The sequence below is a fragment of the Gordonia sp. NPDC003422 genome (assembly GCF_053588675.1).
Genome location: NZ_JBSFQL010000006.1, coordinates 57,073 through 113,255 on the forward strand (window position 1 = coordinate 57,073; position 56,183 = coordinate 113,255).

The 56,183-nt window shown below is 65.8% G+C and carries 57 protein-coding genes (2 of these 57 only partly in view); 30 read left to right on the top strand and 27 right to left on the bottom strand.

Annotated elements, in window-relative coordinates:
- The 7 genes from ACWDTF_RS07185 to ACWDTF_RS07215 all read right to left on the bottom strand — a co-directional run.
- On the bottom strand, positions 1-619 hold the 5' portion of the coding sequence (locus tag ACWDTF_RS07185; protein WP_240861583.1) for a uroporphyrinogen-III synthase. The gene continues 578 nt to the left of window position 1, outside the view; the window shows 619 of its 1,197 coding nt (coding positions 1-619); it begins with the start codon at positions 617-619; the stop codon falls past the left edge of the window.
- Positions 616-1,044: a nitrite reductase (NAD(P)H) small subunit gene (locus ACWDTF_RS07190; RefSeq protein ID WP_240861585.1), complete on the bottom strand. Its 429-nt coding sequence runs from the start codon at positions 1,042-1,044 to the stop codon at positions 616-618. The genes ACWDTF_RS07185 and ACWDTF_RS07190 overlap by 4 nt, the downstream gene beginning before the upstream one ends.
- On the bottom strand, positions 1,041-3,605 hold the full coding sequence (gene nirB / locus ACWDTF_RS07195; protein WP_355279167.1) for a nitrite reductase large subunit NirB: 2,565 nt from the start codon (positions 3,603-3,605) through the stop codon (positions 1,041-1,043). The genes ACWDTF_RS07190 and nirB overlap by 4 nt, the downstream gene beginning before the upstream one ends.
- Positions 3,606-3,658: 53 nt before the next feature.
- Positions 3,659-5,116 carry a nitrate/nitrite transporter gene (locus ACWDTF_RS07200; protein ID WP_355279164.1) on the bottom strand — a complete coding sequence of 486 codons (1,458 nt, stop codon included), beginning with the start codon at positions 5,114-5,116 and terminating at the stop codon, positions 3,659-3,661.
- A gap of 216 nt (positions 5,117-5,332) precedes the next feature.
- The gene (locus ACWDTF_RS07205; RefSeq protein WP_240861593.1) at positions 5,333-6,187 is read right to left on the bottom strand and encodes a TIGR02569 family protein; all 855 of its coding nucleotides are present in this window, start codon (positions 6,185-6,187) and stop codon (positions 5,333-5,335) included.
- Positions 6,188-6,245: 58 nt separating this feature from the next.
- Positions 6,246-7,457 (bottom strand): adenylyltransferase/sulfurtransferase MoeZ, encoded by a 1,212-nt coding sequence (gene moeZ / locus ACWDTF_RS07210; protein ID WP_240861645.1) that lies wholly within the window; start codon positions 7,455-7,457, stop codon positions 6,246-6,248.
- Positions 7,458-7,515: 58 nt separating this feature from the next.
- Positions 7,516-8,553, bottom strand: coding sequence for a DUF3152 domain-containing protein (locus ACWDTF_RS07215; RefSeq protein ID WP_374247690.1), 1,038 nt, complete (start codon positions 8,551-8,553; stop codon positions 7,516-7,518).
- A 66-nt stretch (positions 8,554-8,619) separates the two neighbouring features.
- Between ACWDTF_RS07215 and ACWDTF_RS07220 the strand changes: the two genes are divergently transcribed.
- Positions 8,620-9,276, top strand: coding sequence for a TetR/AcrR family transcriptional regulator (locus ACWDTF_RS07220; protein WP_240861597.1), 657 nt, complete (start codon positions 8,620-8,622; stop codon positions 9,274-9,276).
- A gap of 15 nt (positions 9,277-9,291) precedes the next feature.
- Here ACWDTF_RS07220 and ACWDTF_RS07225 read toward each other — a convergent pair whose 3' ends face one another.
- The gene (locus tag ACWDTF_RS07225) at positions 9,292-9,522 is read right to left on the bottom strand and encodes a DUF3107 domain-containing protein (protein WP_240861599.1); all 231 of its coding nucleotides are present in this window, start codon (positions 9,520-9,522) and stop codon (positions 9,292-9,294) included.
- A gap of 107 nt (positions 9,523-9,629) precedes the next feature.
- Positions 9,630-10,349: a ferritin-like fold-containing protein gene (locus tag ACWDTF_RS07230; protein WP_240861601.1), complete on the bottom strand. Its 720-nt coding sequence runs from the start codon at positions 10,347-10,349 to the stop codon at positions 9,630-9,632.
- 203 nt (positions 10,350-10,552) lie between these two features.
- Between ACWDTF_RS07230 and ACWDTF_RS07235 the strand changes: the two genes are divergently transcribed.
- A complete protein-coding gene (locus tag ACWDTF_RS07235; RefSeq protein WP_449754182.1) occupies positions 10,553-12,202 on the top strand; it encodes a DEAD/DEAH box helicase in 1,650 nt (549 codons plus the stop codon).
- A gap of 43 nt (positions 12,203-12,245) precedes the next feature.
- On the top strand, positions 12,246-13,508 hold the full coding sequence (locus ACWDTF_RS07240; protein WP_240861607.1) for an Rv3212 family protein: 1,263 nt from the start codon (positions 12,246-12,248) through the stop codon (positions 13,506-13,508).
- 118 nt (positions 13,509-13,626) lie between these two features.
- Here ACWDTF_RS07240 and ACWDTF_RS07245 read toward each other — a convergent pair whose 3' ends face one another.
- Entirely contained in the window at positions 13,627-14,418 is a 792-nt protein-coding gene (locus tag ACWDTF_RS07245) for a ParA family protein (protein WP_449754183.1), read from the bottom strand.
- 56 nt (positions 14,419-14,474) lie between these two features.
- Complete coding sequence (locus ACWDTF_RS07250) at positions 14,475-14,915, bottom strand: hypothetical protein (protein ID WP_240861613.1); 441 nt, start codon at positions 14,913-14,915, stop codon at positions 14,475-14,477.
- 68 nt (positions 14,916-14,983) lie between these two features.
- Between ACWDTF_RS07250 and ACWDTF_RS07255 the strand changes: the two genes are divergently transcribed.
- Complete coding sequence (locus ACWDTF_RS07255; protein WP_449754216.1) at positions 14,984-15,937, top strand: diacylglycerol/lipid kinase family protein; 954 nt, start codon at positions 14,984-14,986, stop codon at positions 15,935-15,937.
- Here the strand turns inward: ACWDTF_RS07255 and ACWDTF_RS07260 are convergent.
- Positions 15,871-16,992 (bottom strand): MFS transporter, encoded by a 1,122-nt coding sequence (locus ACWDTF_RS07260; RefSeq protein ID WP_240861648.1) that lies wholly within the window; start codon positions 16,990-16,992, stop codon positions 15,871-15,873. The genes ACWDTF_RS07255 and ACWDTF_RS07260 overlap by 67 nt on opposite strands.
- A gap of 422 nt (positions 16,993-17,414) precedes the next feature.
- Here ACWDTF_RS07260 and ACWDTF_RS07265 point away from each other — a divergent pair, with 422 nt between their 5' ends.
- On the top strand, positions 17,415-17,669 hold the full coding sequence (locus ACWDTF_RS07265) for a WhiB family transcriptional regulator (RefSeq protein ID WP_005170735.1): 255 nt from the start codon (positions 17,415-17,417) through the stop codon (positions 17,667-17,669).
- A 71-nt stretch (positions 17,670-17,740) separates the two neighbouring features.
- Here ACWDTF_RS07265 and ACWDTF_RS07270 read toward each other — a convergent pair whose 3' ends face one another.
- Positions 17,741-19,246, bottom strand: coding sequence for a sensor histidine kinase (locus ACWDTF_RS07270; RefSeq protein ID WP_240861615.1), 1,506 nt, complete (start codon positions 19,244-19,246; stop codon positions 17,741-17,743).
- Between the two features lie 24 nt (positions 19,247-19,270).
- Positions 19,271-19,492, bottom strand: coding sequence for a biotin/lipoyl-binding carrier protein (locus ACWDTF_RS07275; RefSeq protein WP_240861617.1), 222 nt, complete (start codon positions 19,490-19,492; stop codon positions 19,271-19,273).
- 96 nt (positions 19,493-19,588) lie between these two features.
- Between ACWDTF_RS07275 and ACWDTF_RS07280 the strand changes: the two genes are divergently transcribed.
- Positions 19,589-19,663, top strand: coding sequence for a 50S ribosomal protein bL37 (locus tag ACWDTF_RS07280; RefSeq protein ID WP_374247711.1), 75 nt, complete (start codon positions 19,589-19,591; stop codon positions 19,661-19,663).
- Between the two features lie 104 nt (positions 19,664-19,767).
- On the opposite strand, the gene rsrA is transcribed toward ACWDTF_RS07280, so the two are convergent.
- Positions 19,768-20,106 (bottom strand): mycothiol system anti-sigma-R factor, encoded by a 339-nt coding sequence (gene rsrA, locus ACWDTF_RS07285; protein ID WP_240861619.1) that lies wholly within the window; start codon positions 20,104-20,106, stop codon positions 19,768-19,770.
- Positions 20,103-20,948, bottom strand: a complete 846-nt coding sequence (locus ACWDTF_RS07290) for a sigma-70 family RNA polymerase sigma factor (RefSeq protein WP_374247701.1) — start codon at positions 20,946-20,948, stop codon at positions 20,103-20,105. The genes rsrA and ACWDTF_RS07290 overlap by 4 nt, the downstream gene beginning before the upstream one ends.
- 73 nt (positions 20,949-21,021) lie before the next feature.
- Between ACWDTF_RS07290 and ybaK the strand changes: the two genes are divergently transcribed.
- From ybaK to ACWDTF_RS07305, 3 genes are all read left to right on the top strand, one after another.
- A complete protein-coding gene (gene ybaK / locus ACWDTF_RS07295; RefSeq protein ID WP_240861622.1) occupies positions 21,022-21,519 on the top strand; it encodes a Cys-tRNA(Pro) deacylase in 498 nt (165 codons plus the stop codon).
- 32 nt (positions 21,520-21,551) lie between these two features.
- Positions 21,552-22,307 carry an SOS response-associated peptidase gene (locus ACWDTF_RS07300; protein WP_449754184.1) on the top strand — a complete coding sequence of 252 codons (756 nt, stop codon included), beginning with the start codon at positions 21,552-21,554 and terminating at the stop codon, positions 22,305-22,307.
- Positions 22,308-22,399: 92 nt separating this feature from the next.
- The gene (locus tag ACWDTF_RS07305; RefSeq protein ID WP_449754185.1) at positions 22,400-22,846 is read left to right on the top strand and encodes an SRPBCC family protein; all 447 of its coding nucleotides are present in this window, start codon (positions 22,400-22,402) and stop codon (positions 22,844-22,846) included.
- A 3-nt stretch (positions 22,847-22,849) separates the two neighbouring features.
- Here the strand turns inward: ACWDTF_RS07305 and ACWDTF_RS07310 are convergent, their stop codons facing one another.
- The 3 genes from ACWDTF_RS07310 to ACWDTF_RS07320 form a co-directional block, all read right to left on the bottom strand.
- A complete protein-coding gene (locus ACWDTF_RS07310; RefSeq protein WP_240861628.1) occupies positions 22,850-23,872 on the bottom strand; it encodes a zinc-binding alcohol dehydrogenase family protein in 1,023 nt (340 codons plus the stop codon).
- Positions 23,873-23,882: 10 nt separating this feature from the next.
- Positions 23,883-25,370 (bottom strand): flavin-containing monooxygenase, encoded by a 1,488-nt coding sequence (locus tag ACWDTF_RS07315; protein WP_240861629.1) that lies wholly within the window; start codon positions 25,368-25,370, stop codon positions 23,883-23,885.
- Positions 25,371-25,461: 91 nt separating this feature from the next.
- A complete protein-coding gene (locus tag ACWDTF_RS07320; RefSeq protein ID WP_449754186.1) occupies positions 25,462-26,655 on the bottom strand; it encodes an ATP-grasp domain-containing protein in 1,194 nt (397 codons plus the stop codon).
- Positions 26,656-26,732: 77 nt separating this feature from the next.
- Between ACWDTF_RS07320 and ACWDTF_RS07325 the strand changes: the two genes are divergently transcribed.
- Entirely contained in the window at positions 26,733-27,908 is a 1,176-nt protein-coding gene (locus ACWDTF_RS07325) for an MFS transporter (protein ID WP_308221079.1), read from the top strand.
- 10 nt (positions 27,909-27,918) lie between these two features.
- On the opposite strand, the gene malQ is transcribed toward ACWDTF_RS07325, so the two are convergent.
- The gene (malQ, locus tag ACWDTF_RS07330; RefSeq protein WP_240861633.1) at positions 27,919-30,042 is read right to left on the bottom strand and encodes a 4-alpha-glucanotransferase; all 2,124 of its coding nucleotides are present in this window, start codon (positions 30,040-30,042) and stop codon (positions 27,919-27,921) included.
- A gap of 76 nt (positions 30,043-30,118) precedes the next feature.
- Between malQ and ACWDTF_RS07335 the strand changes: the two genes are divergently transcribed.
- Complete coding sequence (locus ACWDTF_RS07335) at positions 30,119-30,760, top strand: cysteine hydrolase (protein WP_240861635.1); 642 nt, start codon at positions 30,119-30,121, stop codon at positions 30,758-30,760.
- Here the strand turns inward: ACWDTF_RS07335 and ACWDTF_RS07340 are convergent.
- The gene (locus ACWDTF_RS07340; RefSeq protein ID WP_240861639.1) at positions 30,747-31,295 is read right to left on the bottom strand and encodes an ester cyclase; all 549 of its coding nucleotides are present in this window, start codon (positions 31,293-31,295) and stop codon (positions 30,747-30,749) included. The genes ACWDTF_RS07335 and ACWDTF_RS07340 overlap by 14 nt on opposite strands.
- An 88-nt stretch (positions 31,296-31,383) precedes the next feature.
- On the opposite strand from ACWDTF_RS07340, the gene ACWDTF_RS07345 reads away from it, so the two are divergent.
- Positions 31,384-32,004, top strand: a complete 621-nt coding sequence (locus ACWDTF_RS07345) for a TetR/AcrR family transcriptional regulator (protein WP_240861641.1) — start codon at positions 31,384-31,386, stop codon at positions 32,002-32,004.
- A 266-nt stretch (positions 32,005-32,270) separates the two neighbouring features.
- Here ACWDTF_RS07345 and ACWDTF_RS07350 read toward each other — a convergent pair whose 3' ends face one another.
- From ACWDTF_RS07350 to ACWDTF_RS07360, 3 genes are read right to left on the bottom strand one after another with little or no spacing between them, the layout of a single operon-like run.
- Complete coding sequence (locus ACWDTF_RS07350; protein WP_449754187.1) at positions 32,271-33,653, bottom strand: FAD-binding oxidoreductase; 1,383 nt, start codon at positions 33,651-33,653, stop codon at positions 32,271-32,273.
- Positions 33,634-34,287, bottom strand: coding sequence for an NAD(P)-dependent oxidoreductase (locus tag ACWDTF_RS07355; protein WP_240856861.1), 654 nt, complete (start codon positions 34,285-34,287; stop codon positions 33,634-33,636). Before ACWDTF_RS07355 ends, ACWDTF_RS07350 begins: the two co-directional genes overlap by 20 nt.
- Positions 34,288-34,335: 48 nt before the next feature.
- Entirely contained in the window at positions 34,336-34,611 is a 276-nt protein-coding gene (locus ACWDTF_RS07360; RefSeq protein ID WP_240856860.1) for a GlsB/YeaQ/YmgE family stress response membrane protein, read from the bottom strand.
- A gap of 106 nt (positions 34,612-34,717) precedes the next feature.
- Here ACWDTF_RS07360 and ACWDTF_RS07365 point away from each other — a divergent pair, with 106 nt between their 5' ends.
- Both ACWDTF_RS07365 and ACWDTF_RS07370 read left to right on the top strand, forming a co-directional pair.
- Positions 34,718-35,170 carry a MarR family winged helix-turn-helix transcriptional regulator gene (locus tag ACWDTF_RS07365; protein ID WP_308221020.1) on the top strand — a complete coding sequence of 151 codons (453 nt, stop codon included), beginning with the start codon at positions 34,718-34,720 and terminating at the stop codon, positions 35,168-35,170.
- A gap of 26 nt (positions 35,171-35,196) precedes the next feature.
- Positions 35,197-37,041 carry an MFS transporter gene (locus ACWDTF_RS07370; RefSeq protein ID WP_240856859.1) on the top strand — a complete coding sequence of 615 codons (1,845 nt, stop codon included), beginning with the start codon at positions 35,197-35,199 and terminating at the stop codon, positions 37,039-37,041.
- Here ACWDTF_RS07370 and ACWDTF_RS07375 read toward each other — a convergent pair.
- The 3 genes from ACWDTF_RS07375 to ACWDTF_RS07385 all read right to left on the bottom strand — a co-directional run bounded on the left by ACWDTF_RS07375 (position 37,028) and on the right by ACWDTF_RS07385 (position 38,673).
- On the bottom strand, positions 37,028-37,486 hold the full coding sequence (locus ACWDTF_RS07375; protein ID WP_240856858.1) for a lipoprotein LpqH: 459 nt from the start codon (positions 37,484-37,486) through the stop codon (positions 37,028-37,030). The two genes, ACWDTF_RS07370 and ACWDTF_RS07375, sit on opposite strands and share 14 nt — an antisense overlap.
- 106 nt (positions 37,487-37,592) lie before the next feature.
- Positions 37,593-38,450 carry a ParA family protein gene (locus ACWDTF_RS07380; RefSeq protein WP_240856857.1) on the bottom strand — a complete coding sequence of 286 codons (858 nt, stop codon included), beginning with the start codon at positions 38,448-38,450 and terminating at the stop codon, positions 37,593-37,595.
- Between the two features lie 25 nt (positions 38,451-38,475).
- The gene (locus ACWDTF_RS07385) at positions 38,476-38,673 is read right to left on the bottom strand and encodes a hypothetical protein (protein ID WP_240856856.1); all 198 of its coding nucleotides are present in this window, start codon (positions 38,671-38,673) and stop codon (positions 38,476-38,478) included.
- Positions 38,674-38,787: 114 nt separating this feature from the next.
- Between ACWDTF_RS07385 and ACWDTF_RS07390 the strand changes: the two genes are divergently transcribed.
- The 16 genes from ACWDTF_RS07390 to ACWDTF_RS07465 form a co-directional block, all read left to right on the top strand.
- Positions 38,788-39,261, top strand: a complete 474-nt coding sequence (locus ACWDTF_RS07390; RefSeq protein ID WP_240856855.1) for an NUDIX hydrolase — start codon at positions 38,788-38,790, stop codon at positions 39,259-39,261.
- A 55-nt stretch (positions 39,262-39,316) separates the two neighbouring features.
- The gene (locus ACWDTF_RS07395) at positions 39,317-40,018 is read left to right on the top strand and encodes a zinc-binding dehydrogenase (RefSeq protein ID WP_449754188.1); all 702 of its coding nucleotides are present in this window, start codon (positions 39,317-39,319) and stop codon (positions 40,016-40,018) included.
- 18 nt (positions 40,019-40,036) lie between these two features.
- Positions 40,037-40,873, top strand: coding sequence for an aldo/keto reductase (locus tag ACWDTF_RS07400; RefSeq protein WP_355276817.1), 837 nt, complete (start codon positions 40,037-40,039; stop codon positions 40,871-40,873).
- A 30-nt stretch (positions 40,874-40,903) separates the two neighbouring features.
- Entirely contained in the window at positions 40,904-42,082 is a 1,179-nt protein-coding gene (locus ACWDTF_RS07405) for a pyridoxal phosphate-dependent aminotransferase (RefSeq protein ID WP_355276819.1), read from the top strand.
- 109 nt (positions 42,083-42,191) lie between these two features.
- A complete protein-coding gene (locus tag ACWDTF_RS07410; protein ID WP_308221019.1) occupies positions 42,192-43,016 on the top strand; it encodes a type IV toxin-antitoxin system AbiEi family antitoxin domain-containing protein in 825 nt (274 codons plus the stop codon).
- 219 nt (positions 43,017-43,235) lie between these two features.
- Positions 43,236-44,444, top strand: a complete 1,209-nt coding sequence (locus ACWDTF_RS07415) for a serine hydrolase domain-containing protein (RefSeq protein ID WP_240856851.1) — start codon at positions 43,236-43,238, stop codon at positions 44,442-44,444.
- Between the two features lie 165 nt (positions 44,445-44,609).
- On the top strand, positions 44,610-46,247 hold the full coding sequence (locus ACWDTF_RS07420) for an aromatic/alkene/methane monooxygenase hydroxylase/oxygenase subunit alpha (protein WP_240856850.1): 1,638 nt from the start codon (positions 44,610-44,612) through the stop codon (positions 46,245-46,247).
- A 98-nt stretch (positions 46,248-46,345) separates the two neighbouring features.
- On the top strand, positions 46,346-47,386 hold the full coding sequence (locus ACWDTF_RS07425) for a 2Fe-2S iron-sulfur cluster-binding protein (protein WP_240856849.1): 1,041 nt from the start codon (positions 46,346-46,348) through the stop codon (positions 47,384-47,386).
- 30 nt (positions 47,387-47,416) lie between these two features.
- Positions 47,417-48,523 (top strand): aromatic/alkene monooxygenase hydroxylase subunit beta, encoded by a 1,107-nt coding sequence (locus tag ACWDTF_RS07430; RefSeq protein ID WP_240856848.1) that lies wholly within the window; start codon positions 47,417-47,419, stop codon positions 48,521-48,523.
- Positions 48,524-48,528: 5 nt separating this feature from the next.
- On the top strand, positions 48,529-48,867 hold the full coding sequence (gene mimD, locus ACWDTF_RS07435) for a propane 2-monooxygenase effector subunit MimD (RefSeq protein ID WP_240856867.1): 339 nt from the start codon (positions 48,529-48,531) through the stop codon (positions 48,865-48,867).
- 129 nt (positions 48,868-48,996) lie between these two features.
- Positions 48,997-50,043 (top strand): amidohydrolase family protein, encoded by a 1,047-nt coding sequence (locus ACWDTF_RS07440; RefSeq protein ID WP_240856847.1) that lies wholly within the window; start codon positions 48,997-48,999, stop codon positions 50,041-50,043.
- On the top strand, positions 50,040-50,798 hold the full coding sequence (locus ACWDTF_RS07445) for an iron-sulfur cluster assembly protein (RefSeq protein ID WP_240856846.1): 759 nt from the start codon (positions 50,040-50,042) through the stop codon (positions 50,796-50,798). Before ACWDTF_RS07440 ends, ACWDTF_RS07445 begins: the two co-directional genes overlap by 4 nt.
- The gene (locus tag ACWDTF_RS07450; RefSeq protein WP_240856845.1) at positions 50,795-51,820 is read left to right on the top strand and encodes an NAD(P)-dependent alcohol dehydrogenase; all 1,026 of its coding nucleotides are present in this window, start codon (positions 50,795-50,797) and stop codon (positions 51,818-51,820) included. Before ACWDTF_RS07445 ends, ACWDTF_RS07450 begins: the two co-directional genes overlap by 4 nt.
- Positions 51,821-52,000: 180 nt before the next feature.
- On the top strand, positions 52,001-53,650 hold the full coding sequence (gene groL, locus ACWDTF_RS07455) for a chaperonin GroEL (protein ID WP_240856844.1): 1,650 nt from the start codon (positions 52,001-52,003) through the stop codon (positions 53,648-53,650).
- Positions 53,651-53,794: 144 nt separating this feature from the next.
- Entirely contained in the window at positions 53,795-55,564 is a 1,770-nt protein-coding gene (locus ACWDTF_RS07460) for a sigma-54-dependent Fis family transcriptional regulator (RefSeq protein ID WP_355276839.1), read from the top strand.
- 28 nt (positions 55,565-55,592) lie between these two features.
- Positions 55,593-56,183, top strand: partial view of a class II aldolase/adducin family protein gene (locus tag ACWDTF_RS07465; protein ID WP_355276826.1) — the 5' portion only. The gene runs 60 nt beyond the window's last position; only the first 591 of its 651 coding nucleotides appear in the window; it begins with the start codon at positions 55,593-55,595; the stop codon falls past the right edge of the window.

Sequence of the window (56,183 nt, forward strand, 5' to 3'; positions counted from 1 at the left end):
TCTTGTCGATGGCGTCGACGTCGGGATGCATGTTCCAGCGGTAGACCGGGATCGCGACCACCTCGGCACCTGCCGCGCGCAGCACAGTGCAGAAGTCCGGCAACGGTTCCCACTCACTGGTCGCCCCATGCAGTTGCACGGCGATCCGCACGCCGTCGACACCCTCGTCGAGGAGCCGGTCGAGCACCTCCGAGGACGACTCGCTCTCTGGCGACCACTCCTCGCGGAGGCCGGCTGCGCGGATCGCGCCCTTCGCCTTGGGTCCGCGGGCGATCAGGCGGCTCTTGCCGAGCGCCTCGAGGACATCTTCGGCATTGCCCCAACCCTCCGCGGCCTCCACCCACCCACGAAAGCCGATGCCGGTCGTGGCGACCATGATGTCGGCCGGATGGGCGATGAGCTCGGCGGTGACCCGTTCGAGTTCGGTGTCGTCGGCCAGCGGCAGGATTCGGATGGTCGGCGCATGGATCACACGTGCGCCTCTGCGGGTCAGCAGCGCGGCGAATTCTTCGGCCCGACGAGCCGCCGTCACGCCGATGGTGAAACCGGCCAGCGGAAGCGGACCGTCACCGTCACTCGATGATCCCGCCGGCCCCGACACTGAAGATGTGGTGTTCACGCTGGAAAGAACACCTCGACCACTCGTTCCACCACACGCACGGCGTAGCTGGGCACCGACATCGCGTCGTCGTCGAGGCAGAGCCCGGTGCGCAAGGCGAAGACCTGCTTGCCGAGCGGGCTCGCCACCGTCGGTTCGCCCGCGCGATCGCCGGTGAGGCCGCGCGACAGCACCGCGGCACGACCGTAGGGATCGATGTTGCCGATCGCATACAAGCGGGTCCGGCCGGGCGCGGCCTCCCGATCGGTCTCGGCCGCCGGAATGCGGAACAGCGCAGCCTGGACGGCGTCGGGCCCCAGCACGGCCGCGCCACGACCGACGATCAGGTCGTCGATGGCGCACGCCCGCACCCACACACCCGGTACGGCTGCCTCGGGGACACTCTCGGTCACCGGCGTCGAATCGCCGGTGGCGGCGACACTCATGTCGGCACTCCTTCTCTCTGATCTGAAGCGATCTGGTCGCCGCCTGCCCGGTCGGGCATGGCGGGCATGTCCAGCAGTACCGGAACCTTGCGATCACCGTCACCGTCGAACTTGATGGTGGGGTCCACCACATCGGGTGCGTTTACGAACGACACGAACCGCTTGAGCTTGTCCTCGTCGGCCAGCACCGCGGCCCACTCGTCGGTGTAACCGGCCACATGCTGGTCCATCGCGGCCTCCAGTTCGGCGGCCAGACCCAGGCTGTCGTCGCAGACCACCGATCTCAGATGCTCGAGTCCGCCTTCGAGCGATTCCAGCCACGGGGCTGTGCGCTGCAACCGGTCAGCGGTACGGACGTAGAACATCAGGTACCGATCAATGTAGGCGACGAGCGTGTCGTCATCCACCCCGCCGGCGAGCAGCTGGGCGTGCTTGGGACTCTGTCCGCCGTTGCCGGCGACGTACAGATTCCAGCCGTGCTCGGTGGCGATGACGCCGACGTCCTTGCCGCGCGCCTCGGCGCATTCGCGGGCACACCCGGACACCCCGAACTTCAGCTTGTGCGGCGACCGCAGCCCTCGATAGCGCTTCTCCAGGAACACCGCCATGCCCACCGAGTCCTGCACACCGTAGCGGCACCACGTCGAGCCGACGCAGCTCTTCACGGTGCGCAGGCTCTTGCCGTAGGCGTGCCCGGATTCCATCCCGGCGTCGACGAGGCGGCGCCAGATCTCGGGCAGCTGATCCACCCGCGCACCGAACAGATCGATGCGCTGACCACCGGTGATCTTGGTGTACAGGCCGAAATCGCGGGCGATCTCGCCGATGACGATGAGCTGTTCGGGTGTGACCTCACCGCCCGGCATGCGGGGCACCACCGAATACGACCCGTTCTTCTGCATGTTCGCCAAGAAGTGGTCGTTGGTGTCCTGCAGGGCGGCCTGCTCACCCGACAGGATGTGATCGCTGGAGGTCGACGCCAGAATCGACGCGACGGTCGGCTTGCAGATTTCACACCCTTGACCGGTGCCGTACCGTTCGATGAGCTCGGAGAACGTGCGGATACCGGTCACCGCCACGACCTCGAAGAGTTCGGCCCGCGACTGCGCGAAATGCTCACACAGCGACTTGCTGAGCTCGACGCCCGACGATTCGAGTAGGGCCTTGATGCTCGGCACGCAGCCGCCGCAGGTGGTGCCCGCCGACGTGCAGCCTTTCACCGCCGCGATGTCGCAGGCTCCGTCGGCGATCGCCGAACAGATCGTGCCCTTGGACACGCCGTTGCACGAACAGATCTCGGCGTCGTCGGGCAGTGCGTCGAGACCGACGCCGCCGCCACCGCCCTCCGGCGCGATGAGCGCCGCCGGATCGCCCGGGATCTCCCGGCCGACCATCGGTTTGAGCATCGCGTACGCCGACGCGTCACCGACCAGGATGCCGCCGAGCAGCGTCGTGGCGTCGTCGGAGACCACGACCTTGGCGTACTTGCCGGCCACCGGGTCGTGATAGACGATCTCCAGCGAGTTCTCGGTGGCGCCCATCGCATCACCGAAGCTCGCGACGTCGACTCCGAGCAGTTTCAGTTTGGTCGACATGTCGGCACCCGGGAACGTCCCGGCGCCACCGAGCAGCCGATCGGCGACGACCTCTGCAGTGCTGTAACCCGGCGCGACCAGGCCGTAGCAACGACCCTCGACCGCGGCCACCTCACCGATGGCGTAGATCGCCTCGTCATCGGTGACGCAGCCGGAGTCCACCAGGACACCGCCCCGCTCCCCGACCGCCAGCCCGGCGTCGCGCGCCAGCTGATCACGGGGGCGGACCCCCGCAGAGAACACCACCAGCGACGCGTCGATCTGCGAGTCGTCGCTCAGCGTGATTCGCAGGCCACCGTCGTCGCCGTCGGCGATCCCGGCGGTGCCGACCCCGGTGTGCACGATCAGCCCGAGTTCGGTGACGAGCTTCTTGAGGACGGCACCGCCACCGTCGTCGACCTGCATCGGCATCAGCCGTGGAGCGAATTCCACGACGTGCGGGACCATCCCCATCAGCTTCAGGGCGTTGGCGGCCTCGAGTCCGAGCAGCCCGCCACCGACGACGACGCCGTGCGCGCCGGGACCGGCCGCCTCGGCAGCCGACCGGATCCCGTCGAGATCGTCGAGAGTCCGGTAGACGAAACACTTCTCGTGATCGTGTCCGGGCACCGGCGGCACGAAGGGATACGATCCGGTCGCGAGAACCAGTGCGTCGTAATCGATCTGCTGCCCGCCACTGGTCGTGACCCGTCGTCCCGAACGGTCGATCGCGGTGACGGTGTCGCCCAGGTGTGTCACCACCGAAGCGTCGCCGTCGTAGGTGTTGCCGGCCAGTGCCAGCGAATCACGCGTCCACGCACCGACATACGAGGACAATCCCACCCGGTCGTAGGCCGGGTCCGCTTCCTCGGACACGATCTCGACACGCCACTGATTGTCGGTGTCGCGGTCGCGTAGTGCTTGGACAAAACGGTGTCCCACCATGCCGTGTCCGGCCACGACCACTGTCTTGACTTCGCTGGTCACTGGGTGCTCCTTGCTCGATCTCGGGGCTCAATATCGGCGGATTGCCGGCCTGATCAGGCCATCGCCTTGTCGGTGGTCCCGGCGTCGCTCTTGGCGGCCGGACCGTCGGCCACGGTCAGATCCGTGGTCTCACCGATCACCATCGGACGGCGTGCATAGAACCACCAGGTGACGAGCGCGGCCACCACGTAGAAGCTCGTGAACACCCAGAACGCCATCGTCGCAGACTGATTCGACTTGTAGCTGGCTCGCAGGACCAGGTTGATCCCGACACCGCCGAGACCGCCGGCAGCTCCCGCGATACCGATCAGCGCGCCCGCCATGCTGCGCGACCACTTGACCTTGCCCAGCGCGGTGAGCCCGGACATGTTCGCCACCTTGTGTTCCCAGATCGTCGGGATGATCTTGTACACCGAACCGTTGGCCAGACCCGAGAGCAGGAACAGCAGGATGAACCCGACGATGAACGCGGCCAGCACTCCGCCGGTGATCTTCTTGTCGTTGTGGTCGGCGATGGTTCCGGCAACCACCAGGATCGACGCCGAGAAGATCATGGCGATGAAGGTGTAGAGGGTGACCTTGCCGCCGCCGACGCGGTCGGCCAGCTTGCCGCCGTACGGGCGGCTGAGCGAACCGAGCAGCGGGCCGATCCAGGCGATCTGGGCGGCCGCGAGCGCGGGCTTGGCGGCACCGGCCGCGGTGAAGCTGATGTTGAGGACCTGGCTGAAGGCGAAACCGAAGCCGATGAACGAACCGAAGGTGCCGATGTAGAGCAGGCAGATCAGCCAGGTGTCGCGGTAGCGGAGGCAGTCGATCATGGCACGCCCACTGGCGGTCTGGTGATCGAGGTTGTCCATGTAGATCGCAGCGCCGACGCCGGCCACGGCAAGCGCGACAAGGTAGACGGCACAGACGATTTCGGGCTTGTCCGACGCGAGCCAGATCACCAGCAGACCGATGAGCTGGACGACCGGCACGCCGATGTTGCCGCCGCCGGCGTTGAGGCCGAGCGCCCATCCCTTGAGCCGCTGCGGGTAGAAGGCGTTGATGTTGGTCATCGACGACGCGAAGTTGCCGCCGCCGAAACCGGTGATCGCGGCCACGGCCAAGAACCAGCCGAACCCGAACTCACCGGGGTTCATCATCAGCATCATGGTGAGCCCGGTCGGGATCAGCAGCACGATCGCGGAGAACACCGCCCAGTTACGACCGCCGAAGATCGCGGTGGCCTGGGTGTAGGGAATGCGCAGGCAGGAGCCCACGAAGGTCGCGGTGGCCGCGATGACGAACTTCTGGTCGAGGCTGATCCCGTAGGCCGGACCCATGAACAGGGCCATCACCGAGAACAGCGACCACACCGAGAAGCCCACATGCTCGCAGAAGACCGACCAGAAGAGATTGCGCTTGGCGATCTCCGCGTTGCCGTTCTCCCACGCCTGCCGATCCTCGGGATCCCAATCCCGGATCGTGTGATCGCGTTTGAGGTTCTCCCTCACTGAAGAAAATGCCATGTGTCTACCCCGGTCCAATGCTGTGGATACCGCGCGTCGGCGGTGGTGGTCGATTTACGACACCGCAGACAGCGTCGTCGTGCGATTGAGACCAAAGGTAAAGAGCGCGTGTTGCGCGGATTTTCGTTCAGATGACCCGACCGTCACGTTGTGCTCACATCGTCACACTGGCGCTGTGAGAACTCCAGATTCGACGTATAGGGCCCTGAGCTGCAGTTATACCATCAGGCGCACTTGATCGACCACTCGTTGCAGACCGGGCAGTGCGCCCGAGGTGGACCGTGGGTGCAGGGCGTGGACCGCGAGACGGAACATCGTCGCCCGCAGCATCATCTGCGGCCACTCCGGTTGGTCGGACCAGCGGTCGATCAGTTCGTCGTCGGCGCCACCCCAGGCGAGGGAGTCGACCACCACCACCGCCGCGGCCCACGGCGCGGGTCGCCAGTACGGGACGATGTCGGTGATGCCAGGTGCTGCAGCGCCCGCGAACAGCACCGTCCCGAACAGGTCGCCGTGCACCACCTGCGACGGCAGGTCCACGTTCTTACGAAGTGTCGCAAGGGTTTTGAGCATCTCGACGCTGCGGACGCCATCCGGTGAGGTCGGTTCGCCCATCCCGGCGGCTCGCGCCGCACGCAAGGGAACGTCCTCCCATGCCGCCCGATCGGCCGCGGTGAACACGTCCACATCGGTGTGTGGCGGCGCCGGCGGCTGCAGCAGGAAACGCGGACGTTCGAGGCCCGCAATGGCCTCGTGCAGGCGGTCGGCGACCGACACCACCTCGTCGTGCCGCGGTTCCGGGGAACCGGCGATGTAGGTGTCCGCACGCCAACCGGACACCACGTAACGGCCGTCGGTGGCACGGAAGGGACGCGCGATACGCAGCCCTTCGACGTAGAGGGACTCCCGGACTGTCGCCGACCAGGCCGCTCGGGCGTGGTCGGGCACCAGCGACAGCACCACCTCGCCCACGCGCCACCCACCGATCCACGAGTCACCCATCGGGATGGGCGGCTGGGCGGTGAGCCCGAACGTGTTCAGGACATGTTCGGGCGGCTCGACGCTGTTCACGTCTGCAGAGGTTACCGAGCCGCAGCCCCCGATCCGGTGAGCCACGCGGTCAGAGGCCCTAGTAGACCGGCAACTCCTTGTCGACCTGGTTCGCCCATGCGGTGACACCGCCCTGCAGATGCTTGGCGTCGGCGAACCCGGCGCGTTTGAGAGCTGCCAGTGCCTCGGCGGACCGGATGCCGGTCTTGCAGTAGAGGACCGTCGGCCGGTCCTGCGGGATTTGTGCCAGACCCACGCCGGAGAGGATGTCGCCCTTGGGGATGAGCGTCGCACCGTCGATGTGCACGATCTCCCACTCGACGGGCTCGCGCACGTCGATCAGCGCGACCTTGTCGCCCGAATCGAGCTTCTGCTTGAGCTCGACGGCCGTCAGGGTCGAATCGGCGGCCGCGGCTGCTGCCTCGTCGGACACCACGCCACAGAACTCGTCGTAGTCGATGAGACCGGTGATCCGCTCACCCTCCGGATCCTTGCGGATCTTGATGGTGCGGTAGGTCATGTCCAGTGCGTCGTACACCATCAGCCGGCCGAGCAGCGGCTCGCCGATACCGCAGATCAGCTTGATCGCCTCGGTGCCCATGATCGATCCGATCGATGCGCACAGAATCCCGAGCACGCCTCCCTCGGCGCACGACGGCACCATCCCCGGTGGCGGCGCCTGCGGATAGAGGTCGCGGTAGTTGATGCCCCGGCCGTCGGGTGCGTCCTCCCAGAACACCGACGCCTGGCCCTCGAAGCGATAGATCGACCCCCACACGTAGGGCTTGTGCGCGAGGACCGCCGCGTCGTTGACGAGGTAGCGGGTGGCGAAGTTGTCGGTGCCGTCGAGGATCAGGTCGTAGGTCGAGAACAACTCGATCGCACCTTCGGGTTCGAGGCGCTGGTCGTGGATGTTCACCGTGACATACGGGTTGATCTCGAGGATGGAATCGCGCGCACTCTCGGCCTTGGGACGCCCGACGTCGGACTGCCCGTGGATGACCTGACGCTGCAGATTCGACTCGTCGACGACGTCGAATTCGACAATGCCGATGGTGCCGACACCGGCGGCCGCCAGATACAGGAGTGTCGGAGAACCCAGGCCGCCCGCGCCGATCACCAGGACGCGTGCGTTCTTCAGACGCTTCTGACCGTCCATCCCGACGTCCGGGATGATGAGATGCCGGCTGTAGCGCGCGACCTCGTCGTTGCTCAGTTCCGCTGCCGGTTCCACCAGCGGGGGAAGTGACCCCTGCGGTGCTGAACCCCTGTTGGACACGTCCGCCTCCATACGTTTGTTCTCGGGCTGTACGCGAATCAACGACAGGTCGCCGCGGGGCATTCCCGGATCAGCGCTTGGGGAACGGCCAGGGATTGGGACGGCACACGTAGGTCGGGTTGGCCTCCATGCCCGGGTCGAGCGCCATGATCTGCTTGTTCGCGACACCGAAGGACTGCTGCATCATCACCGGCGCCAGCGCACCGTCCTGCTTGCACGGTTCGTGTGCCTCGTAACCGATGCCGTGGCCGGTCTCGTGGTTGATCAGGTACTGCCGGTAGCCGAGTCCGTCACCTTCGTAGGACAGGGCCCCGCGCACCCACCGAGCCTCGTTGAGGATCACCCGCTTGTTCGGCGGGTAGAAGCACGACGTCTCCAATTTGATCTGATACCCGCAGAGTTCCTTTGCCGTGCCCGGCGAGGTCAGAGAGATCCGCAGATCGGGTTCACCGCTGTCGATCCGGCGGAACGACACCTTGCCGTCGCCGATCCAGCTGCGCGGATTGGCCAGCGTGGTGTCGACCATCCGCGCGAACATCTGGTCGCCGCCGTAGTCCGAGGGCCGCAGACCGTTCTCGACCTGGACCATGTAGGTGTACTCCTGCCCACCGGTTCCCACCCGCTGGCCGGTGCCACGCACCGTGCGGAACGTCTCCCGCCCCTTCTGCGTGTAGGGTCCGCCGTCGGGCAGGGTGCCCGCGGGCAGCGGTGCGGTGATGTCCCCGACCGGGGCGCCGATGGGACGGGTCTCCTTGCTCACGTCGGTGTTGCGCGACGCGGCGGGACTCACCCCTTGTTGATCGGACATCGCCTCGGACCGGCTGTCGCGCACCGTCACCACGATCAGCACGACGGTCAGCACCAGGAGGACGGGAATGGCATAGGCCCGCCAACCGTAGGTCGACACGAAGCGGCCCAGCGCGGACTGCTTCTTGCGTTCCGGCTGACCGTCGCGGTCGACGCGTGGGCGTCCGCTGTCGTCGGTCGGATCCCAACGCGCACGCAGCGGCTGATCCGGTTTGGGACGCCCCGACGACCTCGGGCCCACATCCTTGGCACGAACCCGACTACTCATAGCGTCAGGCGCGCCGTCCTCTGTGCGGCTCACCAGACAACTTTCTCACAGCACACCGCAGATGCCGGGTAACGAGCGCCCACGAGTACGCTCTCATTCATGTCGACCGCCGCAAATGCGTCTGCCGTGCCCGGGCGTAACACCCGTCTGCCACGCAGCGCACGACGCATGCAGCTTCTCGACGCCGCCAGCGAGATCTTTGTCGAACGTGGTTATCACTCCGCCGGAATGGACGAGATCGCAGTGCACGCCGGGGTCAGCAAACCCGTGCTCTACCAGCACTTTCCTTCCAAACTGGATCTGTACATCGCGGTCGTCGACTCGCATGCGGAGAAACTCGTCAGCGACGTCAACACCGCGCTGCGCACCACCACGGACAACCGTCAGCGTGTGCGCGCCGCCGTGGAGGCGTTCTTCAACTTCATCGATGAGGACAACTCCGGCTACCGGCTGATCTTCTCCTCCGACGCGATGGATCCAGCGGTTATCCGCCGCATCGAGGGCGCCACCGAGGCGTGCGTCGACGCCGTGTACGGGCTGGTGATGCATGATTCCGGCCTCGATCCCTATCGGTCGCGCATGCTCGCCGCCGGTCTCGTCGGCGCGAGCCAGGTCAACGCACGCTACTGGCTGGAGGCGAAACGCCCGGTCGACAAGGCAACCGCCGTAGACACCACCGTCGCCCTGCTGTGGGGCGGACTGTCGCACGTCCCACTGCAGGGCGACGGGGAAACCCAGCCCGAGGCTGAGGTCTAACCGGGTCGAACCGGTCTAGCTACCGAAACCCACTCGGCGGTTCTCTGCCGCACCGACCTCGATGTAGGCGATCTTGGTCACCGGGATCAAGAAGCGCGCACCCTTCTCGTCGGTCAGGCTGAGCAGCTGCTCTTTACCGCCGAGCGCCGCCTCGACTGCCGCATACGCCTTGTCGCTGGTCAGCGCCGACAAGACGGTCAGCTCCCGTGGGCTGTCGGTGATGCCGATCTTCACTTCAACGGCCATGGCCACCCTTCTCCGTTCTCCTCAAACGCTTGCCGCACCAGGCTAGTTCAGTGCTCGACGGGACCGACAGGCACTCCGCTCAGAGCGAAAACCCCCGACGGATCGCGTCAGCCCAACCCGAGGTCGGCCATCCGTTGCGCGTGCTTCTCGGCGACCGAATCGAAGAAGTTCGCCACCCCCTGCAGCGAGGTCGCCCCTTCGAACAGCAGGTCGGTGACCTCCTCTTCGGCTGCGAGCACCCATTGGGCGTGGGTGATCGCCTCACCGAGGAGTCGTCGCCCCCACAACGTCAGCGGTGAGGCGAGGTTGGGGTCGGCGTCGACGGCCGCGCGGACCTGCTCGCGAGCAAACTGCGAGTTGGCCGTCTCTGCCATCACATCTGCGACCAGGTCACGGGCCTGCGGCGGCAGTACCCCGGCGAGCTCGTTGTAGAAGTCGGCGGCCAACCCATCCCCCACATACGCCTTGACCAGCGCCTCCAGCCATGTCTTGGGTGTGGTCACGCGGTGATACTGGTCGAACACCGACCGGTATCGGCGAACCGCGGCAGCCGCATCGATGCCGGCGGCACCCACCCGTTCGGCGAGCTGATCGAAGTGGCCGATCTCCGACGCAGCCATCCTGGCGATCGCGATACGGCTCTCGACGTCGGGTGCCATCGCCGACTCGTCGATCAATCGGTAGAAGGCCGCGAACTCGCCGGCAAGGAGGACGGCGAACAGTTTGGTGAGCGCCGGATGATCCGGATCGATGTCGCTGATCGACACCGCATTCGACGATGGTGGCTGGGACGATTGGGAGTGGGAGGAGGGGGCTCCGGGCGTCATGAGGCGATCGTAGGCGCGCCCACGGAACTAGACCAACCACCGGGTGTTGCTGATCACCAAGTACACTGGTCGTCGGTGTACCGGTGCGGGAGTCCACGATTTCCCCGGTCACCTGACATTGCGCGCGCACTTTCGACCCGTCTCGTTTCGTGCAGACACCTTGGTGCGTGCAGGAACAGACAGCCAGAAAGGCACAACCGCACATGACCGATTCCGACGTGCAGACAACCATCGTCGACGACACCCACACCTCCCCGACCTTCGCCGAGCTCGGCGTGGACGACCGCATCGTGGCCGCGCTGGCCGACGACGGCAAGACCCACACCTTCGCGATCCAGGAGCTGACACTCCCGCTCGCACTCAGTGGCGACGACCTGATCGGCCAGGCCCGCACCGGCATGGGCAAGACATTCGGCTTCGGTGTCCCGCTGCTGCATCGTCTCGCGCACGCCGAGGAGTCGGGCCTGCGTGCCCTCGACAACACGCCGCGCGCACTGATCATCGTGCCGACGCGCGAACTGTGTCTGCAGGTCACCGGCGACTTCGAGGTCGCCGCCAAGAAGCTCACCGACGTCACCCTGGGTGACGGCACCGTACGTCCGCTGAAGATCACGTCGATCTACGGTGGACGCCCGTACGAGTCGCAGATCGCCGAACTGCGCAGCGGCGTCGACGTCGTCGTCGGCACCCCGGGCCGACTGCTCGACCTCGCGCAGCAGGGCCACCTCATCCTCGGCAAGGTCGCCATCCTGGTGCTCGACGAGGCCGACGAAATGCTCGACCTCGGCTTCCTGCCCGACATCGAACGCATCATGAGCGCGCTGCCCACGCCGCGCCAGACGATGCTGTTCTCGGCGACCATGCCCGGGCCGATCGTCACCCTGGCCCGCACCTTCCTGAATCGGCCCACGCACATCCGCGCCGAGCACGCCAACGATTCGGCCGTGCACGAGCGCACCACACAGTTCGTCTACCGCGCGCACGCACTGGACAAGGCCGAGTTGGTGGCCCGCATCCTGCAGGCCGACGGTCGCGGCGCCACGATGGTCTTCACCCGCACCAAGCGGACCGCGCAGAAGGTTGCCGATGATCTCGGCGAACGCGGGTTCAAGGTCGGCGCAGTGCACGGCGACCTCGGTCAGGTGGCCCGCGAGAAGGCACTCAAGAAGTTCAGGTCCGGCGAGATCGACGTCCTGGTCGCGACCGACGTCGCGGCCCGCGGCATCGACATCGACGACGTCACCCACGTGATCAACTACCAGATCCCCGAAGACGACAAGAATTATGTGCACCGCATCGGTCGCACCGGTCGGGCCGGGCGCACCGGCATCGCGGTGACCCTCGTCGACTGGGATGAGCTGCACCGCTGGGAACTGATCGACAAGGCACTCGGCCTCGACATCCCGGAGCCCGCCGAAACCTACTCAACCTCAGAGCATCTGCGTTCCGACCTGTCGATCCCGGAGTCGGCGACCGGCCGTATCTCGGCTCCGCGACGCGAGCCTGCCGAGCGTGAACGGACCGAACGCACCGAACGCAAGCCGCGCGAACGCACCGCCAACCGCAGCCGTCGACGCACTCGGGGCGGCAAGCCGGTCGGTGACGCACCGGCCGAGTCGTCCACCAGCACGACCTCCACCACCGCGAAGACAGACGCCCCGAAGGCCTCCGCAACCACGAAGACCGCCACCGCAAAGACCTCCGGCGACACGACGGCCGACGGCAACACGAAAACCGACGGGGGTGACGGCTCCGATGGGCCGCGCCGCCGGCGTCGTCGCCGTGGTGGGCGCGGACGCGGCGGAGCCTCGAACGGTTCGCCCGCCTCGGCCGCGTCGGCTCCCGCCGAATAGCCGGCCGGTCCACTGCAGCGACGACACAGCGACGACACGACACGTGGCCCGACTCAGACCTGAACGCCGCACACCGATCGATTTTGTCGTCACCGCGGTCATCGTGGTGGTCGTGGTGGCGCTCGGGGTCATCGCCTGGGCGGTGAGCCCGGTCCGGCACACCGAGAGCGACGCTGCCGAGAAGGCGGCTCCGACGGTCCCCGCGGCCACCGCGATCCCCGACCGCCTCGTCGCCGGCTGGCACGCTCGCTCATCCGCCACGCGAATCCCCGCGCTCGGCGACGCCGTGGTGGTCACCGGTGACGGGGGCGACGTCGTCGCGCACGATCCGTTCACCGGCCACGAGGTGTGGTCGTATCGACGCGACCTCGCGCTCTGCACCACCGACGCCGTGTGGCCGGGCAGCAGCGATTCGGTACTCGCGGTGTACCGCAACTCGCGGGGCTGCTCCGAGGTCACCGCTCTCGACGGCAAGACCGGGCGTCGCACGGCCGCCCGGTCAAGCGACGCCGACAACACCCTGCACCTCGTCAGCGACTCGGGTTACGTTGTCGCACAAGGCCCTACCCGCCTGGAGACCTGGGGCTCCAACCTGGTCCGCGGAATCGAGTACGGCCGCGTCGACGCCCCGGTGAACCCCGACGTCCAGCCCGGCCGGGCGAACTGCCGGCTCTTCTCCTCTGCCATCTCCGGTGATCGGGTCGCGGTCATCGAGCACTGTGGCGAGGAACCGGGCTATCGGCTCACCGTTCTCGGCGCGTTGCTGAACTCGGAGGAGAAGGTCACCGAGTACGGTTCGTCGCTGCTCACCATCGACACCCTGCAGGCACCGCCGGTCCTCGTCGCGATGAACTCCTCGACCATCTCCATCTACGACGCCGGCAGCACCAATCCCGGCTCGCCGACGCCGCCCCGCATCCGGCTGTTCAATCAGGACGGCGTCCCCGGCTCGACCCACGACGTCAAGGGCGAGCGCACCCCACGAGCCGACAGCGTGCCGATCGACGACGACCCGGTGGTCACCTACTGGACCGGGCAGGCGACCGTCGTGCTCGACGCCGGCACCGGCCGGCCGAAGTACCAGGTCCCCGGCACACTGGGCCCGGGAGCACTGATGGACCGACAACTCCTGTTGCCGAGCCCGTCGGGGATCAGTGTCCGCGACGTCGAGACCGGACGCGAGATCCGCACCATCGCGCTGACCCGCACAGACTTCCGCGGTGGCACCGTGAGCCTGCGGGTGATCGGGCAGGTCGTCGTCGAGCAACGTGGTGACATGATCGAGGCCTTCGTCCCGGCTCCCTGAGCCCGTTGCGAGTCTCCTCCCGATCGCCGCCGAGCAAGCAACCCCTCCCGATGGCTGAGGCGCCGCCCTGAGGAGCGGTGCGTCGGGAGCGGTCGTGACTCAGGGGCCCGGTGGTGGGTCAGACCAAGTCGAAGGTCTGGACTTGCTGGCCGGCGTCCCAGTACTTCCAGAGGTTCTCGGCCAGTTCGCGATATGCGGTGGCGCCCTTGTTCTTTCGTCCGCGCATCACCGACGTTCCGGAGGCCGACGCCTCGGCGAAGCGCACGGTCCGCGGGATCGGCGGGGACAGCACCGCGAGGTCGTACCGATCGGACACATCGGAGAGCACATCGCGACTGTGGGTGGTGCGCGCGTCGAAGAGCGTCGCGACCGCACCGAGCATGGTGAGCGACGGATTGGTGATCTGCTGTACCTCGGACACCGTACGCAACAGTTGCCCGACGCCACGGTGGGCCAGCGTCTCGCATTGCAGCGGCACGATCACCTCGTCGGCCGCTGTGAGTCCGTTGAGCGTGAGCACCCCCAGCGACGGCGGGCAGTCGACGAGGATGACGTCGAAGTCCTCCGACACCTCGGCCAGTGCGCGCTTGAGCGCATACTCCCGACCCGGTCGCATGAGCAGCAGCGCCTCGGCGCCGGCCAGGTCGATGGTGGCCGGGAGCAGCGTCACGTTGTCCTCGGTGTCGAGCAGGACGTCGGTGATCTCCGCGTCGCCGAGCAGCACGTCGTGGACCGAGGTCTCGAGTTGATCCGGGTCGTGGCCCAGCGAGAACGTAAGGCACCCTTGTGGATCGAGATCCACCACCAGAACCGAGATATCCAGGTCGGCGAGAGCGGCCCCGAGTGACTCCACCGTAGTGGTCTTGGCCACCCCGCCCTTCTGGTTGGCAATCGCGAGGATGCGCGTCATGCAACTACTGTACGGCCACGGCGCCGAGAGGGCCCGCATTGGCCGCCAGTCGGGGCCTAATCGTCCGACTCGGTTCCCCCGAGCTCACCGGCCAGCCATCGCACCGACGCCGGACTGAACAAGAATCCGAGGACCACGAGGGCGGCCAGCCCCAACGGCACCGCGAAGGTCGGCTGATGGCTGGTGAACAGGTAATAGGCGACCGGCAGCAGCAGGATCTGCGCGACCATCGCGATGGCCCGCCCCCACCGGCGCCCGGTCAGCAGTGCGACCCCACCGAGGAGGACGCCACCGCCGATGATCCCGAACCACGCGGCCGTGCCGTAGCCGCTGATCGCGACCTCCTCATGGCCGGCCAGACCCCGGATCACCAGCACCGCGGCGACGATCACGGCGATCGCGCCCTCGAGTGCCGTCACCACCCCCGCCACCCGAATGGCTGTCGGTGGACGGTCGCCTGGATCGGCGACGACCGGCTGCTCTTGCTCCCTGCTCACGCGTCCAGCCTAGGGATCGATTACGCACGGCCTGGCGCTACCCCATATCCTCGGATGTCGTGCGCGTCATGCTCATCGTCAACCCGTTCGCCACCGCCACCAGTCCGGCGGGTCGCGATGCGCTGGTCCATACCCTGAGCGCCCACTTTCACCTCGACGTCGAGCACACCACACACCGCGGCCACGCCGGGGAGCTGGCACAGCGTGCGCTGGCCGAGGAGTTCGACGTCGTGATCGTGCACGGCGGCGACGGCTCGGTGAACGAGGCGGCCAACGGCCTGCTGGATCCCCCGAATGCGTCCGACCCCACCCGCCGTCGTCCTGCTCTGGCCGTTATCCCCGGTGGCAGCGCCAACGTGTTCGCGCGGACGCTCGGGATCGACGCCGACCCCCTGGCCGCGACCCGCCAGATCATCGGCCTCATCGATTCCGGGCAGTGCCGGCGGATCGGGCTCGGCCACGCAGCCGACCGCTGGTTCCTGTTCAACTGCGGAATGGGCATGGATGCGGTGGTGGTCCACGCGATGGAGGACAAGCGCCACGCCGGCAAGGCGGCGACGCCGATGCGGTATCTGTGGACGACGGTCAGCAGCTTCCTGCGCAACGCGGGCAGTTCGGCGACCTTCGACGTCGAGATCCCAGGGCGGGACCCGATCACCGGCGCCCGGTTCGGCTTCGTGTCGAACACCAGCCCGTGGACCTATCTCGGCAAACGCGAGATCCGCACCAATCCCAACACCGGCTTCGACAGCCGGCTCGGAGTGTTTGTCGCGACGTCGTCGGGAGCCCTGCGCAACATCCCGCTGGCAATCCGGCTGCTGGCCCAGGCCGACCCCAAGGCCCGGCACCTGTTCCGGGACGACGATGTCGAGGCGGTGCGTTTTCTCGCCGCCGAACCCATCGACGTGCAGATGGACGGCGACTACATCGGCGCGTTCACCGACATACGGTTCGGTCACCGACGCGCCGCCCTCGACGTGGTCGCTCCCCTGGCGACGAGCACCACCGACACCACCAAGTAAGGCACCGCGGCGACCGCGAACAGCGTCGCCGGACCCCACCACTGCGAGCCGAGCGCCCAACTGCCGAACGCGAGGATCGCCACCATTTCCTCCCCGACGCCGGCCACCGAGGTGACCGTGGCGCGCGAGGCCGATGACAACCGATCCTGCAACGCCGCGTCGGCGATCACGAGCGCCCACCCGAACACGCCGAACGCCACGGCCACCGCGACGATGCCCGCCGGGTGTCCCGACCATGCGCCGACGATGAGCGCCGCGGCCGCGACGGCGAGCGGAGCGCCCAGCTTGCCGACCGCCACCCGATGGGCGGCGGCGAGTCCACCGACGATGTCGCCGACCGACACCACCAGCATCATCAGGGCGATCGTCGACGGCGAATCATCTTGTCCCAAAAGAGATTCCGCAAGCAATGGCAGATACTCGTCGAGCGCGGCGACCCACGTCAGCACGATCACCAGCCCGAGCAGCCGACGCACCGCCCGCTGCGCAGACACGTACCGACGGGCATCGCGGATCACTGTCCGCCAGCTTGTCTCATCATCTTCGTCGTCGGGAACCTCAGCCCGGCGAGACACCTCCGGTAAGGCGGCGGCCGCACCGGCCGCCACGACGCAGGCGCCGACGCTTGCCCACCCCGCGGCCGCGTAGCCGCCCAGCGCGAGCAGCGGCGCTGCCAACGCGGTACCGGCCACGACACCGACCGCCTCGGCCGCCCGCACGCGGCCGGCCACCCGCGCGTAGCTGCGTTCCTCGCCCAGTACCGCGAGTTCGTCGTAGAGCAGCGCCTGCGCGGTCCCCGACCGCAACGAGCCACCCACGCCCCAGAGTACGAATCCCGCAGCGAAGGCCAGAAACGACGGCGCGACGGTCCACAGCGCGAAGCCGCAACCGGTCACCAGGGGTGACGCGATCAGCAGACGGCGACGAGAGAAGCGGTCGGCGAGCACCCCGCTGGGAATCTCGGCCACAAACGAGGTGGCGGACCAGATGATGAACAGCGCGGAAAGCTGCGCACCCGACAGCCCAGCTCCGGTCACCGACCGGTCGGTGAACATCACCGCGTACACCGGGTACAGCGGGATGAGATCGGTGCACAACGCCGCGGTGACCGCGGCGATTTTCAGGCGTCGTGAGGAGGATCAACATCGATGGCGCATATGAGGATGGTAACCACCATCGGCGACCTGCGGAAACCCTTAACGTAAGTAACCAAAGAAGCGTAGACTAGTACATCGGTGAGTGACCATGTGCAAGTCCCCCCCCCACTTGACCGCACAACTGGAGATGCTAGGTCGGTGACGTGATATTGCACACGTGTTAACGCAACACCATTGACTTCGGCTGGATTCGTGAAAGTATTCACAAGCAACAGCGCGGAAACATTTGGTGTGCCCGCGTGAACCAGGGGTTACAGCCAACACAAGCATTCATCAAGTATCGAGTGGTGCGCAAAAACGGCGCGCCTGAAGGAGAAGGAATGGACTGGCGTCACAAGGCCATCTGTCGCGACGAGGATCCGGAGCTGTTCTTCCCAGTGGGAACCAGTGGACCGGCCATCGCACAGATCGCTGATGCGAAGCTCGTCTGCGCGCGGTGCCCGGTCACCGCCGAATGCCTGTCGTGGGCGCTGGAGTCCGGGCAGGATGCCGGTGTCTGGGGCGGGATGAGCGAAGACGAGCGACGCGCACTGAAGCGGCGTACCGCACGCACGCGTACCCGGAGCAGCGTCTAGCGCTCGGCGGCCCCGAGCGCTGACGAGTCAGCCCGGCGGCCATGAGAGACCCGGCCACCGGCCGGGTTTTTTCATGCCCCGCGCAAGGGGATCACGATGACGACCTCGGTGCCCCGACCCTCCGGGTTGGGCCCGACACCGAGTTCGCCACTCAACTCGATCGACACCAAGGTCTGCACGATCTGCAGTCCGAGGTGTTCCGAGGTGGCCAGATCGAACCCGTCGGGTAGCCCGGAGCCGTTGTCGCGGACGGCGATTCGCAGATTTCGTACATCCCGGTCGACCACGATGTCGATCAGGGCGTCTTCCTGCGAACCGTCGAATCCGTGCTCGATCGCGTTCTGGATGAGTTCGGTGAGCACCATCACCAACGGCATCGCCGACTCGGCCGCGAGGACACCGAGCCGGTGTCGATGCTGCACCCGGACGGCACCGTCACCTGAGGCAACGTCCACCAGGATCGGCACCAACCGGTCGACGGCCTCGTCGAGGTCGACCTCCTCGTCGACACTGCCGGACAGCAGTTCGTGCACCAGCGCGATCGACGCCACTCGTCGTACCGCCTCGGTGAGTGCCAACCGGGCATCCTCGTTGGCGGTCCGGCGAGCTTGCAGCCGAAGCAGCGCCGACACCGATTGCAGGTTGTTCTTGACGCGGTGATGGATCTCCCGGATCGTCGCGTCCTTGCTGATCAACGCCCGATCTCGCCGCTTCACCTCGGTGACGTCGCGGATCAGCACCACCGCGCCGGCCACCTCGCCCCGCGGTCGTAGCGGCACCGCTCGGATGAGGACGGTCGCCCGTCGCGCGTCGGCCTCCACCCGCATCCCGATATCGCGGTAGGGCACCGTCGGTGGGAGCGCAGCGCCGGCGGCGACGTCGATCATCGACGCCACATCGGCCGCCTCGAACGCGTCGGTGAGCAGTTCGGTGACCACTTCCGAGAGCCGCGCGTGGTGAAGTTCGGCTGTCCACCCCATCCGATGGAAGGCCGACAACGCATTCGGGCTGGTGTAGGTGACCAGGCCGCTCTCGTCGAGCCGGATGAACCCGTCGCCCGCGCGGGGTGTCGACAATCCGCGCGGATTGCCCTCCTCTACCGGAAAGGTGCCGTCGGCCACCATCTGACAGAGATCGTTGGCGCAATCCTGGTACGCCAGTTCCAGCGGCGACGGCAACCGAGGGTGGGTCAGGTCGACGGCCCGGGTGAGCACGGCGATGACCGATCCGTCGAACTCCACCGGGACCGCCTCGCGACGAATTGCCATGGCACCGAACCAGGCTGGGTCCTCGTCGCGCAGTATCCGTGCCTCGACGAAGGCGCGCGGAACCTGCGGGTTGACCGACGGGTCGATGACGCGGCCCACTTCGTCGCTCGGAAACACGGTCGACGCCGTGTTGGGGCGGCACTGGGCGACGGTGACGATGTCACCCGATTCGGTGCGCACCGACAGTAGGAAGTCGGCGAAGGAGAGGTCGGCGAGCAACTGCCACTCGGCCACCAGCCGCTGCAGGTGTGCGGCAGCGGTGTCGGCGAGGGTGGTGTGCTCGGCGAGCAGATCGGCAAGTGTCGACATCTGGCGCCGGCGAACTGAGGTGGGTTACGACTGTTCGTAGACGGCGATGATGTCGCCCGCCTGGATCACGTCGCCCACCTTGACCTTGACGTCGGCCAGGGTTCCGGCTTCCTCGGCGAGGACCGGGATCTCCATCTTCATCGACTCCAGCAGGATCAATTCGTCGCCGACGTCGATCTGCTGGCCGGGCACGGCCTTGACCTCGAGCACGGTCGCGACGATCTCTGCAACGACGTCTTCTGCCATGCACTCAAACTAGCCCACACGCAGACCGATTGGGGTCGGCGCCCACCGTCGTGAAACAATGGTGTGCCCGCTATTCAGTACTGAAGGAGATGCGTCATGGGAAAGCGCGGACGCAAGAAGCGCGCTCGTAAGAAGAGCGCCGCCAACCACGGCAAGCGCCCCAACTCCTGAGTCTCTCCCCTTGTGTGGGGGCTCAGCGAGTCAGGACCCGCCCGGGACCGGTCACAACGCCAGCACGGCGTCGGCCACCCGGGCGTTGTCGTGTCAGTACTGGGTCAGCGGTCGGCGTCGCCGAGTTCGTCGGTCCGCACGGTGGTCTCGTGCACGATGACGGTCTTACGGATCTCCACGCGGAGTCGTTCGCGGAGTCCCGAGGGTGCCTGTTCGCCACCGCATTTGCGGTTGATGAGCGCCTTGAGCTGCTGTTCGATGCCGTAGTGCGCCAGGCAGGCCGGGCAGGCATCGAGATGATCCTGAAGCCGAGCGCGTGCGCCGGGGTCGCATTCGTTGTCCAGCAACAGCCACACGTCGGCGATCACCGCCGAGCAGTCGAGGTCGACGAATTCGGCGTCGGCCGCGTCGCGGATCTGCTGAGGATCACGGTCGCCGCTCATCGCGCCACCCCCGCATCCGATACCTCGGTCGATTCGCCACTGCGACTCGACCGGTTGAAACCGCGTTCACGCGCAACGTCGCCGAGCAGTTCACGCAGCTGACGACGCCCACGGTGCAGACGCGACATCACGGTGCCGATGGGTGTGTCCATGATCTCGGCGATCTCCTTGTACGGCAGACCTTCCACGTCCGCGTAGTAGACCGCCATCCGGAATTCCTCCGGAAGTTCTTGCAGCGCGGCCTTGATCTCGTCGTCGGGCAGCGCGTCGAGTGCTTCTATCTCTGCCGAACGCAAACCCGTCGAGGTGTGCTCCGCTGTCGCGGCCAGCTGCCAGTCGGTGATCTCGTCGGTCGGATACTGCGCAGGTTGACGCTGCTTCTTGCGGTAACCGTTGATGTAGGTGTTGGTGAGGATCCGGTAGAGCCACGCCTTCAGATTGGTGCCCTCACGGAACGACGCGAACGCGGTGAACGCCTTCACGTAGGTCTCCTGAACGAGGTCCTCGGCGTCGGCCGGATTGCGCGTCATGCGCAGAGCTGCGCCGTACATCTGGTCGAGCAGCGGCAGCGCGTCGCGCTCGAAGCGCTCGGTGAGCTGCTCGGGTGTCTCGTTGGGGTCGGCGCGCCGCGGCGCCGCGCTTGTTTCAGCACGATCGGTCGACTGGGACTCGGCCACTACGATCCCTTCGGTGATGGAATGCAGGGGGACACGCTCGGCCCAGTTTACCGGTGTGGATTCCACCCGGTGTCGCGTCGGGTCCACAGGCGCATCCAGCGCACGAATCACCACGGGTGGGATCGATGTCCCGACCGCCGGATCGTTCATCACCGATGCTGTCATCGTCGGATCACCCTCCTTCGCCACTTGCGTCGTCGCTCTTGCACAACATCGCGAATCGGGCAATTGTTCCGTCATGGCGTCCACTCCCGCGATCACCGCACTCACCCGGGCCGGCATCGACCACACCGTCCATCGCTACGCGCACGATCCACGCACCGACGCCTACGGCGCCGAGGCGGTGTCGGCGCTGGCCGAGTTGGTCGGCGTCGACGCCGAGCAGATTCTGAAGACACTGGTCATCGAGGTGTCGGGCAGCGGTGCCCGCAATCACCTGGCCGTGGCGGTCATCCCCGTCCCACGGCGCCTGTCGCTCAAGGCCGCGGCCGCCGCGCTCGGCGGCGCCAAAGCGGCGATGGCCACCGAACGCGACGTGACCAGGACCACGGGGTATGTCCTGGGTGGGGTGTCGCCGGTCGGGCAGCGCAGCGCGTTGCCCACCGTGATCGACATCTCGGCACTGGATCACTCGCGCGTGCTGTGCAGCGCGGGCAAACGCGGCCTCGAGATCGAACTCGCACCCGCCGACCTGGTGACGATCACCGGCGCGGTGACGGCCGACGTCGTGTCCTGAGTTTGTCGGAGCGTTCAGGCAGCATGGATGACATGTGCGGACGTTATGCGGTGACCACCGACCCGGCGAAGCTGGCTGCGGAGATCGATGCGGTCAACGAGGTCGAGTCTCCCGACACCACCGACCTCGACACCGCGCCACGGCCCCCCGGCCCGAACTACAACGTCGCGCCGACGACGACGGTGATGACCGTGGTCAAACGCCACGATCACGACGAGCCCGAGGATGACGCGAAACTGCGGGTGCGGGCCATGCGGTGGGGACTCGTACCGCCGTGGGCCAAGGAGGTCGGCAAGGGACCGCTGCTGTTCAACGCGCGAGCCGAGACCGCGGGTGAGAAGAGCTCGTTCCGCTCGTCGGTACGGTCCAAACGGTGCCTGGTTCCGATGGACGGTTGGTACGAGTGGAAGAAGGGACCGGCCGACGACAAGGGCAAGCCGACCAAGATCCCGTACTTCATGTCACCGACCGACGGAACCAGGTTGTTCATGGCCGGACTGTGGTCGGTGTGGCACCCCAAGGACGACGCCGAGGACTCGTCACCACTCCTGAGCTGCTCCATTCTCACCACCGACGCGGTGGGCAAGCTGACCGACGTGCACGATCGGATGCCGCTGATCATGCCTTTCGACCAGTGGGACGCCTGGCTCGATCCGGATCACCGGGCCCCGTCGGAACTGTTCGCGCCGCCCGCGGCCGACATCGCGGCGGCCATCGAGATCCGCGAGGTTGCACCGCTCGTGAACCGGGTTGCCAACAACGGACCCGAACTGCTCGAGCCCGTGTGATGCACACACAGAACCACCATCTACACAGGGGATCCCGTGTGTAGATGGTAGTTCTGTGTGTCAGTCGAACACCACGACATCGAAAGGCTCCCATGGGCAGCAGACAGATCGCCGATACCGTCGTCGAATTCCCGGCTTCGGCTGCCGCGACCTTCGACTACCTGACCGACCCGGTCCGACGCCCCGAATGGCAATCCAGTCTGCGTCGGATCACCGACCTCCGATCGGTGGGCGACCGGCCCGGGGACGTCGGCACCAGCTGGGTCGACGTGACGACGGTGCCCGGTATCGCTCCGCGGCTCGAGGTGATCGACTGTGTGCCCCAACGGTATTGGGTCGAAATCGGGAACTGGCATGTCGTCGATGCCCGACTCCGCCTGGATATCGGGCCCCACGACGACGGATGCCAGGTGCGGGCCCGGGCCACGCTCACCGTTCCCGGACTCTTCACACCCGTGCTGATCGGCCTGAACGCGTTGGCCCCCACCGCGCTGCGGGCCGACCTGCAGCGGGCAGCGGCCTTGATGACTGCGCGTTGACGATCAGTCGGGCACCAGCACCGCTGCGCCGTCGAACGCCCCGGCCTTGAGGTCGATCAGCGCCTGCAGGGCCGAACTCATCGGATACGGATGCGTCGTCGCCCGGACGCCGTGTCGGGCGGCGAGCACCAGAAATTCCGTGCCGTCGTGGCGCGTGTTCGCAGTCACCGACCGTATTTCCTTCTCGTAGAACAACTCCCGCTCGTAGTTCAGCGTCGGGATATCGCTCAGATGAATGCCCGCGATGGAGAGGACGCCACCCCTGTCGAGGCCACGCATGGCGGTCGGCACGATCTCGCCGACCGGCGCGAACGTGATCGCGGCGTCCAACGGAGTGGGTGGATCGTCGTAGGTCTCCCCCACCGATGCCGCCCCGAGGTCGCGGGCGAGTTGCTGCGACTTGTCGCCGCGCGTGAACACATGCACCTCGATCCCCAGTGCGATCGCGAGTTGCGCACACAGATGGGCGCTGCCACCGAAGCCGTACATCCCCAGCCGGCGCACTGCCCGATCGGCATTTCCGTCGTCGAGCAGCCCGGTCCGCAGCAACGCGCGATACCCGATGATGCCCGCGCACAGCAGCGGCGCGATCTCCACGTCGTCGATGTCGTCGGGCAGTCGGTAGGCGAATTCCGCCGGCACGGTGGCGAGTTCAGCATAACCGCCATCCGTGTCCCACCCGGTGTATCGCGAAGCGGGACAGAGATTCTCGGACCCGCGTCGGCAATAGGCGCACACACCGTCAGTGCTGTGCAGCCAGGCCACGCCCACTCGTTCACCGATCCGGAAATCCGTCACGCCGTCGCCGAGACCGACCACCTCGCCGACGATCTCGTGACCGGGCGTCACCGATGGACGGTGCACCGGCAGGTCGCCCTCGGTGACGTGCAGATCTGTCCGGCAGACGCCGCATGCGCGCACGCGGACCAGCAGCTCGCCTTCCCGTGCGATCGGATCCGGTTTCTCACGCAACTCGATCGGTCCGGTCTCGATCGGACCCGGTGTGGTGACCGCCCATGCGCGCATGAACCAGATTTTACCGATACTCGTAGGCGCTCAGCGGGAATCGCTCCATGTCGCGCAGGGTGCGCAGAGTCGAGGTGGGCCGAAGCAGCGTCGCCTCGCCGTGCTGGTTGAAGTAGTAGCTGCGTGAGGTCGCGCAGTTCCCGCTGTAGAACACCGACGACTGCAGGTTGTCGGTCATCGCGTCGAGGAATTCGGTGTTGGCAGCTTCGGTGACCTCGAAGGTGTCCGTGCCACGACGCCGCAGTTCACCGAAGAGCCGCTTGATGTGGCGCATCTGCCCTTCGATGGTGGTGAAGTACGAGAGCCCGCTGTAGGAGTAGGGACTGTTGAGGGACAAGAAGTTCGGGAACTTCGGTACGGTGATGCCCTCGTAGGCCTGAAAGCGGTTGTCCCGCCACCACTGTCCCAGATTGCGGTCCTCACGCCCGACTATCTCGAAAGCGGGGAAGTTGACGTCCCAGAGGTTGAATCCGGTCGCGAGCACCAGGGTGTCGATCGTGGTCTTCTTGCCTTCGGCGGTGACGATGCCGTCGGGCTCGACGCGGACGATCGACTCGGTCTGCAATGCCACGTTCGGCTTGTTGAACGACGCGAAGTAGGTGTTGGAGAACGTCGGTCGCTTGCAACCGAAGTCGTAGTCGGGGGTGAGCCTTCGTCGTAGGTCCGGGTCGCGCACCTGCGCGCGAAGGTGCGCCTTGCCGAGCAGTGCGGCGAATCTGTTTCCGAGCTTGGCCTGCTTGAAATGCAGCACACCGAACACCATCAGCGCCTCCAACAGGGAGGTGTTGACCATGCGAGCCGTCTTCTGCGTCAACGGTATCCGACGGAACAGGGAGCGAACGGCGGGTGGGATCGCGAAGTCGACCTTGGGTACCACCCAGATCGGCGTACGCTGGAAGACGGTGAGTTCGGTTGCCGTTCGGGCGATCTCGGGGATCAGCTGGACGGCCGTCGCACCAGTGCCGATGACCGCGGCACGTTCGCCGGTGAAGTCGTGGCCGTCCTCCCACGCGGTGGTGTGGATGATGCGTCCGGCGAAGCTGCCGATTCCCGGGAAGTCGGGGGTGTAGGGCTGGGACAGGAACCCGGTCGCGGTCACGAGATAGCGGGCGGTACGCGTCGGACCGCTGTCGGTCGAGACCCGCCACAGGTGTTCGGCGTCGTCCCAGTGTGCGGTGGTCACCGTGGTGCCGAATTCCATGTGCCGCTTGAGGTCGTACTTGTCGGCGACGTGGTGGGCGTACTGCTTGAGCTCGGCGCCGGGAGCGAACAGGCGCGACCAGTCCGGGTTCGGTTCGAAGGAGAACGAGTACGTCACCGACGCGATGTCGACGGCCAGTCCGGGGTAGTGATTGACGTGCCACGTTCCACCGAGATCGTCCTCGCGCTCGAGGATCGCCAGGTTGTCGAGACCCTCGCGTTTGAGCGCTATGCCCGCGCCGATTCCGCCGAAACCGGCGCCGACGATGATCGCGTCATGATCCGGCTGGCCAGGCATCGCAGTCCTCCTGATCGACTATCCGTTACTCGACGACACAGTAACCCATGTCACGGATTCGGACCAGAGGGCACCTCGGCCACCCCGTCGGTCACGGGATCGGCGAACCGTCCCACAGCACGTCGAAGAACTGTGTGGCGACGAGTTCTTCGCGCTTGTTGCGGTCGATGCCCAACACCTTGCGATAGGCGAGGATGTGCTGCAACGACAACGCGGAATAGATCAGCGGCATATGGTCCTTGGCCTGGTCGTACACGCCGCTCGCGCCCTTGGCGGCGGCCAGGTTTCGTCGTAGATGCGAAGGGTGTTTGAGGGCGTCACGCAGGACCGCGGCCTTGATCATCTTCTTCCGCCCGGCGGGCACCACGACCAGGCCGCTGGGTGCGAACAGCGCGGTGTCGAACTCCTCGGATGTCGCCAGCGTGCAGCCCGCCGTCGGACGCGGATTGCACTCGACCATGTGGTGGACGCCGTCGTCGGTGACGAGGTAGTCGAAGCTGAGCTGGCCGTGCCAGTTCAGCTCGCGGGCGATTGTCTGCGCTGCGGCGAGCGATTCCGGCGAGTCGACGGACTCGAAGACGATGCCGCCGCGGTCATCGATGGTCAGCGGGTGTTCGTAGCAGGAATGCAAGACCACTTCGCCGTGGTGCACAACGCTCCAACTGCAGCGGTCGACGCCCTTCAGGTACTCCTGCGCCAGCCATGGCTCGTCGGGCGTGGGTGTGACCTCGTCGATCGACGACTCACCCGCCAGCGGTCCGGTGTTGGTGAGCACGTCGAGGCCGCCGCGGCCGTAAGCCGCCCGCGCGAACCAGTGCGGCCACATCTGGGTGGCGGCGCGCAGTTCGTCACGCGTCGTCGCCGTCGCGGATTCGGCCGCCGACAACCCCAACTCCCGGCAGAACCGGGTGAACGCCACCTTGTCGTGCACCTTGGCCAAGGTGTCGAAGTCGGGGAAGAACAGTTCGAGGTGCTCGCCGCCCGCGTCGCGCAGCAGGTCACGATGCCGCGCGAGGTAGAACACCTCCTCGAACATCGGCAGCAGCCACGTGATGCGTTCGCGTCGGATCACCTCCATGACCGCCGCGATGAACTCCGCGGTCCGCTGGGTGGGCGCCGGGACCACCACATGTCGGCTCGCACCGCGCGAGTGGCTGCCCGGGGACGCAGCGAAGGTGTCGGCCGCGGTGACGTCCCGACCTGTCTCGCCGAGCTTGTGAATCTCGTCGACGGCGAACGGCATTCGCGACGTGGTCGCCAGGACCCTCGGGGCGGTGTCGGTCATAAGCCCCGACGATATCGGACATCCGGAATACGACGAGGCCTGGAATACAACATGGCGTCCGGGGCTTGGACATGAGCATGCACACCTCCGGAGGGCTGGCCTTCTTCTCCGCGGTCTACGCGTTCGCGGTGGTCATGCTCGGCACCACCCTGCCGACCCCGCTGTACGCGATCTACGCCGGCGAGATGGGTTTCGGCGTCACCACCACGACGGTCATCTTCGCGGTCTACGCCGCCGGAGTCATCGCCGCGCTCATCGGATTCGGACGGTGGTCCGACGTCGTCGGACGTCGGCCGCTGCTCATCGCCGGCGCCCTGCTGTCCGCGGCAAGTGCGGTGGTCTTCCTGACCGCCGGACCGGAGTGGCAGTTGATCCTCGGGCGGGTGCTGTCGGGCCTGTCGGCCGGCATCTTCACCGGCACCGCGACCGCAGCAGTCATCGAACTCGCCCCGCCGTCGTGGCAGCAACGAGCGCCCGCGGTTGCGACCGCGGCCAATATCGGTGGCCTCGGGCTGGGTCCGGTGGTGGCCGGCGTGCTCGCCGAATGGGGTCCGGCGCCGCTGCGGACGCCGTTCCTGCTCGATCTGGCGCTGCTTGCGGTCGCCTTCGTCGGAGTGTGGTTCATCCCCGAACCGGTCGTCGTGCGCCCGGGTGCTCGGCTGTCGGTGCAACGGTTGTCGGTCCCAGCAGAGGTCCGCACGGTGTTCACCCGCGCGGCGATCGCGGCCTTCGCCGGTTTCGCGGTCATGGGCACCTTCACCGGTGTGACGCCCTCGTTCATCTCGCACATCATCGGCATCGACAGTCACGCGGTGGCCGGCGGTGTGGTCGCGCTGTTGTTCTTGTCGTCGGCGCTCACCCAGATCGTCGGACGCGGCATCCCCACCGAGTCGGCGCTCGTCGCCGGGTGCGCGACGCTGGTGGTCGGCATGGGAGTCATGGTCGGCGGTCTCCTCGCCGCGTCGATGACACTGCTCGTCCTCGGCGCGATCGTGTGCGGCATCGGGCAGGGGTTGTCGTTCAGCAAGGGTCTGGCCGCGGTGGTCGCCGCGAGCCCGGTCCATCGTCGGGCCGAGGTGACGTCCACGTACTTCGTTGTCGCCTATGTCGCCATCTCGATTCCCATCGTCGGCCAGGGCATCGCCGCCGCCCACTGGGGTCTGCGCAGCGTCGGCGTGGTGTTCAACATCGGTGTCGCGGTTCTCGCACTCGTCGCGCTGGCTTTGACCGTCGTCGAGTTCCGGCGCCGGTAACGACGCACCGTCAGCGTCCGACGCCGGCCTTCTCCAAAGCGGTCACCAACGAACGGAACCGCGAATTGCTGATGAGGTCTTCCACCAGGACAACCTTGCCCTCGTCGTCGGCGAGCGGAATGCACCAGTTGGGGTACTGCGTGGCATCGGTACCCGGTTGATTCTGAATCCGTCTCTCCCCCACGGCATCCACCAGTGCGACCGACAACAGCACCGACGGGCTCGCGGCAATCAGCGCGTAGAGCGCATTGATGGTTGCCGGATCGGTGACGGGAACTGCCGGATCGAGCAACCCGCGCGCACGCGCCAGCTCGAGAATCGCAGTGCGGTCACGCTCGTCCCGCACGCGTTCGGATTCCTCGTCCGTCTCCAGAAGGCCCAGCCGAGAACGTAATTCGATGTGATCGCCGGCGAGATAACCCGCCGTGGGCGGGAGGTCGTGAGTGGTGACCGACGTCAGGCACAGTTCCCGGTACTCCTCCGGCGGAATCGGGGCGTACGGCCCGTGCTCGAACCACAGGATCGATGTGCCCAGGACGCCCCGCTCGGCCAGCGTCTCCTGCACCGAACGCTCGAACACGCCGAGGTCCTCACCGATGACGACGGCGTCGGCACGCTGCGCCTCGAGCGCGAGGATGCCGATCAGTGCGTCGTGGTCGTAGTGCACATAGGTGCCCGCCGACGGCCGATCACCGTCGGGAATCCACCACAGCCGGAACAGGCCCAAGATGTGGTCGACGCGCAGTCCGCCGGCATGGCGCAACACGGTCCGCAGCATGTCTCGATACGGTTCGTAGCCCGCCTCGGCGAGCCGCCGCGGATGCCACGGCGGCTGATCCCACCCCTGGCCCTGCTGATTGAATCCGTCGGGCGGAGCCCCGACCGTCGCGCCAGTGGCCAGCACGTCGCCGAGCATCCAGGCGTCGGCGCTGTGGCGTGCGACCCCGACGGCGAGGTCGGCGACCACCCCGATACTCATCCCCGACGAGATCGCGGCGTGTTGCGCGGCCGCGAGCTGGTCGTCGCAGATCCACTGCAGCCACATGTAGAAATCAATGCGGCGCTTGAGCTTTTCGCGCTTCGCCTTCACATATTCCTTGTCGCGCAACTGTTTGCGCCACCGAGGATTGTCCTCGGGATAGCGCTCGGCAAACGCGCACCAAGTAGCGAACCGCTTGAGCCCCTTGCCCTCCCGTTCCCGGAACGCGCGGAACGCGGCCCGCCTGCGCCCGCCGAGCGGCACTGCGTAGATGAGTTCGAGCGCTTCCATCTTGGCGCGGTAGGACTTGTCGCGTTTGATCTTGTCGGCCGAGAGATCCTCGGCGAAGAACGCCCGTTCGAGCTCCGCGATCCACCTCCGATGCTTCTTCCGGAGCCCCGCGATCTCCGGGATGTCGGTGACGCGGATGTAGAGCGGATTGACGAACCGGCGAGTGGTCGGCAGGTACGGCGAGTTCTCCAGCGGCGGCTGCGGCTGCGCGGCATGCAATGGGTTGACCTGAACGAAGTCGGCACCGTAGCTGCTGGCCGCGACCTCGCAGATGCCGGCGAGATCGGCGAAGTCTCCGACACCCCACGAACTCGCCGACCGCACCGAGTACAGCTGCACCGCGAGACCCCATCGCTGATGGCCGAGCAGTCGGTCGGCGGTGGCGAGGCGGCGCGGCGTCACGATGAGCGAGCAGCTCGCAGCCTCGGTGCTGCTCGGATTGAGTGCCTTGATCCGGTGATATCCCGGCTCGAGATCGCCGGGCACCGCAAAGGTCGCGCGGCCGACGAGTGCGCCGTCGATCTCGCGGGGATTCACCCAGATGTCGAGTTGCTCGGGAACTCGTTGCTCACCGGACTCGGTGGTGACGTGTACCTGGACCGGATCCCCATGCGGCACATGCACACAGAACGTGCCGCCGCCCTCGACGACCACGACGACCGGCGGCAGGAACTCCCGCCACTCCCGCTCATCGATCGCCACCAGCGCGGCCTCGATCGCCGTTGGGCTTTCGGCGTCGACGCCGAGAGCACGAAGCGTCGACACCAGGGTCCGCTCGCTGACGTCATGCGTCTGCTCGTCCCAGCCGACGTATTCGGTGGCAATGCCCCAACGATGGGCCAGTTCGATCAGCCGCTCATCCACGTCAGCATCGTCTCAGGATTTCGGTGGATCCGCGCGACTTGCCATCGAGTCGAGATATCTGGGTCACACTGGATTCATGGCCGATTCACTGACGCTCAATCCCGCGACCACCGCCCTGGTCCTCATCGAATACCAGAACGAATTCACCAGCGACGGCGGCGTTCTGCACGACGCGGTCGCCGAGGTGATGGACAAGACCGGCATGCTCGCCAACACCGTTTCCCTCGTGGACAGGGCCCGGTCGGCGGGTGTCACGATCATGCACGTTCCGATCACCTTTGCCCCCGGCTATGGCGAACTGACGCGCCATCCGTACGGAATCCTCAAGGGCGTCGTCGACGGCAACGCTTTCGTGAAGGGCACCTGGGGAGCCGCGATCGTCGACGATCTCACACCCGCGGACGGCGACATCCTCGTCGAGGGCAAGCGCGGCCTCGACACCTTCGCCAGCACCAATCTGGACTTCATCCTGCGCAGCAAGGGCATCGACACCATCATCCTGGGCGGATTCCTCACCAACTGCTGTGTCGAATCGACGATGCGCACCGGCTACGAGAACGGCTACCGCGTGCTCACGCTGACCGATTGCACGGCGGCGACATCGGTGGCCGAGCACGACAACGCGATCAGCTTCGACTACCCGATGTTCTCCGAACCGGTCGAATCGGCGCAGGTGGCCGATGCCCTCGGACGCACACCGGTGGTCACTCACCAGTGACCGACGCCGACCGCGCGACGCGTCGGGCACGCCTGGTCGCCAGGTAGCAGCGCCAGAGGAACCAGGGACTGGGCGGAACCCAGCCGAGTTGCATCGCCATTCCCTGGTCATCTCGAACAGCCCAGTGCTCGACGACGAGACCGTCGACGACGCGCTGGAAGTGAGCCTGCCGCACGGTGAATGACGCACCGGTCGGCGCGAAGGCGCGTTCGACAGTGCCCTCCGGTGTCCAGACGACGAAGTCCCCGGTCTGCCGCCCGGACATGGTGCCGTGGATGACGACGAGATCGCCCTCGACGACCGAGTTCTCGGTGGTCCACGCGAGATCGCTGAATCCTGCGCGCAGCCACTCCCCGGTTGCGAAGAACGCAACCGGGCCGGTCCCTCGGGTCGCCGGCGGTTCCGCGATCGCCTCGCGATTGACGGCGTCGGGGTGGTTGATCTCGGCGAGGTCGGCGATCGAACCCCAGAGTACGGCGTGGATCGCACGTTCGGCGAGATGCGCGAGATCGGCATGAGTCAGGGTGGCGGACATGATGAAACCTTTCGATACAGTGAACTGGATTTAATTACTACAGTAAACTGTATCCAAATCTCGCACAACCCTTTGACGAGGAGAACATGTGGCCTACGACAACAGCTCGCGAACCGAAGCGGCTCGCGCAACACGCGCACGCGTGCTCACCGCCGCCCGAACGTCGTTCCTCGACAACGGGTTCGGCGGCACCACGATCCGGCACGTCGCACACGAAGCCCAGGTGTCGCAGGAGACGATCTACAAATCCTTCGCCGGCAAGGCCGGACTACTCAAGGCGGTCTACGACACCGCACTCGTGGGCGACGACGAGGACGTGCCGCTCGCACAACGACCCGAGGCCCTCGCCGTCTTCAACGCGACGAGTCCCGACGAGATGGTCCTCGCCTACGCAAAGCTCGCGCAAAGCATCGGAACTCGCATCGACCCCCTCCTCCGCGTCGTCCTGAGCGCACGCGACACCGACGCCGCGCTCTCCTCATTTGCCCACACTATCGATCAGGAACGGCGCAACGGGAGCGCGATGTGGGTGCAGACGTTGCACGAGAAGGGTTGGCTACGAGCCGATCTCGACGTCGAGAAGGCCACCGACATCCTGTGGGTGCTGAATTCCAACGAGCCGCGCTGGCTACTGCGTGATCGAGGCTGGACCGCCGATGACATCGCCACCTGGCTGGCCGACATGCTGTGTCATGCGCTGTTGCCCTGAACCACACATGCGGCCGGTGCCCCTACTACCGGCCGACGTGAGCCTCGAAGCCCCACCGGCTCAGGGAGCGGGCGGCGGCGGCGACGCATTGGTGCCGGTCGGGCACCAAAAGTAGGGGAAGAACTTCTTCCCCTACCCTTGGAGTCCTCCCCACGAGTTTTCGCGGGGACGACTTGGAATTTGGGGGAAGAAGTTCTTCCCCTAGATTTTTCGGCACGACCCAAGCGCATTTGCCCAGTTCAGAGGCCGACTACTGAACCTTCGGATCAGCCGAACAGCACCCCGGGATTGAGCAGTCCCTGCGGATCGAGGCCCTGCTTGATCGACCGCATCACCGAGCGGTCGATGTCGCTGCGGCCGAGGTGAATCCACGCGGCCTTGGCGCGGCCGATGCCGTGTTCGGCACTGATACTGCCGCCGTTCGCAGCGACGATGCCGAACACCCGCGCGGTCACCGCCTCGGCGTCACCCTCGGGCACGTCGAGCAGGTTGACGTGGATGTTCCCGTCACCCACATGACCGAACAGGATTGGGCGACAAGGATGTTCGACGATCTCGCCGACCGCCGTCAACTCCGCGAAGGCTTCGGGCAGCGCCCGGATCGGCACCGAGATGTCGAGCTTCACGACCGGCGTCGTGCTGGCCCGCGCAATCGTCTCGGTGTGGCTCTCCCGCACCGCCCACAGCGCACGGGCGGGGCCCGGCTCGAGGACGGCGTCCACGATGCCCGACGCCTCGTCGAGCAACTCCGCAACAGCCTCTTCCACATCGCCGGGACCCGACAACTCGATCAACACGTAGAACGACGCCGTCGACGCGACCGGACGCCGATGTCCGTGCTCGGCGACCAGCGCGACCCCGGCCTCGGTCATGATCTCGGCGGCCTCCACCGTGAGACCACGCGCCCCGGTGGCACCGATGAGTCCGATCGCGTCCTCCACATGATTGACCGCTGCAACGGCAACAGTCGTGTGCCGGGCCGGTGACACCAGCCGGAACAGCACCCCGGTGACCAACGCGAGCGTCCCCTCGCTGCCCGCGAGAAGTCCCGGAAGATCGTATCCCACATTGTCTTTCACCAACGACGACCACCGTCGCAGAATCCGGCCGTCGGCGAGCACGGCCTCGATACCCAACACCTGGGCGCGCGTGTTGCCGTGGCGGATCATCCGGATACCACCCGCATTCGTCGCCACAACACCTCCGGCGGTGGCCGTTTCGCGTGCCGCCAGGTCGATGGGAAACGCCAACCCCGACCGTGCCGCCGTCGAGTCGATCGCGTCGACGGTGGCACCGGCCTGTACCCCGACGCATCGGCCCACTTCGTCGATGTCGTCGATGTCGGTCATGCGTGCCGTCGAGAGCAGGATGACCGGTCGCGCGCCGACGCCCCGATCACCGGGCGGAACCGAACCACCGACCAGCCCGGTGTTGCCGCCCTGAACACAGATCTCGACACCCTCGGTGGCGCACAACCGGACGACGTCGGCGACCTCGTGCACCGTTCGCGGCCGGACCACCGCCTCCGCCGATCCCCGATACCGTCCCGTCCAGTCGGTGAAGTACCCGACGGTTTGCGACGGATCGGTCAGGACATGGGCGTCTCCGACGATCTCACCCAGACGGATCTCAGTCAGTTGGGAGAGCATCGGTGATCGGGGTTGAGCCGTCGTCGAACTCGATCACCTGATGGGTGGTCGCGGGTGCGTTCACCACCTCCGCAATCACCTGTGCCACATTGGCGCGGCTGACCTCACTGCCCGCCGTGCGTTCCCCGCCCACCGAGATGCGGCCGCTGCCGGGTTCGTCGGTGAGTTTGCTGGGCCCGAGAATCGTCCAGTCCAGCGACGTCGACTTCAGATGCGTGTCGGCCGCCGCCTTGGCGTCGGCGTAGGCGAAGAACGAATTGTCCTCCGGCACTCCGTGGTCGGGGCCCGCCCCGAAGTACGACACCATCACATAGCGCTTGACGCCGGCGGCCGGCGCCGCATCCATCGACCGGATGGCCGCATCACGATCCACCGCGTACGTGCGCGATGGATCGCCTCCACCGGCGCCCGCCGACCACACCACCGCGTCCTGCCCGGCCAGGACCGACGCGATCCCCGCGGTGTCGAGTTGCTCGATGTCGGCGACCAGCGGAGTCGCCCCGGTCGCGGACACGTCGTCGGCCTGTGCGGGATTGCGGATGATCGAGGTGACCTCATCACCCCGGTCACTCAGAATCTTCGCCGCACGCAGTGCGATCTTGCCGTGGCCGCCGATGATGGCGATTCGAGTCACGTGTGATTACCTCCCAGTTGACTTGTCTGTTTGTCAGACCCTGTCAGCTCAAACCCTGCTGCGTCCCCGACCCCGGACCAGTCCGACGATCCACAACAGGATGCAGGCACCTGCCAGACAGGTCACGAAGCTGAAGATCAGGCCGCCGCCCTTGACGTCGACTCCGAAGAGATTCAGCAAGAAGCCGCCGAGCAGACCGCCGACAACGCCCACCACGATGTTGAGCAGTATCCCCTGCTGCGCGTCGGTCTTCATGATCTTGCTGGCGATCCAGCCGGCGAGTCCGCCGATGATGATCCAGCCGATGATTCCCAATCCGAGCATTGTTCCTCCAGTTGGCTTGGGCGGGTCCCGACCTACGCCCACCGTACGCCCGACAAGATCGCTTTACGGTTCGATTACTTAGCACTAAGCAACTAATAATAGTTGCGTGGCGAAACAAATGACTGTGGGCAGCGACGTGGGCACCGTGTACCACCAGCTCACCCAGATCAACCGTGCATTGCGGACCCGAGGCGGCCAGGGCAGCCTGAGTGCCGGCGTGGCCGCTGCGCTCTGGACCATCGTCAACCACTCGCCGATCCGGCTGTCGACGCTCGCGCAACGCGAGTCTGTGACCGCCCCCACGATGTCGCGCATCGTCGGAACGCTCGAAGAACAGGGCTACGTCGCGCGGACCGTCGACCCCGACGACGCACGCGCTCGCCTGTTCACGGCAACACCCGCCGGCATCGAACTCATTCGGAATGCACGGTCGCGGCGGGCGCAATTGCTCGCCGAGGCACTCGAGGAACTCGACGACGCCGATCGCGACGCGGTCCATCGCGGCCTCGCGGCACTCGCCGACGCACTCGAGATCTGCGACCGCCCCAGCCCCCTCTGACCTCTCGACAGTCACAAAGGACACTCATGACGACCGTCTCCCCCGCCACCATGGCCCCCGACGACACGACGCCGGACGGCTACAAGTGGATTGCCCTGTCCAACACCACGTTGGGCATGCTCATCGCGACGATCAACAGCTCGATCGTGCTGATCGCACTCCCCGACATCTTCCGCGGTATCCATCTCAACCCGCTGCTGCCCGAGAACACCAGCTACCTGCTGTGGATGATGATGGGCTTCCTCGTCGTCACCGCCGTCCTGGTGGTCAGCTTCGGCCGGCTCGGCGACATGTTCGGGCGCGCGAGGATGTACAACCTCGGATTCCTGATCTTCACGATCTCGTCGATCTTCCTCGCCATCACCTGGTTCGACGGCTCGCAGGCCGCTGTCTGGCTGATCTTCTGGCGCATCGTCCAAGGCATCGGCGGCGCCTTTCTGATGGCCAACTCGTCGGCGATCCTCACCGATGCCTTCCCACCAAGCCAACGCGGACTCGCGTTGGGTATCAACGGTGTTGCGGCCATCGCCGGATCGTTCCTGGGTCTGCTCGTCGGCGGCATCCTGGCACCGATCCACTGGCACCTGATCTTCCTCGTCTCGGTTCCCTTCGGCATCGTCGGCACCGTGTGGGCGTATCTCAAGCTGCGCGACACCGGAGTTCGCAAGCGCGCCCGGATGGACTGGTGGGGCAACATCACTTTCGCGGTCGGACTGGTCGCGGTCCTCGTCGGCATCACCTACGGCATCCAGCCCTACGGTGGACACGCCATGGGCTGGACCAGCCCGATGGTGCTGAGCTGCCTCATCGGTGGCGCGCTCGTCCTGATCGCCTTCGTCTTCATCGAAACCCAGGTCGAGAGCCCACTGTTCAACCTCCACCTGTTCCAGAATCGGTCCTTCACCTTCGGCAACATCGCCAACCTGATGGCGTCGATCGGTCGCGGTGGCCTGCAGTTCATCCTCATCATCTGGTTGCAGGGCATCTGGCTGCCGCAGCACGGCTACAACTTCGAACAGACTCCCCTGTGGTCGGCGATCTACATGGTGCCCTTGACTATCGGCTTCCTGATCACCGCTCCGCTGTCGGGTGCGCTCTCGGATCGCCTGGGCACCAAGTGGTTCACCACTTCCGGCATGCTCCTCACCGCGGTGGCCTTCGCCGGGCTGATCGCGTTGCCGGTGAACTTCTCGTTCTGGGTGTTCGCGGTGATCCTGTTCCTCAACGGCGTCGGCATGGGACTCTTCTCGTCGCCCAACCGGGCCGAGGTGATGAACAGCCTGCCCATCGACGCCCGCGGCTCCGGCTCCGGCATGATGACCACCTTCCAGAACGCGGCCATGGTGCTCTCGATCGGGCTCTTCTTCAGCCTGATGATCAGCGGACTGTCGGCGCACCTGCCTGCGACGATGGCTTCCGGCCTGACCGCGAACGGCGTACCCGCCGACCAGGCGGCCCAGATCGCCGGACTACCGGCGGTGGCCGTGCTGTTCGCAGCCTTCCTCGGCTACAACCCGGTGCAAGAACTACTCGGCGACCACATCTCGAGCCTGCCCGCGGCCAACCAGCACACGCTGACCGGCCTCGACTTCTTCCCACACCTGATCAGCGATCCGTTCGCCGACGGTCTGACTTCGGCGTTCACCTTCGCCATCGTGTGCTGCATCATCGGCGCGATCGCGTCGCTGTTCACCGGTGGACGCAAAAGCGCAACGGAGACAGCCGAAGTCGAGACACGTTCCGAATCGCTGGGTGCCGAACTCGCCGCCGTCGCAGCCGACGCATCGATGGAGGCGCCGAGCGAGCTGATCGACGAACCCCAGATCAACGAACCCCAGATCAACGAACCCCTGTCCGTCAGGGGCAGGTGACCTTCATCTCGAACTGCTTGGTCTGCGGGCCGGCAGTCGGGTTCGACAGCGAGACACCCGTGACCTCGCCGCTGATCGTGTAGTTCTTGCCGTCCTTGGTCGCGGTGGCGTTCTTACCGGTCCCCTTGACCCAGCCGTAGTTGACGCCGTCGGTGGTCGCGATCCCGACGGTCTCGACCTGCGGCGAGTCACCCGAGGTCACGGTGGCGCCGATCGCTCCGGTGCCGGTGGCCGAACCGATCCCGATCACCACTTTGCCGTTCTGCTCGGCACACGCCACGGTCTTGCCGGTGACATCGACCGACTCGCCGCCCACCGTGACCGTGGCACTGCCCGAGTTGTTGGTCTCGACCGACGCCGAATCGTCGTCGTCGGACCCACAGGCCGACAGCGTGACGGCGAGGCCGACGACACCGATGACGGGAATGATCTGGACTTTGCGCATGACAACGCTCCTGTTCTGAACGAATCGTCGCGCCGGACGGCGTGATGCCCAAGAACGCTAGTCTTCGGCGGCCACCGACGCGGCGAGTCCGGCAGAATGATTGGGGTCAGCCAAGTTTCCCGTCGGCTTCGACGAGGATTGCGCGAGTGAGATCCCGGAACTGCTCGTAGTGGCCGTGATAGCCGTACTTCGCGTGCAACGTCGGCCACGGTGCGTACTCGGCGGCGGCACCGATCACGTTCGCCTCATGCAGGTAGATGGGGAGGACGTTGTGGATGGTCGGGTCCCGGCGCAGGCGTCGGACCGTCTCTTGATGCAGCGCCGACGACGGGCGGTACTTCGAGATCACCACGCCGAGTTCGACGATGGACCGTCCGATCTCGGCACCAAAGTCGGCCACCTGCCGCTGGACATGTGGAATCGCGTACGTGGACAACACATCCGGGATGGTCGGGATGATGTACGCATCCGCCATGGCGAGACCGTTGAGACTGAACGGGCCGACGTTGGGCGGGCAGTCGATGAGGATGTGGTCGTAGCGATCAACGATGGGCGCGAGCGCTTTTCGTAACAGGCCTATCGCTTCGGCATGGTCGTCGGCGGCCACCCGGCGTGCGCTCAACTCCTCCTGCAGCTCGATGAGGTCGAGCGACGACGGGAGCAGGTCGATGCCGTCGACATCCGCGACCGGGGACACGTCACGTGCGATCGCACGGTCGAGGTCGAAATCGGTGGTGCCGTCGAGTGCGTCGGCGAACAGGGTCGCGACCGTGCGGCGATCCTGGTTGCATTCGAGCCAGGCCTCGGCGCCGATCATCATCGTCGTCAGGTTGGTTTGCGCATCGAGATCGACGAGCAGGACCCGCTTACCGAAGACCCCGGCCAGAAACTCGGCGACGCCGGCGGTGAGCGTCGTCTTGCCCACGCCGCCCTTGAGACTGATCGTCGCGATCACCGTCGGCATGGCACATGCTAACGCCCCGCCGCAGTCAGTACGTGGTGTTGTTGTTCTTCTTCGACGACCGCAAGAGCATGAATCCGCCGTAGATCGCGAGCGCGATGATGGCGATCCAGAACAGTCCCTTGAGCAGCGGCCCGATGATGGCGAGCGCGAGCAGGGCGACCGCAATGATGCCCAGGACCTTCCAGAAGGTGAGTCCGCTGTTGGTGTGCGTTGGTGTTGTCATGACTCCACTGTGGCGCGAGTTCGGGCAGATTTCACCTGCTCAGCGCCGATCTCGGTGAGAGTTCAGGGATCACCCTGAGGGTCGCAGCAGAATCGTCACAGGCAGAATGGTCGTGTGCCGATACCCGAGTTCATCCGCGAGTTGCGTGAACATGTCGGTCAGCGTCCGCTGTGGCTGTCCGGCGTCAGCGCGATCGTGCTCGACGACACCAATCGCATCTTGCTGACCCATCGCGTCGACACCGGGCAATGGGCCGTGGTGTCGGGGGTCCTCGAACCCGGCGAGGAACCGGCGCGCGCCGTGCTGCGCGAGATCGTCGAAGAGACCGGCGTGACCGCCGAGGTCGTCCGGCTGACCAGTATCGACGTGACACCGACCATCACGTATCCGAATGGTGACCAGACGCAATACCTCGACCTCTGTTTCCTGGCTTATCACCGCTCGGGTGAACCGCATGCCGCCGACGACGAGAACACCGAGGTGGCCTGGTTCGCGCCGGACGCACTGCCCGACGACCTGTCGGCGACGTCGCGCCTACGCATCGAGAAGGCGCTCGCCGGCAGCCTGGAGACATGGTTCGCACGCTGAGCGGAAACTCCGGACTGTCGGAATATCCGCGCCAGGCGATGGCCTTGAACCCGGTATGACCACATCCACACGAATCGTTGCGACCGCGTACGGAGAGCCGACCACCGTCCTCGGCGCCTATGCATCCGCACTGAACGCCGACCACAGTAAGATCCACGACAAACCGGCAGATCTCGACTTCGAGCGGGCTGCCGGGCTGCTGCTGGTCGGCGAGACCGCGGCCGATGCCGTCGCCACGGCGAACGTCAGCGCAGGCGACATCGTGTTGGTGCACGGCGGTTCCGGAGCGGTCGGCTCCGTCGTCGTGCAGCTGGCCGTCAAGGCCGGGGCGACGGTGATCGCCACCGGATCATCGGCCAATCAGAGCTTCATCAGCGGACTCGGCGCGATTCCGGTGACCTACGGTCCCGGCCTGCTCGACCGGGTGGTCGCAGCCGCACCCGGAGTCATCACCAGCACCATCGACGCCGTCGGAACCGACGAGGCCATCGACACCTCGCTGTCTTTGCACTCGGCCGACAAGATCGTCAGCATTGCCGCGTTCGGTCGTGGCGGCGACGGCATCAAGCTCGTCGACGGTAGCTCCGCCGAGAGCAAAGCCCATCGCGCACAGGCCATTCCAGAACTCATCGCGGCCGCCGCATCGGGCGAGCTGGTCACCGAGATCGCCTCGACCTACCCGCTGGCCGACGCCGCCAAGGCCCTCACCGAACTCGGCGGCTCGCACCCCCGCGGCAAGATCATCCTAATCCCGTAAACCCTCGAAAGGAGCGATATGGCTACCCCCGCAATCACTCTCAACAATGGCGTCGAGATCCCACAGCTGGGTTTCGGCGTGTTCCAGATCCCGCCGGCCGACACGAAAGCGGCAACACTGACCGCATTCGAGGTGGGCTACCGGCACATCGACACCGCCGAAATGTACGGCAACGAAAAGGAAGTCGGCCAGGCGGTGGCCGAGTCCGGACTGCCTCGTGACGAGGTGTTCATCACCAGCAAGCTCAACAACAGCTTCCACGCCTACGACGACGCTCTGCGCGCCACCGATCAGACCCTTGCCGACCTGGGTGTCGACGCCGTCGATCTGTTCCTGATCCACTGGCCACTGCCCGACGTTGGCGATTACGTCGAAACGTGGCGTGCGCTGGAGAAGATCCACGCCGACGGCAAGGCCCGCGCGATCGGGGTGTCGAATTTCCAGCAGGCACATCTGCAACGCCTCTTCGACGAGACCGACATCGTGCCGGCCGTCAACCAGATCGAGGTACATCCCTACCTGTCCCAGAACCCGTTGCGTGAGTTCAACTCCGAACACGGCATCGCGACCGAGGCGTGGTCGCCGATCGCCCAGGGCGACGTCCTCGACGATCCGGTGCTCGGCAAGATCGCGTCGGAGAAGGGTCGTTCGGTGGCGCAGGTGACCTTGCGCTGGCACATCCAGCGCGGCGACATCGTGTTCCCCAAGTCGGTGACACGGTCCCGCGTCGAGGAGAACTTCGCGCTGTTCGACTTCGAACTGTCGCCCGAGGACGTGGCCGCCATCGAGGGGCTGAACAAGGACAAACGACGCGGACCCGATCCCGACACGTTCAACTGGGTGCCGGAGAGCTGACGCCGTCGAGCTGTCGAGCACAATGAGGGCATGAGGATCTCGCGACGTGCCCAGCGGGTGGCGCCGTTCTACGCGATGGAGTTCGCGAAGAAGGCAGCCGCGATCGACGCGCAAGGGCACGACGTGGTGAAGCTGAACATCGGCGAACCCGACTTCGGTGCACCGCCGGCATTCCTCGAGGCAGCTCGTGAGCTGACAGACGGCCGCCCTCTCGCGTACACGCCCGCACTCGGTCTGCCCGAATTGCGCGAGGCGATCGCCGACTTCTACTCGCACCATTTCCGGGCCGAGGTGACCGCGGATCGGGTCGCGGTCACCTCCGGCGCGTCGGCGGCGCTTCTGTTGGCGTGCGCGGCGCTCATCGATCCGGGTGACGGTGTCCTCATCGGCGATCCGTCGTATCCGTGCAACCGCCAGTTCGCGGAGAGTTTCGGCGCCGACGTCACCCTCATCCCGACCACGCCGGCCACCCGCTTCCAGCTGACCACCAACGCCGTCGACGCGGCATGGACGAACACGACGCGCGGTGTAGTGGTGGCGACGCCGTCCAACCCGACCGGGACGTCGATGCCCTACGACGAACTGGTCGCGATGTGCGATCTGGTGTCCGAGCGAGACGGGTGGACCATCGTCGACGAGATCTATCTCGGTCTGTCCGACCCGGGCCCCGACGGCCGGCCGCCGCGGTCGGTGCTGTCAGCAGGTACCGCGGGCACCCAGGACGCGATCGTCGTCAACAGTTTCTCCAAGTATTTCGGGCTCACCGGATGGCGCCTGGGCTGGTGCATCGTTCCCGAGTCCCTGATCGACGTCATCGAACGTCTTGCCCAGAACTTCTACGTCTGCCCGCCGACGCCGGCCCAGTTCGCTGCGCTGAGTTGCTTCACCCCGGAGTCGTTGGCGGTCACCGAACGTCGGCGCATCGAGTTCGCCGACCGGCGCCAGATCATCATCGACGGCCTCGCCAGTATCGGCCTCGAGGTTCCGGTGGTGCCCGACGGCGCCTTCTACGTCTACATCGACGTCGGCAACACCGGCCTCACGTCGTCCGAGTTCTGCGACCGCGCACTCACCGAAGCCCACGTAGCACTTACTCCCGGAAAGGATTTCGGCGTCGCGGGCGCCGAACGGTACGTGCGCCTGTCCTACGCCGCGTCGGCCGAGGACCTCACCAAGGCTGTCGAGCGACTCGGCACCTTCCTCGCCTGACACCCTGTGTCTTGTTGGCTAATCTGTGTGCTGCAGCACCCAGGTTGTCCGAGAAGGCACTGAGTGTTCTCGGACGGAACCGAAGCGGACGTGGCCGCGTCCAACTGTTATGACCATCTACGCCGCAGATTCTTCAGGGCTGATCTTTCGAGCCAAAGTTCTCGAGGCCGGCCTCACCGACGACGACCTGCGCAGGTCGCTACGCCAGGGTGAGATCGTCCGGGTGACTCGCGGAGTCTTTGCAGTGGCCGCGAAGCGCAACCCTGAGGAGGTCCACCGTCTCCGGGCGCTCGCCGCAGCAAAGGACAACCCTCAACGACCCCTCACCCATCAATCCGCGGCGGTGATTCTGGGACTGCCGATGCTGCGTCCAAACCTTCGCCGCGTTCACACGACAGCGCGCACCGGCAAGGGCTTCCGGACGACAACACACCACTGTCACGTTGCGCAGTACGACGATGAGGACATCGTGACCGTCGACGGTGTGCGCGTCACCGGCATCGAACGCACCGCCGTGGAAGTCGCTTGCACCGCAAAGGACTTCGCGGCTGCGTTGACGATCTTCGATTCCGCTCTGCGAGCCAAGGCCGACCGCGAGGTGATGGCCAGAATGCTCACCGATCGTCGACGAGGAACTGCTCAGGCGCGCAGGGCACTGCACCACGCAGACGGGGCGGCTGAGAACCCTGGCGAATCCTGGAGTCGGGCGCAGCTGATCGAAGCCGGGCTCCCTCCCGCGCGACTCCAATACAAGTTCTTCGACGCCGACGGCAACGAGGTTGCGCGCACTGATTTCGACTGGGACGGAAAGCTCGTCGGGGAGTTCGATGGAAAAGTGAAATACAAGAAGCTGCTCCGGCCGGGCGAGGACCCCGCCGAGGTCGTGATCCGGGAGAAGGCGAGGATGCACTGCGACGAATGGGGATCATGGTGATCCGCTGGGTGTGGAGAGATCTCGAGCAGCGAAAGCTGGTCGCGATGGTCCGGGAGTGGCTCGTCAGCCTGCACCTGATGCCCGCAGCGTGACGCGACACTCTGTGTCCAGTCGGGCCATCTGGATGCTGCAGCACACAGGTTCCCCGATTCGACCCAGAGTGTCGGGCAGCCTCCTAGGGTGAGCCACACACCCGTCGCCCATCAAGGAGGATGAGCCATGAGCACCCCGACCATCGATCCGAAGAAGGTTTCCACCGCAGTCGACGAGGTGGTGCAGGCCGCGTCGACGGGCGACGATCGGGTGCCCGGGGTGGTCGCGGGCGTCACCACGGACACCGAGACGATCTATCTCGGCCGGTCCGGGCGCCGGGCCATCGACGACGAGCAGCCGATGACCGACGACACCGTGTTCGCCATCTTCTCCACCACCAAGGCCATCACCGGCACCGCGGCGCTGCAGCTCGTCGAGGACGGTCAGCTGGATCTGCAAGCGCCCGCGCGCGAATACGTGCCCGCGATCGGCGAATTGCAGGTCATCGAGGGCTTCGACGACGACGGGTCGCCGAGACTGCGCAAGCCTGCGTCCGACATCACCACGCACCACCTGCTTACCCACACCGCGGGTTTTGGATACGACTTCTTCAACGAGACCTACAACCGGCTGGCCACCGAACAGGGTCAGCCGAGCATCATCGAGGCGACCAAGACCGCGTTGCGCACGCCGCTACTGTTCGACCCCGGAACCAAATGGGAGTACGGCAGCAACATCGACTGGGCGGGTCAGGTTGTCGAGGCGGTCAGCGGACAACGGCTCGGCGCCGTGATGAGCGACCGGATCTTCAGTCCGCTCGGCATGTCCAACACGTCGTTCGACCTGTACCCCGACACCGACGGTCGACGCGCACGGATGCACCATCGCGGCGAAGACGGTTCGCTCTCGCCCAACCACAAGTGGGCACTGCCCGCCGACCCCGAGGTCCACATGGGTGGACACGGGCTCTACTCGACGGTCGGCGACTACCTCAAGTTCATGCGGATGTGGCTCAACGACGGCATGTCCGACTCCGGTGAGCAGGTGCTGAAACCCGAAACCGTCGAGATGGCCGAGCGCAATCACCTCGGCGATCTCAAGGTAACCGCCCTGCCCGGCGTCATCCCGGCCCTCTCCAACGACGCCGAGTTCTTCCCGGGAATGCCCAAGTCCTGGGCGTACACCTTCATGATCAACGACGAGGACGCGCCGACCGGCCGCCCCGCGGGCGCACTGGCGTGGGCCGGGCTGGCGAATCTGTACTACTGGATCGACCGGCGCAACAAGATCGGCGGCTACTGGGCCACCCAGATCCTCCCCTTCGCCGACGCCATCTCAGTGGGCCGCTACCTCGAGTTCGAGACCGCCGCGTACAACGCCCTCGGCGCCGACTGAAAGCCTCCCACCTGGTCATTTGCGCTGCTGAACCCCTGCTGACCGATCTCACATCGGCCGTTGTCTCACAGTGAGACGTATGTGTTGCAGATCACAAGGTTGTATCAAAGTCGCTCCAGCCCAGCAGGCCGGCACCGCGTCGGCCTTCTCACGAGGAGGCGCACATTGAGCAGGCAGAGCTTGACCAAAGCACATGCAAAGATCACCGAACTGTCCTGGGAACCCACCTTCGCCACTCCCGCGACCCGCTTCGGCACCGACTACACGTTTGAGAAGGCCCCGAAGAAGGACCCGCTCAAGCAGATCATGCGGTCCTACTTCCCCATGGAGGAGGAGAAGGACAACCGCGTCTACGGCGCCATGGACGGCGCGATTCGCGGCAACATGTTCCGCCAGGTCCAGGAACGCTGGCTCGAATGGCAGAAGCTGTTCCTGTCGATCATCCCGTTCCCGGAGATCTCCGCGGCCCGCGCGATGCCGATGGCCATCGACGCCGTGCCCAACCCGGAGATCCACAACGGTCTGGCCGTGCAGATGATCGACGAGGTTCGTCATTCGACGATCCAGATGAACCTCAAGAAGCTGTACATGAACAACTACATCGACCCGGCCGGCTTCGACATCACCGAGAAGGCGTTCGCCAACAACTACGCGGGCACCATCGGCCGGCAGTTCGGCGAGGGATTCATCACCGGCGACGCCATCACCGCCGCCAACATCTACCTGACCGTGGTCGCCGAGACCGCCTTCACCAACACCCTGTTCGTCGCGATGCCCGACGAAGCGGCCGCCAACGGCGACTACCTGCTGCCCACCGTGTTCCACTCGGTCCAGTCCGACGAGTCTCGGCACATCTCCAACGGCTACTCCATCCTCCTGATGGCACTGGCCGACGAGCGCAATCGTCCACTGCTGGAACGTGATCTGCGCTATGCGTGGTGGAACAACCACTGCGTGGTCGACGCCGCGATCGGCACCTTCATCGAATACGGCACCAAGGACCGCCGCAAGGACCGGGAGAGCTACGCCGAGATGTGGCGTCGCTGGATCTACGACGACTACTACCGCAGTTACCTTCTGCCACTGGAGAAGTACGGCCTGACCATCCCGCACGACCTCGTCGAAGAGGCCTGGAACCGCATCACCAACAAGCACTATGTGCACGAGGTGGCCCGGTTCTTCGCCACCGGCTGGCCGGTCAACTACTGGCGGATCGACCCGATGACCGACAAGGACTTCGAGTGGTTCGAGGAGAAGTATCCCGGTTGGTACAACAAGTTCGGCAAGTGGTGGGAGAACTACAACCGCCTCAAGTATCCGGGCAAGAACAAGCCGATCGCCTTCGAGGACGTCGACTACGAGTATCCGCACCGCTGCTGGACCTGCATGGTGCCGGCCCTCATCCGTGAGGACATGGTGGTCGACAAGGTCGACGGCCAGTGGCGCACCTACTGCTCGGAGACCTGCGCGTGGACCGACAAGGTGGCCTTCCGTGGCGAGTACGAGGGCCGCGAGACCCCGAACATGGGGCGGCTCACCGGCTTCCGCGAATGGGAGACACTGCATCACGGCGGCGATCTGGCCGACATCATCACGAACCTCGGGTACGTGCGTGACGACGGCAAGACGCTGATCCCGCAGCCACATCTGGATCTCGATCCGGACAAGATGTGGACGCTCGACGACGTGCGCGGCATCCAGTTCGGCAGCCCCAACGTGGCGCTGAACGAGATGTCCGACGAAGAACGCGAGGCCCACGTCGCCGCGTATCGCGCCAACAAGAACGGGGCCGTCACGGTCTGACGACCCCGCCCGGCAACGGTGGACGACATTCGCAGGTCGCCCACCGTTGCCGGCCCGACCCCGCACACAGCCCCGACTGAGCACCGAAAGGCGACCCAGTGGCAGACACACACCGCATCAACTTCGAACCCGTCGACATCGAGATGGAGGTCAGCGAGGACGAGACCATCCTCGACGCCGCATTCCGGCAGGGCATCCACCTGATGCACGGTTGCCGAGAGGGTCGGTGTTCGGCTTGCAAGTCGTACATGCTCGACGGTGACGTGCAGATGGACGACTACTCGACGTTCGCGTGCAACGACTCCGAGGAGGCCGAGGGATACGTACTCCTTTGCCGCACTTACGCATACAGCGACTGTGAGATCGAGCTGCTCAACTTCGACGAGGACGAGTTGCTCGGCGGCGCACCCATCCAGGACGTGCGTACCAAGGTGGCCGGCATCGAACCGCTCACCCGCGACATCGTCTCGCTGAAGCTCGACGTCGTCGAACCCGAAGCGCTCGAATTCAAGGCCGGCCAGTACGTCGACCTGTTCATCCCCGGCACCGACGAGAAGCGGTCGTTCTCGTTGGCGACCACACCGAGCACGCCCGACCGCCTCGAGTTCGTCATCAAGAAGTACCCGAACGGGCTCTTCGCCGGCATGCTCGAGGACGGCCTCTCGGTGGGCGACGAGATCATGATCAACGGCCCGTACGGGTCGTGCTGTCTGCGCAACGGACACGTGCTCCCGATCGTGTGCATCGGGGGTGGCGCCGGGATGGCACCGCTGCTCTCGCTGCTCCGTCACATCAGCGAGACGGGACTCAACCGTACGGTGCACTTCTACTACGGAGCACGTACCGCCGCGGATCTGTTCTATCTCGACGAAATTGCCGCTCTCGGAGAGAAACTCGACAACTTCGAGTTCATCGCCTGTCTCTCCGAATCGGCCGATCAGGCTCCCGGCGGCGTCACCGTCGCCGAGGGCAACGTCACCGACATCGTCGACGCGGGCGAATCGGACCTGGCCCGAACGGAGGTGTATTTCTGCGGCCCCCCACCCATGGTCGACGCGGCACTCGCGCTCGCCGAACAACATTCGGTCCCCCGGGATCAGATCTTCTACGACAAGTTCACCAGCCCGGCATTTGACTAGACCTCAGCCCGAACGACAGGAATGACAGGTATGTCTGCACCAGCCGAACCGCGGGAACGTAGTTTCCCGTCAATCGAATTCACCGACGCCGAAGCCGGCGCCCGTGAGTTCCCGAGCAGCAAGAGCCGCAAGTACAGCTACTACACCCCGGCCCGTAAGCGCGCGACGATCTACGAAGACGTCACCGTCGACGTGCAGCCGGATCCCGACCGTCACCTGACCCAGGGCTGGATCTACGGATTCGGCGACGGCCCCGGTGGGTATCCGCAGGAATGGACCGAAGCCAAGTCCAGCAACTGGCACGACTTCCTCGACCCCAACGAGGAGTGGGAACAGACCATCTACCGCAACAACTCCGCGGTGGTCCATCAGGTCGACCTGTGCCTGCAGAACGCAAAGCGCGCCCGCGCCTACGACGGCTGGAATTCGGCCTGGCTCAAGTTCATCGAACGCAACCTCGGTGCGTGGATGCACGCCGAGAGCGGCATGGGCCTGCACGTGTTCACCTCCATCCAGCGCTCTGCGCCGACCAACATGATCAACAACGCGGTGGCCGTCAACGCGGCACACAAGTTGCGGTTCGCCCAGGATCTGGCGCTGTTCAACCTCGACCTGTCCGAGGCCGAGGAAGCGTTCGACGGATCGGCGCACAAGGAGGTCTGGCAGTCGGCGCCGGAGTGGCAGCCGGTGCGTGAGACGCTGGAACGCATCACCGCCATCGGCGACTGGGCACAGCTGTTGTTCGCCACCAACATCGTGTTCGAACAGCTCGTCGGCGCGCTGTTCCGCACCGAGTTGGTCATGCAGGTGGCCGCCCGCAACGGCGACTACATCACCCCGACCATCGTCGGCACGGGCGAATACGACTACGACCGCGACCTCAATTACACCCGGGCACTGTTCCAGATGCTCGCGCGCGACGAGAAATACGCCGTCGACAACCGAAAGTTGTTCGCGGACTGGATGTCCGAATGGGTGCCCAGGTGCTTGGAGGCGGCAAACGCGCTGCAGCCGATCTGGTCGCAGCCGGCCGACAAGTCCGTCACCTTCCAATCGAGTCTCGCGACCGCGAAAACCAAGTTCGCCGATGTGCTGGCCGCCATCGACGTCGACATCCCCGAGGAGTTGAACCAGTGAGCACCATGCAGTTCGGAACCGACACCGAGTTCTCCAACATGTGCGGCGTCACGCTCATGAACACCCCGATCGGACGCGTCGTCGCAGATGTGATGGGCGCCAAAGACGGTGTCGAACTCACCGAGTACCCCTCGATGATCCGGGTGGACGGGGTCAACCGGCTCACCTTCGACTACGACGAACTGACCGACGCCCTCGGCCAGGACTTCGACGGGTCGATCTTCGAGGAGATCAGCTCCACCCACTACGGACGGATGGTGCATCTCGACGACCGCACGATCCTGTTCGCCAGCCCCGAGGACGCGGCCGAGTTCATCGGCTTCGATCTGACTGCGTCCAGCTGATCCTCACTGCCGGGGGTGCGCGTCCCCAGCGCACCCCCGGCGGTGATTCCAGTCCGCTCCCACCACAGTTCTCCCAGCCCATCTTTCAGCCCACAGTTACAGCCCACCTCCGAGAGAGCGAGTGATCCGATGTTCGAAAAGAACGGCGACAAGTACTTCATCGTCGATGCCCACGTCCACCTGTGGGACGGCCGAGAAAGCAACCAGCGCAACATCCACGGCAAACAGTTCATCGACTGCTTCTACGACTATCACCGCAATCTCAGTCCGGAGGAAGAGGTCTGGGACTACGACACCTACTGCTACTACGGAGCCGACCGGCTCATGAACGACCTGTTCGAGGACGGGCCGGCCGATCACGCGATTTTCCAGGCCACCATCCTGCGCGACTTCTACGTCAACGGCTTTGCGCAGGTCGACGATTCATTGAAGCTCGTCCAGGACAACCCCGGCAAGCTCACCTACAACCACGCCTACGATCCACGTGACGGCGAGAGCGGCCTCGAGCAACTCCGCAAGGACGCCGATTCGATGCAACTCAAGGGCGTCAAGCTCTATACCGCCGAGTGGCATGGCGAGTCGCGGGGTTACAAGCTCGACGACCCGTGGTCACGGAAGTACCTCGAGGAATGTATCAAGCTGGGCATCAAGAACATCCACGTCCACAAGGGACCGACCATCCGGCCGCTGGACCGCGACGCGTTCGACGTCGCCGACGTCGACAAGGTCGCCACCGACTACCTCGACCTGAACTTCATCATCGAGCACGTCGGGTTGCCGCGCCTCGAGGACTTCTGCTGGATCGCCACCCAGGAGTCGAATGTGTACGGAGGCCTGGCCGTGGCGATTCCGTTCATCCACACGCGGCCAAGGTATTTCGCCCAGATCATCGGCGAGCTGCTGTATTGGATCGGCGAGGACAAGATCCTCTTCGCCAGCGACTACGCGCTCTGGAACCCCACCTGGCTCGTCGACCGCTTCGTCGACTTCCAGATTCCGGAGGACATGACGGAGTACGCCCCGATCACCACCGACCAGAAGCGCAAGATCCTCGGCCTCAACGCGGCGGCGCTCTATCCGCACATCGAAGTGCCTGAGGAACTGCGGATTCCCACCGACGCAGCAGACCCCGGCGCCGAGGTGGCAACCGGCGCACCCGAGGCGGCCAACGCATGACCATCACCGCGCCACCGGCCTCACTGGCCATCGGTGCCGCTGTGCAGCAGGCGTTGTCGACGGTCATCGATCCCGAACTCGACCAGCCGATCACCGACCTCAAGTTCATTCGGTCCATCGAGATCGATGACACGTCGGTGACCGTTCACCTCCGGCTCCCAACATCGTTCTGCGCGCCCAACTTCGCCTACCTGATGGCATCCGACGCACAGGACGCGCTCGAGGCGATCGACGGCGTCGGCGAGGTACATGTGCTGCTCGATGACCACCACGACAGCGACAAGATCAACGCGGGACTGGCGGCGGCGGCCGGCTATGTGGGCACCTTCGGCTCGGAGGCCGACGAGGGACTCGACGAATTGCGACGCACATTCGCCCGCAAGGCTCACGTCGCCGCGATGGAACGCTCGCTCACCGAGATCATCCGCAACGGTGAGGTGACCGTCGACGAGGTCGGTCACGTGCTGCTCCGCGATCTGCCTCCGGGACCCAACCGGTCGGCGTTGTTGCGCCGGCGCGCCGACATCGGACTCACCCTGTGCCCCAACAGCCGGGTCCTCGTCGACGACCATGGGCATCCGATTCCCGACGAGCAGGTCCCCATGCGGCTGAGATTCGCGCGGTCCGTGCGCATCTCGATCGAGGGCAACGCCCACTTCTGCCGCGGCCTGCTGGCCACCCGCTACGCCGACGACGACGAGTGCGACGGCACCAGCGAACCGATCATCACCAACCTGCGCGAGGAGACGCCATGAGAGCAGTCCAAGTTGTCGGTTACCACGACAAACTCCAGTTGAACGAGGTCCCCGACCCCGAGATCACCGGGCCGCTCGACGTGATCGTGAAGATCGGCGGCGCCGGCGTGTGCCGCACCGATCTGCACATTCTGGAAGGGCAGTGGGCCGAGAAGAGCGGCGTCGCACTGCCGTACACGATCGGGCATGAGAACGCCGGCGTCGTGGAGGCGATCGGCGATGCGGTCACCAATGTGACGGTCGGCGAGAAGGTGATCCTGCACCCGCTGATCACCTGCGGACTCTGTCGTGCCTGCCGCGACGGCGATGACGTGCATTGCGAGAACAGCCAATTCCCGGGAATCGACACTGCCGGCGGCTACGCCGACTTTCTGAAGACCACCGCGCGCAGCGTGGTGCGGATCGACGATTCCCTCGAACCCGCCGACGTCGCGGCTCTTGCCGATGCCGGGCTGACCGCCTACCACGCCGCGGCGAAGGTCGACCGGATGACCCGACCGGGCGACACGTGCGTCATCATCGGCGCAGGCGGATTGGGACACATCGGGATTCAGGTTCTCGCCGCCATCTCGGGACTCACTCTCGTGGTGGTCGACCGCAACCCGGACGCGGTGAAACTCGCCGTCGAAGTCGGTGCGCACAAGGGCATCGTCGCCGACGGAAGTCACGTCCAGCAGGTCCTCGACCTCACCGACGGCAAAGGCGCCGAGGCGGTTCTGGACTTCGTCGGCGAAGGCGGCGCGACCGCCGAGGGCATCGCGATGCTGCGCCGCGCCGGCAACTACTTCGTGGTCGGCTACGGCGAGAACATCGACGTCCCGACCATCGACGTGATCTCCACCGAGATCAACTTCATCGGCAACCTCGTCGGCTCTTACAACGACCTCAACGAACTGATGACCCTGGCCGCCCAAGGAAAGGTGAAGCTGCACACCACGAAATACGCCCTCGACGACTACCAACAGGCACTCGACGACCTCGACGCCGGACGCGTCCGGGGCCGCGCGATCCTCGTTCCCTGACAACGACCGCCGCTCACCCCGAGCGACACCCGACCCCCGCTCCCTGAGGTGCTCGAGGCGCTAGCCGAGAGCCTCGAAGGGCCGGCGACGCAACCTCACCAGCCCTTCGAGGCTCGTCGCTAGCGCTCCTCGCACCTCAGGGAGCGAAGAAAACCCACAACACAGAGAAAAGGTGAGATCATGGCCAAAGAGTTGCGCTACAACGCCGAAGCGCGGCTGCGACTGGAGCGGGGCGTCAACGCCCTCGCGGACGCCGTCAAGGTGACACTCGGGCCCAAGGGCCGAAATGCGGTGCTGGAGAAGCTGACCGGACCGCCAACGATAACCAACGACGGTGTGACCATCGCCCGGGAGATCCAGTTGCGCGATCCGTTCGCCAACATGGGTGCCCAGCTGGTCAAGGAAGTCGCGATGAAGACCAACGGGGTGGTCGGTGACGGCACCACCACCGCCACGGTCCTCGCCCAGGCCATGGTGCGGGAGGGGTTGCGTGCCGTCGAACAAGGCGCCAACCCGATGCGGGTCCGCCGCGGCATCGAACGAGCCGTCGGCGCGGTCACCGAGGCCCTCACCGGGCAGGCAGTGCAGATCGGGGGCCGCGACGACCTCGCGCGGATCGCCAGCCTTGCGGCCAGTGACGACGAGGTGATCGGCGAGGTGATCGCGACCGCCGTCGAACATGTCGGCCGCAATGGTGTGATCACCACCGAAGAGAGCGACGTGCTCGGCCTCGCGGTCGACGTCGTCGACGGGATCGAGTTCGACCACGGCTACATCTCCGGCTACATGGTCACCAATCCCGATCGCATGGAAGCTGTCCTCGACAACCCGGTGGTGCTGCTCACCAACAAGAAGATCACCGACGTGCGCGACGTCATGCCGGCCATCGAGTCGGCCAAGCGCGCCGATCGCCCGCTGCTGATCCTCGCCGAAGATGTCGACGGTCCCGCGCTGCAGCTGCTCGTCGGCGGCAACATGCACAAGACCATGCAGTCCGTGGTGGTGCGCGCGCCCGGTTTCGGTCATCGTCGGGTCGCCGAACTCGAGGACCTCGCCGTCGCACTGGGCGGTCACGTCATCGCCAAGGACACCGGCCTCGAACTCAGCGAGGTCTCCGTCGAGCATCTCGGCACCTGCGACCGGGTGACGGTCACGGAGAACGAGACCACCATCGTCGGCGCCCACGGCGACCAGGCGCGCGTCGACGCCCGGGTCAGTCAGCTCGAAGCACAGTTGGACCGGGCCCGCATCGACGCCGATCGCGACAGCCTGGAACTGCGCATTGCCCGGCTGACCGGCCGGGTCGCCGTGATCCGGGTCGGCGGTGTCACCAGCGTCGAACTCAAGGAGCGGATGCTGCGCGTGGAGGATGCACTCGCCGCGACCCGGGCCGCAGTGGAGGCGGGCATCGTCTCCGGTGGCGGCACCGCGCTCGCACAGGCCCACCGAGCACTCGAACCTCTCGAGGCACTCGGCGACGAGGCCGTGGGCATCGACGTCGTGCGACGCTCGCTCGCCGAGCCGCTGTTCTGGATCGCCACCAACGCCGGCTTCGACGGCGAGGAGGTCGTCAAGGTGGTCGCGGGACTGCCCCTCGGACACGGCTTCAACGCACTCACCGGTGGCTACGGCGACATGTTCGACGAGGGCGTCATAGACCCGTGCAAGGTGACGCGAGCGGCGCTGGAGAGTGCTGCTTCGATCGCCGCGCTCCTGATCACCACGGAGACGGCCGTCGTAGAAGAAGTGATGGGCAATCCAGGTGCCATCCCGGCACCGGGCTTCGGCGACCTCGCCGAAGGAATGGTACGTCCGTCCAACATCTACTGACGTCTCGAGCCGGGTCGGCGGCGATCCGAACATCATGTTCGCGGCGTTGATCGCCGCCGGCCCATCCCCCACCACACAGCCGCGTGGGTACACTGGAAATATGTGATCCACGACACATCCGCAGGAGGAGGTCCGACCGGATCGGTGAGAGTTCAGCCCACAGCCCAGGCACCACAATCGCCCATCTACGTTGCGAAAGCACGCGAACGATTTCTCAGTGACGACGGCATCGACGATGCCATCCGCGAGAGCATCTCCACGTCATGGAAGCGGTCGCGTTCCTTCAACGTGCACGCCGATCGTCTCGAACTGCCGTTCGTGCGTGAACCCAACCCCGACGGTGTGCTCACCAGAGCGGCACGGCCCGTCATCGATCAACTCGCCGAGAACCTGTCGGCCGAACCGGTGAGCATCATCCTCACCTCACCCGACGGTGTGGTGCTGTCGCGGACCACGCGGTCGCGGAACCTGCAGGCACGTCTGGACGACGTGAGCCTGGCCCCCGGATACAGCTACAACGAGGAGTTCGCCGGCACCAACGGCATCGGCACCGCTCTCGAATCCCGGCAGCCGACCCTGGTGACCGGCGCCGAGCATTACGCCGGCTGCCTGGCACAACTGTCGTGCGCCGGGGTGCCCATCCGCAGCCCGATCACCGGCGCCGTGATCGGCGCGCTCGACCTCACCGGCTGGGTCGACGAGGGCGGGTCACTGCTGATGGCGCTCGCCAAGTCGGCGACCGTGCAGATCGAACATCAGATGCTGTCGATGGCCAGCGAACGCGAGTCGCGACTGCTCGCCGCCTACCTCGCGACGTGTCGTCGGGCGCCGCAGATGATGGTGCTCGCGATTGCCGCCGACGTGGTCCTGATGAATCGGCGCCTGCGGCTCAGCATCGACCCGGCCGATCAGGTCTCGATGCTAGAGCACGCTGTCGACCTCACCATGGACGGCACGACCTCACGCAGCATCAACACGCTGCCGAGCGGCCGCACGGTGCGCCTCTCCCCCGTCGACGGCTATCAGGACGTCCCGGAGATGGCGGTATTTCATGTCCATCTGGTCGATCCACCGACCGCGTCACCTGTGGAAAGGACCACCCCGACCCCACTCCCGGGCGTCGTCGGCCGCAGTTCATCGTGGCGGCAGTGCTGCGATCGCGTTGCCCGCTATACCCGGTCCGGCGAGTGGATCGTGGTCTCCGGCGAACCCGGCTCGGGTCGCGCGGCCATCCTGCGTGCAGCCGCAGCACTCTATCGGCAGGGGTCGACGCGCGACTTCGGACCACGCGACTTCGACGACCCCGAATCACTGGAAACCCTTGCGACAGAACTCGAACGAGACGACTTCTGCGTCGTTCTGCGCGATGTCGACCAGCTCGACGACGAGACGACTGCCGCGATCGCCGATCTGCTGCCGGGTCGTGAACACACCGGGATGGTCGGGATCACGATGTCTTCTGACGCCACCGACCCCGGATTGGGCGCGACGCTGCTTCCATTCTTCGGGCACACCGTCGAACTACCACCGCTGCGGCATCGCATCGAAGATCTGCAGGATCTCGTCCCGACGTTGCTCCGCCAACTCACGCGCGGTCGGGAGCTCACCGTGTCGGGTGAGGCGATGCGTCAGCTCAGCAAGTACAGCTGGCCGGGCAACGTCGCCGAGCTGCGACAGATGTTGCGGGAGGTCGTGACCCACCAACGTCGCGGCGTCATCACCGTCAAACAACTGCCCCCGACCTGCCGGTCGCTCAGCCGCCACACCCTGACCCGCATCGAGGCGCTGGAACGGGACGCGATCGTGCGAAGCCTGGAGGAGAACGGGCACAACAAGATCGCCGCCGCCAACGCGCTGGGAATCTCCCGCGCGACGATCTACCGCAAGATCAAGGAATTCGGCATCGACGTGTGACCTGCCGCCACCGAGTACGGTCTTAACCGTGCGATTCACAGACGAACGAGCGGCGATCGTCGCGGCCGCCCACCGACTGGCTGCCCGGGGCCTGACGTTCGGCACCGGGGGCAACCTGTCCATCCGCATCGACGACGCGGTGGTGATGACCCCGTCGGGCTGCTACCTCGACTCGGTGACCGCCGACCAACTCGTCGTCGTCGACCTCGACGGCACCGTGCTGGAGGAGACGCCGCACGTGCCGACCTCGGAGTTGCACATCCACCTCGACGTCTACAAGTCCACGTCAGCTCGGGCCGTCGTGCACGCCCACCCCGTCGCATCGATCGCGGTGTCGAATCTGACCGACGAGCTGCCGGTGGTTCACTACACGCAGTCGATGCTCGGCGGAGCCATCCGCGTGGCCCCGTATGCGGTGTTCGGCAGTCGGGAACTCAGCGACGGCGTGGTCGCCGCCCTGGCCGACCGCACTGTTGCACTCATGCGCAACCATGGTTCCGTCGGATACGGGAACACCCTCGAATCCGCCTGCGACAGCATCGAACTGCTCGATTGGCTCGCCCGCATTCATCTGCAAGCACCCGGCGGAACAGTTCTCGATCAAGCACAGGTCGTCGAG

What these genes read in the sequence shown, in the direction of transcription:
- ACWDTF_RS07190 (WP_240861585.1), bottom strand. Translation starts at nt 1,044, where the DNA reads ATGAGTGTCGCCGCCACCGGCGATTCGACGCCGGTGACCGAGAGTGTC.
- ACWDTF_RS07200 (WP_355279164.1), bottom strand. Translation starts at nt 5,116, where the DNA reads ATGGCATTTTCTTCAGTGAGGGAGAACCTCAAACGCGATCACACGATC.
- moeZ (WP_240861645.1), bottom strand. Translation starts at nt 7,457, where the DNA reads ATGGAGGCGGACGTGTCCAACAGGGGTTCAGCACCGCAGGGGTCACTT.
- ACWDTF_RS07220 (WP_240861597.1), top strand. Translation starts at nt 8,620, where the DNA reads ATGTCGACCGCCGCAAATGCGTCTGCCGTGCCCGGGCGTAACACCCGT.
- ACWDTF_RS07225 (WP_240861599.1), bottom strand. Translation starts at nt 9,522, where the DNA reads ATGGCCGTTGAAGTGAAGATCGGCATCACCGACAGCCCACGGGAGCTG.
- ACWDTF_RS07230 (WP_240861601.1), bottom strand. Translation starts at nt 10,349, where the DNA reads ATGACGCCCGGAGCCCCCTCCTCCCACTCCCAATCGTCCCAGCCACCA.
- ACWDTF_RS07235 (WP_449754182.1), top strand. Translation starts at nt 10,553, where the DNA reads ATGACCGATTCCGACGTGCAGACAACCATCGTCGACGACACCCACACC.
- ACWDTF_RS07245 (WP_449754183.1), bottom strand. Translation starts at nt 14,418, where the DNA reads ATGACGCGCATCCTCGCGATTGCCAACCAGAAGGGCGGGGTGGCCAAG.
- ACWDTF_RS07255 (WP_449754216.1), top strand. Translation starts at nt 14,984, where the DNA reads ATGCTCATCGTCAACCCGTTCGCCACCGCCACCAGTCCGGCGGGTCGC.
- ACWDTF_RS07260 (WP_240861648.1), bottom strand. Translation starts at nt 16,992, where the DNA reads ATGTTCACCGACCGGTCGGTGACCGGAGCTGGGCTGTCGGGTGCGCAG.
- ACWDTF_RS07265 (WP_005170735.1), top strand. Translation starts at nt 17,415, where the DNA reads ATGGACTGGCGTCACAAGGCCATCTGTCGCGACGAGGATCCGGAGCTG.
- ACWDTF_RS07270 (WP_240861615.1), bottom strand. Translation starts at nt 19,246, where the DNA reads ATGTCGACACTTGCCGATCTGCTCGCCGAGCACACCACCCTCGCCGAC.
- ACWDTF_RS07275 (WP_240861617.1), bottom strand. Translation starts at nt 19,492, where the DNA reads ATGGCAGAAGACGTCGTTGCAGAGATCGTCGCGACCGTGCTCGAGGTC.
- rsrA (WP_240861619.1), bottom strand. Translation starts at nt 20,106, where the DNA reads ATGAGCGGCGACCGTGATCCTCAGCAGATCCGCGACGCGGCCGACGCC.
- ACWDTF_RS07290 (WP_374247701.1), bottom strand. Translation starts at nt 20,948, where the DNA reads ATGACAGCATCGGTGATGAACGATCCGGCGGTCGGGACATCGATCCCA.
- ybaK (WP_240861622.1), top strand. Translation starts at nt 21,022, where the DNA reads ATGGCGTCCACTCCCGCGATCACCGCACTCACCCGGGCCGGCATCGAC.
- ACWDTF_RS07300 (WP_449754184.1), top strand. Translation starts at nt 21,552, where the DNA reads ATGTGCGGACGTTATGCGGTGACCACCGACCCGGCGAAGCTGGCTGCG.
- ACWDTF_RS07305 (WP_449754185.1), top strand. Translation starts at nt 22,400, where the DNA reads ATGGGCAGCAGACAGATCGCCGATACCGTCGTCGAATTCCCGGCTTCG.
- ACWDTF_RS07310 (WP_240861628.1), bottom strand. Translation starts at nt 23,872, where the DNA reads ATGCGCGCATGGGCGGTCACCACACCGGGTCCGATCGAGACCGGACCG.
- ACWDTF_RS07315 (WP_240861629.1), bottom strand. Translation starts at nt 25,370, where the DNA reads ATGCCTGGCCAGCCGGATCATGACGCGATCATCGTCGGCGCCGGTTTC.
- ACWDTF_RS07320 (WP_449754186.1), bottom strand. Translation starts at nt 26,655, where the DNA reads ATGACCGACACCGCCCCGAGGGTCCTGGCGACCACGTCGCGAATGCCG.
- ACWDTF_RS07325 (WP_308221079.1), top strand. Translation starts at nt 26,733, where the DNA reads ATGCACACCTCCGGAGGGCTGGCCTTCTTCTCCGCGGTCTACGCGTTC.
- ACWDTF_RS07335 (WP_240861635.1), top strand. Translation starts at nt 30,119, where the DNA reads ATGGCCGATTCACTGACGCTCAATCCCGCGACCACCGCCCTGGTCCTC.
- ACWDTF_RS07340 (WP_240861639.1), bottom strand. Translation starts at nt 31,295, where the DNA reads ATGTCCGCCACCCTGACTCATGCCGATCTCGCGCATCTCGCCGAACGT.
- ACWDTF_RS07350 (WP_449754187.1), bottom strand. Translation starts at nt 33,653, where the DNA reads ATGCTCTCCCAACTGACTGAGATCCGTCTGGGTGAGATCGTCGGAGAC.
- ACWDTF_RS07360 (WP_240856860.1), bottom strand. Translation starts at nt 34,611, where the DNA reads ATGCTCGGATTGGGAATCATCGGCTGGATCATCATCGGCGGACTCGCC.
- ACWDTF_RS07370 (WP_240856859.1), top strand. Translation starts at nt 35,197, where the DNA reads ATGACGACCGTCTCCCCCGCCACCATGGCCCCCGACGACACGACGCCG.
- ACWDTF_RS07375 (WP_240856858.1), bottom strand. Translation starts at nt 37,486, where the DNA reads ATGCGCAAAGTCCAGATCATTCCCGTCATCGGTGTCGTCGGCCTCGCC.
- ACWDTF_RS07380 (WP_240856857.1), bottom strand. Translation starts at nt 38,450, where the DNA reads ATGCCGACGGTGATCGCGACGATCAGTCTCAAGGGCGGCGTGGGCAAG.
- ACWDTF_RS07385 (WP_240856856.1), bottom strand. Translation starts at nt 38,673, where the DNA reads ATGACAACACCAACGCACACCAACAGCGGACTCACCTTCTGGAAGGTC.
- ACWDTF_RS07395 (WP_449754188.1), top strand. Translation starts at nt 39,317, where the DNA reads ATGACCACATCCACACGAATCGTTGCGACCGCGTACGGAGAGCCGACC.
- ACWDTF_RS07400 (WP_355276817.1), top strand. Translation starts at nt 40,037, where the DNA reads ATGGCTACCCCCGCAATCACTCTCAACAATGGCGTCGAGATCCCACAG.
- ACWDTF_RS07405 (WP_355276819.1), top strand. Translation starts at nt 40,904, where the DNA reads ATGAGGATCTCGCGACGTGCCCAGCGGGTGGCGCCGTTCTACGCGATG.
- ACWDTF_RS07410 (WP_308221019.1), top strand. Translation starts at nt 42,192, where the DNA reads ATGACCATCTACGCCGCAGATTCTTCAGGGCTGATCTTTCGAGCCAAA.
- ACWDTF_RS07415 (WP_240856851.1), top strand. Translation starts at nt 43,236, where the DNA reads ATGAGCACCCCGACCATCGATCCGAAGAAGGTTTCCACCGCAGTCGAC.
- ACWDTF_RS07430 (WP_240856848.1), top strand. Translation starts at nt 47,417, where the DNA reads ATGTCTGCACCAGCCGAACCGCGGGAACGTAGTTTCCCGTCAATCGAA.
- mimD (WP_240856867.1), top strand. Translation starts at nt 48,529, where the DNA reads ATGCAGTTCGGAACCGACACCGAGTTCTCCAACATGTGCGGCGTCACG.
- ACWDTF_RS07440 (WP_240856847.1), top strand. Translation starts at nt 48,997, where the DNA reads ATGTTCGAAAAGAACGGCGACAAGTACTTCATCGTCGATGCCCACGTC.
- ACWDTF_RS07445 (WP_240856846.1), top strand. Translation starts at nt 50,040, where the DNA reads ATGACCATCACCGCGCCACCGGCCTCACTGGCCATCGGTGCCGCTGTG.
- ACWDTF_RS07450 (WP_240856845.1), top strand. Translation starts at nt 50,795, where the DNA reads ATGAGAGCAGTCCAAGTTGTCGGTTACCACGACAAACTCCAGTTGAAC.
- groL (WP_240856844.1), top strand. Translation starts at nt 52,001, where the DNA reads ATGGCCAAAGAGTTGCGCTACAACGCCGAAGCGCGGCTGCGACTGGAG.